The following is a 50,653-nucleotide window of genomic DNA, read 5'->3' on the forward strand; positions in this document are numbered from 1 at the left end:
TCGAATATGGTCCTCATAAAGGTGGTGACATTGGTCAGCGCTTAAATGGTGTAATGATCGCTAATGCTACAGGTAAAGCATTAACCAATGCTTTATTTAACTTACAATCACGTGGTCGTATGATGATTGGTCACGGTGTTGAAATTTATGAAGGCCAAGTTATTGGTATTCATAGTCGCGATAATGACTTAACCGTTAACGCTCTTAAAGGCAAACAGTTAACTAACGTTCGTTCTTCTGGTACTGATGAAGCACAAGTATTAACACCAGAAATTAAAATGACATTAGAGCAAGCGCTAGAGTTTATTGATAACGATGAGTTGGTTGAAGTAACACCAGAGAATATTCGTATCCGTAAAAAATTCTTGAAAGAAAGCGATAGAAAGCGTGAAGGTCGTGCTGCTAAATAGCTTATACTAAGTAAAGTTAGTCTTAAAAAAACCACTTATTTATAAGTGGTTTTTTGTTATATAGGTATAATTAAACCGCTTGATACAAGACAAGGAAACTGGGTATTCGCGATCTGAAAGCAAGATTGCATAAACACAGTTTTTTTCTTACACGTTAATAAATCTGATCTCGGCTGAACACATGTTTCTCTATTAATCATTTTTACTAGCATTGCCTTCCAAGTCACGCTACCACCACCCCATAAGGTATCGCCTTCAATCAATGTTTACCTATAAATAGCGGATATAAAAAAAGAGCCAAAGAGGCTCTTTTTAATCAATACTTGTGATAAAGCTATTACTTAATGAATAGCATCTCTGCGTATTTAGGTAGTGGCCATAATTCGTCAGCAACTAGCAATTCAAGCGCATCACCGTGTTCACGAGCTTCAGCCATTAATGGACAAATAACGTCAGCACTAAAGCGTAAGTGAGCTTCAGTATTATCGAAGTCTTCTTGAGCAATTTCAGCATCAATTTTCGCAACTGCAGCGATTAAACCGTTTGCATGCTCAGCGATTTCTTTAGCGATAGTTGCGTCGAAATCAACACCTAAGTCAGCAACTGAAGCTGCAGCGTGAGTTATTTCAGAAAGGTAAGAAATTGCAGCAGGGTAGATCTTAGTTTTAGCAATATCACTCACTAATTTAGCTTCTACTTCAATCGCTAAGTTGTATTGCTCAGCGTAAACTTCGTAGCGGCTTTCTAATTCAACGGCTGATAAAACGCCAGTTCTTTCGAATAAACCAACGATGTTTTCTGACATGAAATGCGGTAAAGCATCAGCAGTTGTTGGAATATTTAATAAACCACGTTCTTCAACAGCGGCTGTGTGCCATTCTGAAGAGTAACCGTCACCACCAAATACAGCGTTACCGTGCTCTTCCATTAACTCTTTTAATACCGAGATAACAGCAGCAGTTTGGTCTTGAGATTTTAATGCCGCTTCTAATTTTTCAGCAATCCAGTTTAATGAATCAGCAAGCATAGTGTTCATTGCTACTAATGGACCAGAAACTGATTGTGAAGAGCCTACTGCGCGGAACTCAAAACGGTTACCTGTAAACGCAAACGGAGATGTACGGTTACGATCGCCTGGATCACGGTCAAAGTTAAGGATTTGGTCAAGACCAAGATCCATTTCGCCGCCATCAGTCGAACCTGTTAGTTTACCTGCTTTGATATCGTTAAATACTTGCTCAAGTTGGTCACCTAAGTAAACAGACATGATTGCTGGTGGAGCTTCATTAGCACCTAGACGGTGATCGTTAGAAGCGGTAGCAATTACTGCACGTAGTAATGGACCGTATTTATGCACGCCACGAATTACTGCGCCACAGAATAATAAGAATTCTAGGTTAGAGTGAGGTGTTTTACCTGGATCTAATAGGTTACCTTGTGTGCTGTTACCAACAGACCAGTTAACGTGTTTACCTGAACCGTTTACACCAGCAAATGGTTTTTCATGTAATAAACATAAGAAGCCGTGCTCTTTAGCCGTTTGCTTCATTGTTGTCATTAGTAATTGCTGCTGATCTGCACCAACGTTCGCTGCGCCGTAATAAGGGGCAATTTCAAATTGTCCTGGAGCAACTTCGTTATGGTGAGTTTTAGCTGGAATACCTAATTTGTATAGCTTGTCTTCAAAGGCTTGCATGAACACTTGAACACGTGCTGGAATAGCGCCGAAGTAGTGATCATCAAATTGTTGACCTTTAGCTGGTGCAGCACCAAATACAGTACGACCCGCTAATAATAAATCAGGACGGCTATTAGCAAAGTTTTCATCAACTAAAAAGTACTCTTGCTCAGGTCCACAGCTTGAGTTCAATGTTGCGATTTCTTCTTCGCCCATTAATGAAAGTACTTTTTGTGCTGCATCGTTCATTGCGGCGTTAGAGCGCAATAAAGGAATTTTCTTATCTAGCGCTTCACCAGTCCAAGACATGAAAACACTTGGAATCATTAATGTTGCGCCATTCGCTGTTGTTTGAATATATACAGGGCTTGTTGGATCCCATGCAGTATAGCCACGTGCAGCGTTAGTCATACGCAAGCTACCATTTGGGAATGAAGAGCCATCTGGTTCACCCTTAATTAAAAGCGTACCGGTAAACTCATTGATAGCGCTGCCATCTGAATTAGTGATGATAAATGCATCGTGTTTTTCAGCTGTTGCGTTGGTCATTGGGTAGAAAACGTGAGAGAAAAACTTAGCGCCTTTTGATAAAGCCCATTCTTTCATTGCTGCAGCAACAATATCAGCAGTAGCAGCATCTAAAGCTTCACCTGATTCGATAGTTTTTTTAATGGCTTTAAAGGCTTTTTTAGATAAAGCATCTTCCATTTTTTGCAAATTAAAAACATCGCTTGCCCAAATATTCTTCAAGGGGTCAGTCATTTCGCACGATATTGGTGCACGGTTGGTGATTTGATCAATCGCTTGAAGGCGGGTTTGGTTTCCACTCATTTTAGGCTCCTAGGCTTATATATTAAAGGTTGTAAAGGTTTAGGCTCTATTAATTCTTAATGAAAACCTTCACTTTAATTTTTTCAAATTTACTAAAAGCGTTAGATAAGCAATATGTATACCATATGTCTGTTGTTAATCAGCCCCGCTTAGTCAGCGTAGCAACCATTCCTGAGCAGTTATAAAATAAAATTATCGCCTGATCCTGTTGATAGAGCATATTTGCCATTCATATCAGGAATTTAAGTTGTTGATTGTTTAAATACACTCTTTAACTCAAACAATATGGGAAAATAGAGTTATTGTGAGGTAAGGTCTCAACAGGGCATGTGAAAAGGAGATGGGTACTGCTTGGCGTGATTAAAGCACTTTCTCATTTTAATGGCAGGAGAATAAAATCTAACCTCGAAAGAGCAAGAGTGTATTTAATGTAGATTATTAATTGATTCTAACAAGCGCCTATATCTCAATAAAAATTTTTCAATTCATGTTTTATTGATAAGTAGATGTTTTATTTTAACTAAATTTAAAAGTTAATAAATTGTTACTTTTTCTTTAACTAAATACCGAGCAAAGATGAAAAATACTGCTAAGCTTAATTCATAGGTCAGGTTTTATAGACCTTTTATTTCACTTTATCTTTAGCAAAAGGAGTTGCAGTATGTCCCCCGCCCAACAAAAAAAATTGCAAGAACTCAGTGTTATTTTTAGCCAAGGCAAAGCTAGCCCTAAGCAAATTCAACAGTTATCTGAGCTATTAGCGCAAATTAATCGCGTTCATGAACAGTTACCTAATCATGAAAATTGTGTTGCTGAGCCTAGATGAGTTCAATGATAGCTTTTAAAAGTAGCGGCATCTAAAATTGACCATAAATGGAATATACCAGCAATAATGGCTGGTATAACTAACCACCACAAAGCATAGCCACCAACACACACAATGGCGAAAATAATAGCAGCGCCTAAGCGACCTTGAACTAGTTGTCCTAATCCAGGAAAAAAAACATTACAAATTGCTGCGATAACATTTCCTGTAGAGCCTGTGCCTGACATTGAATTCTCCATAAATGCGGTATGAATAAACCTAGTAAATATATAGTCGCTATCATAGTATAATCATATCCATAGATAAATTGATGAATTGTTAGCAAATATGAGCTACCTTCAAACATTATACCGAGCGGTTAGACATTCTTTACCTTGGCGTCATTACCTGTCGTTTTTTCATTTTCTGAAAAATAGAGTCAAACAAGAGCAACTACAGGTTGTTGCTGGTTACCTTTCGTATGTTAGTTTAATGTCGTTAGTGCCGTTAATGGTTGTTGCTTTATCGGTAGCAACTGCTTTTCCTATTTTTGCTGATATTCATCAAAGTGTTGAGCAATTTGTTTATGATAATTTTGTACCGACTGCCAGCGATGTGGTTCAGCAATATTTATCTGCTTTTGTAGATAATGCTTCAAAAATGTCAGCTGTAGCCATTTCTTTTTTATTCGTAGCAGCTTTGTTGCTAATTTCAGCCATAGATAAGACCTTTAATAATATTTGGCAAGTGACTAAAAAGCGACGTGTTATTACATCGTTTTCAATGTATTGGATGATCCTAACATTAGGGCCTATTTTGGTTGGCGGTAGCATAGCAATAACCTCTTATATAGTCTCATTAGTGACATTAGGTGTAGAGGACAGTTTTGGCTTGACCAGTATGTTTTTTAGGTTACTGCCGATCCTTTCTTCGCTCGCTGCATTTATGCTTTTATATATGTTAGTCCCTAATAGAAATGTACCATTTAAGTTTGCCTTGTCAGGGGCATTATTTGCGGCAATTTTCTTTGAATTAGCGAAGAAAGTTTTTGCGGCTTACTTAACTGCTTTCCCTTCTTATCAAGCTATTTATGGGGCTTTGGCTATTGTACCTATTTTATTTTTATGGGTTTATTTATCATGGATTATAGTGCTCGGCGGAGCCTTAATAACTGTTTCATTACAAGAATATGAGTTAGAGAGCGAAGAAGTATGATAGCGTTAATTCAACGGGTTACTAGCGCTAGTGTTAGCGTTAATCAAACTGTCATAGGAGAGATATCACAAGGGATTTTAGTATTCTTGGCAGTACAACCAGATGACAGTGAAGCAAAAGCAAAGCGGCTTGCTGAACGTGTTGCAGGTTACCGCATCTTTAATGATGAAAATGATAAAATGAACCTCAATGTTAAGCAAGTTGACGGTGAAATATTAGTGGTTTCACAATTTACGCTGGCGGCTGATACTTCAAGTGGCATGCGACCCAGTTTTACTTCAGCGGCCAAGCCTGAATTCAGTGATAAGCTCTATCAATATTTTTGTCAGCAATTACGCCAACAAGGCTTCAAAGTACCCACGGGTGAATTTGCTGCTGATATGCAAGTGCAACTCCTTAACGATGGTCCTGTTACATTTACACTAACCATATAATTTATCTTATTGAAAGCGCGTATTGCTCATTACTTCATTACCTTGTAGCCAAAACTTACGCCACTGTAAAAATAACCGTCTAGGTAAGTAAGTATTATTGTTGCGCTTGAGTAGCTTGTTAATTTGCCAATGTTTAGGGATCAGTTGGATGACTATATTTAAATAGTTTGGGATATGGAAATAATAAATATCATGCCCCCCTTGTAGTTGCTGTAATACAGTTAAACATAAATTAACGTCGTCATCACTAGCGTCTGGTAGGTTTATTGATAAGCAACTGTTGTGATCAATGGTGTCAATTAAATCAGTCAGTTGATTATTAACTTGTGCCATGTTTTGTTGCTGGCTTTGATAAATATCACAAATTAACCAACAAGGATTGGTATCTTTTGCTAATGAAAACCAAGTCTCCTCTTTGTTATTCAGTATTTCTATTGTCGCGTTTTCGGGGTTAAAGTAACGCTTGAAGCAGCTAATAACAGTTTCACTTTGTTCTATGCTGCGCATGTTTATGTCACTTGAAAGATGACAAAGAAATCGGTCAAGATTGCCACCACCTAAGCCGAGCTCAATAATGTTTACAGGGCGAAAAAATAACAGTGGTAAAAGTAGCGCGGTTTGATGCGGAAGGGTAAGCTGCCAAGGTTTACGTTTATGCATAACACTTTGAATAACAGGATCAGCATTGCGATTAGTGAAAGCTAACCAACGAAAGTGTTCATTTTCGCTGACAGAAATGGCTTCGTCACCTTGACTTAAATACTGTAACTTTCCTTGTGCAATATGTTTTGTTAATTGCATAATTCTCGATTAATTAATGATTAGGTTAAATGGCTATTAATAAGGATAGACAATGAATACTTTGCGAGCCCCAAATAATGCTGAAGAATTTGCTCAATACTATCAGTTGCGCTGGCAAATATTAAGAGCGCCATGGCAGCAAGCGCTAGGAAGTGAGCAAGATGAATTCGAGCAGCAGAGTATTCATCGTATGATTATTAATGATTTAGGTAAGCCTTTGGCAATTGGTCGTTTAGAGCAATCATTATCGAATCAAGGTCAAATTCGCTATATGGCTGTGTGTGAATCTGCACAAGGGCAAGGATTAGGACAGCAGATTATTGCAGAGTTAGAGTTACAAGCAAGTAAACTAGGGCTAACAGAACTAGTACTTAATGCTCGAGAGGATGCTGTTAAATTTTATTTAAATCAAGGTTATCAAAAGCATGAAATATCTCATATCTTATTTGATGATATAACGCATTATCGGATGAGCAAGACATTATCTCCGCCGAAGTCGCACCAGCAAGTTAAATCTAAAGCACTTCAAACTATCTGGCATGATACTATCCCAATGAGCAAAGCGATGGGATTAACCATTAGTTATTTTGATGGTAATGAACTCATTACCAATTGTGATGATGCATTTAATAAAAACCTTCATAACACTATGTTTGCAGGTAGTATTTATACGTTAGCAACATTAACGGGATGGGGCTGGGTATATCTCGCATTACAAGAGCATAAACAAGGGGTAGAAGGTGATATCGTTTTAGCACAAGCAAATATTCAATATCATGCGCCAATTAAAGGGGTCGTCTATGCAAAAGTAATCGACTCTAATGTTTCAGGTAGTTTTGAGCGCTTATCATTAGGAAAAAGTGCCCGTATTGAATTAATTGCTCATGTATATTGTGGTGATAATATTGCAGCTACCTTCACCGCTAATTATGCGGTGTTACCTAAAGCATCATAAAGAGGAACATAGGGTATGAAATATTTTTTAACGGTTGTTCTGCTTTGTATTAATTGTACTGCTATCGCACAAGAGCCTAGTGAAGAGCAAAAAATCGCGAGTACATTAGACACCTTTCACCAAGCTGCAGGCAGTGCTAATGCAGATCAATATTTAAGCTTATTAACAGAAGATGCGATATTTTTAGGCACAGATGCCAGTGAGCGATGGAATAAAAAACAATTCTCTGAATTTGTTTTACCTTATTTTAATCAAGGGAAAGGCTGGCTTTATGTTCCCGTAGAGAGAAATATAAGTATGCTAGAAGGGGAATCAGCGGCCTTTTTTGATGAAGTTCTTTTCAATAAAAAATATGGTCACTGCCGAGGCTCTGGCGTGTTAGTGAAAACTAAGCAAGGTTGGCAAATAAATCAGTATAACTTAACTTTTTTAGTCCCTAACGGGGTTGCGATGCAAGTGACAGAAAAAATAAAACAATATGAGAGCAACAAGGTGAACGATGAACAATAAACTCAGTGACGATTTATCAGTAGGGATAATTGGTTGTGGCTGGCTTGGTCAGGCACTTGCAGTAACGCTACTAGAGCAAAAAATTTCGCTACTTGCCACTAGTAGTAAATTAGAAAATATTGAGAAATTAACTCAACAAGGTATTCCAGCTAAACAGCTTGTGCTACCTGCTAACGCTACTGAGCTAACTCAGCACGATATTTTTTCTATGCACACACTTGTTATTGCTATTCCTCCACAGTTTAAACAAGGAAAAGTTGACTATGCTGATAAAATTAGTCAGTTGGTTTCAGGCGCTAAAGAAAGGGGCTTAGTTAAACGTATAATATTATTATCAAGTACGGCTGTTTACACTGGCTTGTCAGGTATTGTGGATGAAGAAGCGCAGTTGAACTTTACCGTGGATAAAGTTAATAAGCTCTATCAGGCTGAGCAGGCGGTGTTATCTTTTTCACCTCAAGGAAGTGTCTTAAGGTTATCAGGGTTGGTCGGCCCTAACCGTCACCCAGGTAAGTTCTTGTTAGCTAAAAAAGTATTGAATAATGCTAATGGAAAAATAAATCTTATTCATCAAAAAGATGCGGTGGGCTTAATTATATCTCTATTAGCCGAGAGTTCGCCTCAAGGAATATTCAATGGAGTCAGCGATAATCATGCATCTAAAAAGTCTTATTACCAACAAGCGGCAAAAGCATTAGCTTTATCGCCACCTATATTTTCAGATGATACGAGTAATGAAACACGTATCGTTAGTGGTGAAAAAGCTAAGCAGCTTTTAACACATTCATTTATTTACCCAGACTTGCTTGCTTGGTTATAATAGCCGCCACAATTGCTCATGGTTTTCTCTTTTGAATCTACTTTCCCATAAATTTCTTGCTCGACATAAACTGAAATTGCTATTCGTTTTAGTTTGGTTGCATGTTTCTGTGTTGGATTTGTTTTATTTAACTTACCATGGGCCGGTTTTTTTATGGCATGAAAATACTCAGTTACTCACCATAGCTGTGCACCTTTGTATTGCGTTGTTAACAACATTATTTTTTTACTTGCTATCGTTGTTGTTTAGTAAGCTATCAACAAAGAGTCGATAGTTATGCGTGTTGTATTGGCACCGATGGAAGGTGTTCTAGATCACCTGATGCGAGATTTGCTGACCAAAGTGGGTGGTTATGATTTATGTGTCACTGAGTTTGTTCGTGTCGTTGAGCAAACCATTTCAGATAGAGCCTTCTTTCGTGCCTGTCCCGAGTTAAAAAATGCCAATGCCTATGGCTGCACTACCCAAGCAGGAACACCTGTAAGAGTGCAATTACTAGGACAACACCCCCATTGCATGGCGGATAATGCCGCAAAAGTAATAGAGCTTGGCTCCCACGGTATTGATATCAATTTTGGTTGCCCTGCAAAAATGGTCAATAAAAATCGTGGCGGCGCGGTATTATTAAAAGATCCTGAAGACCTTTATCAAATTGTTAGTGCTGTGAAAAAGGCCGTGCCGGAAGATGCGATTGTCAGTGCTAAAATTCGTTTAGGCTACGAAGATAAAAGCCTTGCTATTGAAAATGCTCAAGCGATAGAAGCGGCAGGTGCAAATGAGCTTACCGTACACGCTAGAACTAAAGTTGAAGGTTATAGGCCTCCGGCACATTGGCAGTGGATAGCTAAGATAAAACAAAACATTACTATTCCCGTTATTGCTAATGGCGATATTTTTAACCAAGCTGATGCTCAAAAGTGTCGAGAAGTCTCTACCTGTAGTGACATCATGGTGGGGCGTGGTGCGTTAATGCTGCCTAATTTAGCGCATGTTATTAAGCAAGAAGGTACGCTAATTTCTAACCCTAACCACCAAGCTAGTGTTACTGCTATGCCTTGGCATGAAGTACAAGCCTTATTGCTTAATTATACTCAGTGCGAAACCTATGGTGATAAAAGTAAATACTACCCTAATCGAATTAAACAATGGCTTAAATATTTGAAGTTACAATATGTTGAAGCCGACTCATTATTCCAAGAAATCCGTACCATGAAAACCGTACAGGAAATCATTGCAACCTTGTAAACATTTACGCTAGCTTATTTTTTTGCGATCATTTTGTAAATCGTTAAAAAAATATTCAAAAACTTGCATCCTTTTCCTCGTTACCTCGTCTTTATAGTTGAAAGTCTTTTTAATTGATAAAATGAGGTAATAAACCATGACTAAATACGAAAAAGAAACCACTCAAAACGAAAGTTGTAACTGTCAATGCCAGTGTTGCAATAATGACTGTCAATGTTCGTGTCAGAGTGTATGCTGTAATGATGAGCAGTGTACTTGTGTACCAACAAGTAACTGTGGTTGTTAGTTAACTAAAGGTGATTACTACGCGCTAGCGATCACCTTTAATACCAATGTATTTGATATAGCCTTAGAAGGAGGATATATGGTTGAAACTATTTGGCGTCAATTTCATCAGCAGCTGTTAGCTTTTATTTATACTAAAGTAAATGATCACCAAATAGCTGAAGATATTTTGCAGGAAGTGTTTATTAAAGTTCACCAGAAGCTTGATAACTTGACTGAGGAAAGTAAGTTACAGGCTTGGCTGTATCAAATTTGCCGCAATACTATTATTGATTATTATCGTAGCAGACAGCAAATTACCTTAAGTGAGCAACTAGATGAAAATATACCCGCAGAGCCAGCACAAGAGGATCAAGGCCAACTAAGCCGATGTTTAAAAATTCTTATTGCTGATTTGCCAGAGCAATACAACGAGATCCTTTTGAGCAGTGAATTACAAGAAGAAAAACAGCAAGTGATTGCTGAACAAAATCAGCTAAGTTTAAGTGCGGTGAAATCACGAATTCTTCGAGGACGAGAGCAGCTTAAGAAGAAGTTACAAAGCTGTTGTGATTTTGAGTTTAATGAGTTTGGAGCACAAGCCCAATGTAAAAATCACTGTGGTTGTGAAAAATAAAAAAGGGAGTGATGTCACTCCCTTTTTTATAGGTCAATTAAAAGCTAGGTAGTAATGCTTTTGGCATAAACTGATTTAATTCACCATCATTAATTATTGCTGAAGCTTCAACAATATCAGGAGCGAAGTATCTGTCTTTATCATAAAAAGCAACAGTTTCGCGTAATATCGCTTTAGCTTGCTCTATCATTGGCGAGCCTTTAAGTGGTGCCCTAAAGTCTAAACCTTGCGCTGCCGCTAAGTATTCAACAGCTAATACACCATTAGTGTTTTCGCTCATATCCACTAATCGACGACCTGCAAAAGCGGCCATAGAAACATGGTCTTCTTGATTCGCAGAAGTAGGTAAACTATCAACAGAAGCTGGGTGCGCTAAGGTTTTATTTTCTGAAGCAAGTGCAGCAGAAGTGACTTGTGCAATCATAAAGCCTGAATTCACCCCGCCATTATCGACTAAAAATGGTGGTAGCTTACTTAAACTAGCATCTATTAATAATGCCATTCTGCGCTCAGATAAGGAGCCAATTTCAGCAATTGCCAACGCTAAGTTATCTGCTGCCATGGCGACTGGCTCCGCGTGGAAATTACCCGCAGAAATAAAATCACCTTCATTGGCAAATACTAACGGGTTATCAGTCACGCCATTAGCTTCAACATGTAACACTTCTGCGGCTTGACGAATTTGTGTTAAGCAGGCGCCCATCACTTGTGGCTGACAACGTAATGAATAGGGATCTTGAACCTTTTCACAATCAACATGCGACTGGGCAATTTCAGAATCTTCAGTTAATACATGACGGTAGGCACTCGCAGCATCAATTTGACCTTGTTGGCCTCTGACAAAGTGAACACGATGATCAAAAGGAGCACGGCTACCTTTGGCTGCCTCTACGGTTAATGAGCCAATAGTAGTACCAGCAGCGTATAAGTCTTCCGCTTGAAATAAACCTTCTAAAGCAAAAGCTGTTGAAGCTTGAGTTCCATTGAGCAATGCTAGACCTTCTTTAGCTGCCAACGTAATAGGCTCAAGTCCGGCAAGCTTCAAACCTTCAGCTGCAGGAATGATTTGATCTTGATATGACATTTCCCCTTCACCTAATAAAGGTAAAACCATATGTGATAATGGCGCTAAATCACCAGAGGCTCCCACTGAGCCTTTTTTTGGTACGCAAGGATATACTTGGGCATTGAGTAAAGTAATTAATGCTTGAATAACCAGTAGACGAATACCAGAAAAACCACGCGATAATGAGTTGATTTTCAGCACCATCATTAAACGAACTGTCGTATCTTCCATATATTCGCCAAAGCCTGCTGAATGAGAAAGTACAATTGAGCGCTGTAATAGCTCTAGCTCATCATTTTTGATACGAGTACTAGCCAGTAAACCAAAGCCAGTGTTGATACCATAAACGACACGGTCATCTTTTATCACTTGTTGAACAGCATCAGCGCTTTTATTGATGTCATCAAAAGCATTTTCATCTAACGAATACTCAATTCCGTCATAACGACTAACTGCTCTTAGCTCTGCTAGAGTGAGTTGCCCTGGGATGATATTTAATTTATCAATTGTCATTATTAAGCCCCTTTCTTACCATTTACGCCATCGATCATAGGAAGATCAAGTTCCTGCTCTTGAGCACAATTTATTGCAATATCATATCCCGCATCAGCATGACGCATCACACCTGTTGCTGGGTCATTCCATAATACTCTGCCAAGGCGAGTCGCTGCTGCATCTGTTCCATCAGCAACGATAACCACACCTGCATGTTGGCTAAAGCCCATACCAACACCACCACCGTGATGTAAACTTACCCAAGTTGCACCACCAGAAGTTGATAGTAATGCATTAAGTAAAGGCCAGTCAGAGACAGCATCTGAGCCATCTAACATACTTTCAGTTTCACGATTAGGTGAGGCTACTGAGCCAGAATCTAAATGATCGCGACCGATAACAACTGGCGCTGACAACTCACCACTTTTTACCATGTCATTAAAAGCTAACGCTAAACGAGCTCTGTCTTTTAAACCTACCCAGCAAATTCTTGAAGGTAAACCTTGAAAAGCAATACGCTCTTTTGCCATATCTAACCAGTTATGCAGGTGAGGATTGTCAGGAATCAACTCTTTAACCTTGGCATCGGTTTTATAAATATCTTCTGGATCACCCGATAAAGCTACCCATCGAAATGGACCTATACCTTCACAGAAAAGTGGGCGTACATAAGCAGGAACAAAGCCAGGAAAATCAAAGGCATTTTTTACGCCTTCTTCAAGTGCCATTTGACGAATGTTATTACCATAGTCGGTAGTAGCAGCACCAGCGGTTTGTAAATCAAGCATGGCTTGTACTTGTACGGCCATTGACTGTTTAGCGGCTTTAACAACGCCAGCTTCATCTTTTTGACGCATGTCAGCAGCATATTCCATGCTCCATCCTTGTGGCAGGTAACCATTAAGAGGATCATGGGCTGAGGTTTGATCGGTAACTACATCGGGGGTAATGCCACGTTTAACTAATTCAGGAAATACATCGGCAGCATTACCTAATAAGCCTACTGAAACAGCTTCGCCATTAGCAGTAGCTTCATTGATAATAGCTAATGCTTCATCTAGAGAGGTAGCTTTTTTGTCAACGTAACGGGTTTGTAACCTGAAATCGATACGAGATTCATCACATTCAACCACTAAGGCTGAAAAACCAGCCATGGTAGCAGCTAATGGCTGCGCGCCACCCATGCCACCTAAACCACCGGTTAATACCCATTTTCCTTTAGCACTGCCGCCAAAGTGTTGTTTTGCCATGGCAACAAAGGTTTCATAGGTACCTTGAACTATGCCTTGTGAGCCAATATAGATCCAAGATCCTGCGGTCATTTGGCCATACATCATCAGGCCTTTTTTATCTAGCTCATTAAAATGTTCCCAGTTTCCCCAATTAGGAACCAAATTAGAATTGGCTATTAATACTCTTGGGGCATCACTATGAGTTTTGAAAACACCGACAGGTTTACCTGACTGAACCATTAAGGTCTCATCGTCTTCAAGGCGATTTAATACTTCGATGATTTTGTCATAACATTGCCAATTACGTGCAGCACGACCAATGCCACCATATACGACTAATGATTGTGGATGCTCTGCAACCTCCACGTCTAAATTATTCATCAGCATGCGTTTCGCGGCTTCTGTTAACCAGCTTTTTGCGGTTATTTTATTACCGCGATCTGCGCGGATCACTCTTGAAGTATCAAGGCGTGGGTCTGTATTTGTGGTCATGTGATTTCCTCAGTAAAAACTATAAATAGACTATAGTTGTTATTTGCATTATTTCATCAAGGCGTACTTATTTAATTAACTACGCCTGACTTAAAAAATTAAATGATTACCTAATCGATATTTACTACCTGGTGCGGTTAATATAGCGACACTCACTACACCTTTGCTTGACCAAGTACGTCTTTTAACTTGTAAGCAAGGCTCGCTGTTTTTTATATCGAGTAATTGACAGATTTCATCATCAGCTAATACCGCTTCAATTTCATGAGTTGCCTCAGTTAATGGGGCGACATCGGATAAATATTCATGAGGGGTAATATCGGTAAAGTTTTGTAATAAATATTCAGGTACTAATGACGCATTGACATAACGTTGTTCTAATTGAATGGCTTGATCATTTTCAAAATGTAAAACTTGTGAATAGTAAACGTGTTCATTATTTTTTAAATTGAGTAAAATAGCGATTTCTTCGGTTACAGCAATTGATTTAAGCATGAGCTGTTTAGCATGATGTTTATGGCCTCGCTCTTGAATTTCCTCGCTGATATTACGGATTTTTAAAAGTGAAGACTGAGACTTAAAAGTGGCAACAAAAGTACCAGAGCCTTGAGAGCGAACTAGAATACCTTGCTCTGTTAATTCTTGTAGAGCTCGGCGAGCAGTCATACGACTTACATCAAACTGTTGAGTTAGCTCATTTTCAGAAGGTACTTTATAATGTTGGGGCCATTGACCTGATTCAATTTTTTGGCAAATATGCTGTTTAATAACAATATATTTAGCGGTTTTCTCATTAGAATTGATTTTAGTTACGCTCATGATATGCCAATAGGGTTATTGATAGTATAAGTTGTATATACAATCTCACAAGTCACCCTTAAATGCAATAGTTGTATATACAACTATTGCTAATTTTATTGTTCTCGGCTAAAGTTATTGTCTAAACCTCTTCTAAATCGGCTTTCTACCATGGCTATTCAAAATCAAATGCCTGTTTCAACTGAACTTTGGCAAACGCTATTTATCAACGTTAACTTAGCAACCATGACACATGGCAGTGAAAGTTATGGTGAAGTTTTGGATGCTGCACTTGCTATCAGTAACGGTAAAATTGTTTGGTTAGGTAAGCAAGCGGACTTACCTGAGTATGATGAGCAGCAGCTTACCGTTATTGATGGTGAGCAGAAATGGCTGACGCCGGGTTTAATTGATTGCCATACTCACCTTGTTTATGGTGGTAATCGAGCCAATGAATTTGAAATGCGTTTGCAAGGTAAAAGCTATCAAGAAATAGCAGAAGCAGGCGGCGGAATTGTTTCAACGGTTACAGCAACACGTACTGCGACAGAAACAGAATTGTTAGCTAGTGCGCTGCCAAGATTGTTATCCTTGTATCAAGAGGGCGTAACAACCGTTGAGATTAAATCAGGCTATGGTTTAGATTTTGACAATGAAATAAAGATGCTGAAAGTTGCAGGGCAATTAGCACAAGAATTACCTATGACAATCAAGCGCACTTTTTTAGGGGCTCATGCTTTACCGCTAGAATATAAAGACGATGCAGATGGTTATATAAAATTAGTTTGCGAACAAATGATGCCAGCAATTGCAGAGCAAAAACTTGCCGATTGTGTTGATGTATTTTGTGAAAATATTGGCTTTAATCTTAGCCATACTGAACAAGTTTTTAAATCGGCTAAACAACATGGCTTAGCTATCAAGGTACACGCTGAGCAACTATCCGATTTGGGTGGAACAGAATTGGCGGCAAGTTATCAGGCTTTATCAAGCGATCATGTCGAGTTTTTATCTGAGCAAGGGGTAAAAGCGATGAAAGCGGCAAATATGACCGCAGTTCTTTTACCTGGTGCGTTTTACTTTTTACGTGAAACCCAATTGCCACCTATTGATTTGCTCCGCAAACATGGTGTCGACATGGCTATTGCCAGTGATACTAATCCCGGCTCTTCACCACTTTGTTCATTACAGTTGATGTTAAATATGGCTTGCACCTTTTTTAGGTTAACGCCTAATGAGGCATTGGCCGGTGTTACGTGTAACGCTGCAAAAGCGTTAGGATTATCAAATACTAAAGGTCAACTTGCTGTCGGGTTTGATGCGGATATCGCCCTTTGGAACATAAGCCAGCCGGCTGAGCTATGTTATCAGTTTGGGGTAAATCCTCTAAACGGCTTGTTTAAAAAAGGCCAGCCAGTGCTTTAACATTAGTAAGTCGTTATTATTTATAGCAGTATTGAAATTCTATTGGCTTTATCTTGTTCTTATATCTCTAGTGGTTTAAATATCACAAAAATATAGTGGCTCTCCATACTTTTTAATGAAGTTTGGTATACACTTAATGGGATTAATAAAAGTTTAATGTTTGGGTACTCCTTTGAATAATAAGATAATTGTATATTTAATCTGGCTGTGTACTGTGATTGTTGTGCCAACGGTCTACAGTAATGAAGATTGCCATTCAATCACTCTAACTGATAATTGCGTGCAAGTTATTGTCAGTAATAAGCAGGGTGAGTTATTAGAAGATATGGTGGTTTATCTCGAGCCTCTTGATGGACAAATATTAGAAAAATCATCTAAAGAGGTTGTTATTGGTCAACTTGGGAAGTCTTTTAGCCCCTATGTAAGTGTTAGCCAAGTAGATGGAATGGTTAGCTTTGTTAATCAAGATGATATTACCCATCATATATATTCTGCAGGAAGCGATAATAAATTCTCTTTCAAAATCCGCGCAGGGCAAACCAACTCCTTAACACAATTTAACCAAGCTAATGAAGTGGCTATGGGGTGTAATATTCATGATTGGATGAGTGGTTACTTATTAGTGGTGAATACGCCGTACTTTGGTAAAACGAACGAGCAAGGGCTAGCTAATTTTATTATTAGCAAGCAAGGTAACTATCGGCTTGTGGTGTGGCATCCACAAATGAAAAGTAGTGATAATCGCTATACCATTGAAAAAAATATTGTGGAAAATTCAACATTTACAGTTGAATTAACAGCAGAAATCGCAGATATTCCCTTACAAGAAAATGATGATGATTTTGATTTCTTATCGGATTACTAATTAGGCCTATAGAGAGTTAATCAGTGAAAAGTCTACAAAATAAAATATTCTTACTTTTTGTCTTGTTGCTATTAACAGTACAGGCGATAGCTTTTTGGACCTTATATAGTGCCAATCAAAATCAAGAAGCTGCAGAGATTAATAATCGCTTAACGACAGCGAAGACCATTTTTAATGAATTATTTGATAGGCGATTAGACTATCTTGCCGCCTTTGCTGAAACAGCTGCTAAGGATTATGGTTTAAAAGAAGTCTTTAATGATGACACTCGTAGTTTGTTGGTGGCACTCAATAATCATCGAAAGCGTATTGATGCTGATTTGGCTATGGCTATTTCAGCAGAAGGGAAAATAACGGGACAATTACAACGGTATTTTATCGATAGCACTCGCAGTAAAATAAAACAGGGTGCTGAACGTGGTACTAACTTTCGTTTTACAGATTGGCTTGAATCGGGACAGTCTGCTCACTTATATGTCATTGATGAAGCTATTTATCAATTAAGTTTGTCACCAGTTTCTGTTGGCAATAAGGCCATTGGTTGGATAGCATTTGGTTTTCAAATTGATCAACGTTTAGCGGCTGAATTTACTAATATTACCAATTTAAATACCGACTTTATTACTAAGTATGATAACCAATGGCATTTAGTTGCTACATCGAGTAAAAGTACTCAACCAGAGCTGGAGTTAACTTTTGCTAAAAATGTCATTCAAGGCATCATACCTGAGCAATATATTGCCACCCATTCATTAATTACAGAATTCGACGAACAAGAGTTTGGCGTCATTATGTATGGCTTACGTGCTAACTTTGTCGCGCTTTTACAAGAACAGTGGTGGAAACTATTAATGCTAGCAGTACTAACATTATTCGTTTCCTTAACCAGTGCTTATTTAATTGCTGGCTCCATAAGTAAACCGATAAAACGCTTAGTGGCCCAAGCAAAAGTTATCGCTAGCGGTGATTACCAACAAACAGTCACTTTAAAAGATAAGAATGAAATTGGCCAATTAGCTGAAGAATTTAACCAAATGCAATCGGCGGTATTGCAACGTGAAGAAGCGATAACCCATTATGGTAGTCATGATCCGCTAACCGATTTACCTAACCGAAATGTCCTTAACGAAACATTAAAAAGCCTAATCCAGCAGCAACAAAATTTTGTGTTACTGCATTTGAATTTAAGTCGCTTAAAAGATGTTAATGACACCTTAGGACATGATGTTGGCGATGAAGTTATTAAAGAGCTGGCAAGGCGATTAATTAAACTTTGTGATATTACTAATTTCAAAAAATTAATGCATTTAGGCGCAGACGAATTTGTTTTACTGGCTGACAACCTAGACATAGATGATACCGTTGCCCAAATACAGGCTGAGCTAGAGCCTACTTTTAATTACCAAGGTATAAGCTTGCAGTTACAGGTGCGGATGGGGATTGCAATTTCACCTCAGCACTCCAGTGATGCTAAAACAATAGTACAAATGGCTGATACAGCGCTACATAATACAAGAGAAACAGGTAAGTTGGTGCAAATTTATCAGCCGGAACTTGATGTCAATACGGTTGATCGTCTCAACCTTATTAATGATTTAAAGCAGGCTATTCCTGCGGGTGAGTTGGAGTTACACTTTCAACCAAAACTCTGTTTAAAAACTAAAGTTGTCACTCATGTAGAAGCCTTAGTTCGTTGGCAACACCCAAGTTTAGGTATGGTTCCACCTGATGACTTTATACATATTGCTGAACAAACCGGGCAAATAAAAGCATTAACGCGCTGGGTATTTTCTACGGCGTTAGCTCAATTTAATACCTGGCAGACATTGGGCTTAAATTTGAATATCGCAGTGAATGTTTCTGCTGAGAATTTAAAAGAATCTGACTTTCACCAGTTCATTTGCCAATCCTTAGCAAGTGCGAATGTTCCTTCTGAAAAAGTCACCTTAGAAGTAACTGAGAGCTCCGTTGTTGAAGATCCTGAATCGGCGATTAAGTTATTAAGTGCTTTTAAGGAGCACGGCATTAAAATTTCAATTGATGATTACGGAACGGGTTATTCTTCGTTGGCACAATTGAAACAGTTACCCGTTCACGAGTTAAAAATTGATAAATCTTTCGTTCAACGATTAGAGCAAGATGAAGATGATCAAATTATTGTTCGCTCAACCATTGAACTTGCTCATAATATGGGTCTGCATGTAGTGGCAGAAGGTATTGAAGATGAGTTTTCATTAAATTGGTTAACAGAGCATGGTTGTGAGTTAGCTCAAGGATACTTTATTAGTAGACCAAAGCCAGAAAGTGACTTAACTCCTTGGTTACTAGAACAAATTAACCCAAAAGTATTCAGAGAAAATACTGAGGAAAATGTGTGATAAATCGACAATGGATTTTTTACTGCTTAGTGAGCTTAGCGTTAATCTTTTCAATGAGTACCAGTGAGGCAGTTGAGTATAAAGTACATGGAGTATTGGATGTTCGAGCCAGTAGTACTGACTCTGTAGATAAAGGCTATATTGCAGGTGGACAAGGAAAGTTTGCTTTAAGTAACGGTCAACAGTTTTCGATAGCACAAGCTGGAGCTGAGCTTAGCGCGCATTGGGAAAATGGTTTAAGCGCTCAAGCTGTTTTTAATGGTTATCTTGATGATGAAGACAGCGCGATTGGTTTAACAGAAGGCTTTATCAAATATAAAACGTTACCTAGTGAAAATGGCTATCGCTTACAAGTTAAAGGGGGCATATTTTACCCTGAAATCTCTCTCGAAAATAATGCCTTTGCGTGGGCCAGTAAAAACACTTTAAATTCTTCTACTTTAAATACTTGGATTGGGGAAGAGATCCGTGTTCTAGGGTCTGAATTTAAAGTAACACGGTTAGGCCGAATGAATGATAACGCTTTTGATCTGTCTTTTTCTGCTAGTGCATTTGTTAATAATGACCCCGCTGGAGCACTGCTTTCTTGGCATGGCTGGACCATGAGTAGTCGACAAACATTGTGGGGCGAAGCACGCGCGTTCCCTTGGTTTCCTGCGCTTGGCGAGGGTGGAGCACTTGCTGGACAAGCGGGTAAATCAGAGCCCTTTTTAGAATTGGATAACCAGCTCGGATATCACGTTCGCGGAGAATGGGAGTTACATGGTAAAGGTGAAATCTCTGTGGGTTATTATGATAATAATGCGACCCCATATAAAGTAAAAAATGGCCAGTATGGTTGGCATACAAGGTTCTATCACTTGGGCGCAAGCTGGCGTTTTAGTCAAAACCTTTCACTAATTGGACAATATTTATCTGGTGATACTTTAATGCAATCGCATCTTCGTGAAGATGTTGTCAATAATGATTATGCTAGTGGCTTTGTGGCATTAACCTATAACTGGCAATCGTTACTTGGTAATAAACAGCATAAAACCACAATGCGAGTAGAAGATTTTTCTGTTACCGATAATGACAACACTTGGGGAGATAACAACACTGAAGATGGTCAAGCTTTTACCTTCAATCACAGTTATCGATTAACTAAACATTGGTTCTTATCCGCCGAGTTTAATTATATTGATAGCCATAGACCTGCACGATATTATGCACACGACCCTGTGGACTTAATTGAAAAACAATGGCAATTAGCTGGCCGATATTTCTTTTAAATGCAGTTTAGCTCGACTCGGGAAGTTGGTAAAAATCCCGTCAACACCAAGTGCTTTCATGGTATTAATATCTTCAATTTCATCAACGGTATATACATAGACTTTTAAGCCACGATGATGGGCATCTTGCACAAATGCCTCAGTAATAAAATCAACATCAATATGCACTGAAAAACTAGCTAACTTTGCTGCAAACTTTGCATATTCTAGTGGTGAGCAAGCTGTTAGAGCACCTATTTTAAAATCAGGTCTTTGCTGGTGGAGTTTAGACAATAATCTGTGATCAAAGGAAGAGATTAACACTTCATTATTTGTCAGTGCGGTATTATTCAAAGCATCATCAAGGTAACTGAATAGTAAATCAATATCTTCAACACCTTTTAGCTCAATATTAATCGTGCACTTGCCGGCAATTAAATTAAGCACTTCATCTAACGTGGGAATTTTTTCGCCAAGACCTGCATCTAAACTACGTAAATGTTCATAGCTGTGTTGAAGTATTTGGCCTTTGCCGGAAGTCGTGCGGTGTAGCCATCTGTCGTGAATAACCATGAGTTTATCTTCCACTTGATGGATATCTATTTCAATACCGTCAGCATTAGCCAATAAAGCCGCTTCAAAGGCGAGCAGGGTGTTTTCAGGTTCAGTGCCACTGGCGCCACGATGGGCAAAAATTAACATAGAGACTACAGATGTTTGATACATTAATGATAGTTTTGAGTATAATGCTAAAAACTTCAAAGTAGTTAAACTAATTTCATGTCTGATAATGCAAAACGCTTAAATAAATACATCAGTGAGTCTGGCTTTTGCTCTCGTCGCGGCGCAGATAAACTTATTGAAGAAAAGCGCGTTACCATCAATGGAAAGTTGCCAGAGCTTGGAACAAAAGTATTGCCAGGTGATATCGTTAAAGTTGATGGTAAAGCAATTGCTGCTAGCGCCAAAAATAAATCTGATCGTATTTACATTGCCTATAACAAACCTGTAGGTATCACTTGCACGTCTGAGGCACATGTTCGCGGTAATATTATTGATGCTATCGGCCATAAAGAGCGGATTTTCCCCATCGGCCGTTTAGATAAACCTTCTGAAGGTTTGATTTTTTTAACCAGTGACGGAGATATTGTTAATAAGATTTTGCGCGCTGAAAATGCTCATGATAAAGAATATATAGTGACCGTCGATAAACCCATTAGCGAACGCTTTATTGAGCGTATGTCTCGTGGTGTCCCTATTTTAGGTACTATTACCAAGCCTTGTATTGTGCGAGTAAAAAGTCGTTTCGTATTTACTATTATTTTAACGCAAGGGCTTAACCGCCAAATTCGTCGCATGTGTGAATATCTAGACTACGAAGTTACAAAACTCAAGCGTTCACGCATTATGAATGTCGAATTAGGGCAATTAAAACCAGGGCAATGGCGAGACTTAACCTCGTCTGAAATGGCCGAGATTAATCAAGCTGTTGCAGGCTCTAGTAAGGTTGCGCCAGAAAATACGGTTAGCCATAAAAAAAACAATCACAGCAAAAAGGTTATTCATGTTAATAACCCTTCAACTAAATCGTCTAACCCACCGCGAAGAAGTAAGCTATCAACGAATAAGAAATAACGTTATTCGTTGATAGCACTCGCAGCTAAACCATACTCTCTTTTACATCGATAAATCTTAATGATAGCTCATCGAGCACTTGTGGGTCGTCTATGGTTGATGGAATATCTATATCTTGGCCATCAATCATTTGTCTTAAGGTTTTACGTAAAATCTTACCAGAGCGCGTTTTGGGTAAACGCTCAACAATAATTAAATCTTTTAAAGAAGCGATAGCACCTATTTCCGCACGTACTTTATTTTTTAAGGCAGAAATAAGTGATTCATCACTTTCACTAATACCGTTTTTAATTACCACCAAGCCAAAAGGCACTTGTCCTTTTAACGAACAGTGAATACCTATAACAGCGCATTCTGCAACAGCATTATGACCAGATAATACCTCCTCCATTTCGCCGGTTGAGAGGCGATGACCTGCAACATTAATGACATCATCGGTTCTTCCCATAATAAATAAATAACCTGTTTCATCAATGTAGCCACCATCACCGGTGATATAATAACCAGGATGTGTGGATAAATAGCTGTCTTTAAAGCGGGCTTCATCGTGATAGATAGTGGCTAAGCAGCCCGGAGGCATTGGTAATTTTATGGCAACAGTGCCTTGTTGGTTGGCAGGGAGTGATTCGCCAAAAGCATCAAGGATTTGAACATTAAAGCCCGGGACAGGGATGCCTGCCGATCCGGCTTTGGTCGGGGCTAAGTGAGTGCAATTTTCATCGGTAAAAGGGGTGGATGCAATCGCCCAACCGGTTTCGGTTTGCCACCAATGATCAACAACAGGTAATTGTGTTTTGTCTTGTAGCCAATGATAAGTTGCAGGGTCTAATCTTTCACCCGCTAAATATAAACGTTTTAAATGGGGTAATTGATGAATATTCAATAATGCCCCGTTTGGATCTTCTTTCGCAATGGCTCTAAATGCGGTTGGAGCGCTGAATAATGCGTTAACTTGATACTCTTCACACACTCGCCAAAAAGCCCCTGCGTCAGGAGTTTTAATGGGCTTTCCTTCAAATAAAATGGTGGTACAGCCAGCCATTAATGGTGCATAAACAATATAAGAGTGCCCAACAACCCAGCCAACATCTGATGCCGCCCAAAACGTATCACCCGATTTCATTCCATATACATGCTTCATGCTATAAAGCATAGCAACAGCGTGACCTCCGTTATCTCGTACCACACCTTTAGGTTTTCCTGTTGTTCCTGAAGTGTAAAGAATATATAGGGGGTCGGTACTTTTTACCGAAATAGGAGCTATGGCTTTTGCTGATAGCATCAGTGATTGCCAATCTAAATCTATGTCGTCATTTAACTGTGCCGTTAACTGTTCTCGTTGATAAATAATACAATGGTTGGGTTTGTGTTCAGCCTCTGTTATTGCTTGATCTAGTAACGGCTTATAAGGGATCAGTTTGTCAATTTCAATGCCGCAACTGGCACTAACAATCACTTTAGGCTGGGCATCGTTAATACGGATAGCTAATTCTTTTGCGGCAAACCCGCCAAATACCACCGAATGAATAGCCCCTATGCGAGCGCAAGCTAGCATGGCTATGGCAGCGTGTGGGATCATTGGCATGTAGATAAGAACTCTATCGCCTTTTTCTATGCCTTGGTTTTGTAATACATGGGCGAACTTAGCCACTAATTCGGTGAGTTGGCTGTAAGTAAAGGTCTGCTTTTTATTGGTGACTGGCGAGTCATAAATTAAAGCGATTTGCTCGCCACGTCCTTGTTCAATATGGAGATCTAACGCTAGATAGCAGGTATTGAGCTCACCATCGGCAAACCAGTCATGCCAGTTGTTCTTATTTGTCGACAATATAGAGTGTGGCTCTTTATACCAAGCAACCAGTTTAGATTGCTTTTTCCAGTATGAGTCATCGTAATCGGTGGGACTTTGCTGGTGTTCTAATATTGTCATAACCTGTCTCTCTTATAATAATTGGATTAAATTAGTATAAAATGTCGACAACTTATTGCTATTAGACTTTAGGCTAGCCCCTAAACATTAATTAATATCCCCTGACATTATTCAATATTCAGTAAATTTGCAGGAGAGAACTGATCTGTCAATATACGAGTCTTTTCAGGCCAATCTTGATTGTTTTTGGTGTATATCATATTTTGATAAAGCTGCTTGATATCCACATTGTAAGGCGTTAAATCATTGTCTAGTTTAGTTATTAATGCCGGCTTAACACGCATGTCAGTAAAACCGTTTTTATTAACGATAATAATGCGGTTAGAGTTAACTTTATTGACAACTTGGATAAAGTCGCCAAAAACCGCCTGATAAGTTGCTGACTCATGAGCATATAGCTCACTTAACGAGAAGGTATTTGCACTTAAAATGCCATCATCACTAAGTAACGCTTTAGTTTCTTGTAAAAATTCTTTCGTTAATAAATGCTCAGGAATATAGTCACCATTAAAAGCATCTAAAATAATCCAATCATAACTTTGCTTTTTCAGCAGTGCTCGCTTAATGAAGATCCGGCCATCTTGGGTATAAGTATTAACTTGGTCACTTTCAATGAAACCAAAGTATTCACGGGCTACTTTTATTACCGCTGGATCTATTTCTACATTATCAATGTGACTTGTTGGATAAAGCTCTGCTAAGGTGTTTGACATGGTACCGCCACCTAAACCAATAATTAAAATACGCTTAGGCTCAGGGTTTAACAATAAACTGGTCATCATTAATTTAGTATAATTAAAAACTAATTCTTTTGGTTGGCTTTTTAAATAGCAGCTTTGTTGTGTTTTAGTGCTTTTAACATTAAATTTAAGACAACGTAAATCACCCTTATCTTCCACTAATATATTGCGATAAAGTGAACGCTCTTGGTGAACTATTCTAGCCTCAACAATAGCTGTCGAAAATATTAATACCAGCAAAAATATATATTTAAACATGACTCAACTCCGCTTGGCGTGCATGGCTTAGTTTATTGATTACTATCGCCAGTAAACCTAAACAGGCAAGTAGGCCACAAAAGGTGAAGATAATGTTGTTAATTTCAAACCAAAGTATTAAATAAAAGGACGTGACTATTGTTCCTAGCGCACTGCCTAATGTCGATATAAAGTATAATTTACCGGCAACCTGACCACTTTCATCTGAGTTAGTCACTAATAGGCGTACTGAGTAAGGAGAGAGCATACCCAGTATGACTGTTGGAATAAAAAATAATGCCATTGACGCTAATAAAGAGCCATAACGAGAGTCTTCTACCGATAAAAATATTGCTTCCATTATGCCCTGACTAAATAAAGCTATGGGTAATAAAGTGATAGCGGCACATAGAAAGATAATGCCGTAGGTAGTTAGTGATGGTGAGCGGGTGGAAAGTTTACCGCCTAATAAGTAACCCAGGGATAAGCTGAGCATAAACACGGTTATTATGCTGCCCCAGATGTGCACCGAACTACCGAAAAATGGCGCTAATATTCTCCCCCCCAGTAATTCTATGCCCATAATACTAAAGCCACTAGTAAAGGCGAGTAGGTAAATAAATAGATTCGAGTATTTTGAGGTGTTATTCATATTTTTCAGTAACTTATTTCTTGTTGTTTTAGAACAGATGTTCAGAATAAGCTATTTTACTGACATTTGGTAGTGTACTGCGTCAAAGTCACCAATGGGATCTTGATGTAGGTATTGACGTACAAAGTGCATACCAATTTTTTTCATTACACCGATAGAGCCAGTGTTCTCTTTAATGGCTAGTGCGGAAAAGTATTCCACGTCTGCTTGATTCGCAATCGCATTTTTAATAGTGATGGCGGCTTCTGTGGCATATCCTTTACCCCATGATTTTTTAAAAAATCGCCAACCTAGCTCAATATCCTTGAGCTTAGGGTTGTCAGAAAAAAAATCCATCGGTCTAACAAGCACCCAACCCAAATATTTATTACTATTTTTGTCTAACACTTGCCAAATTCCCCAACCTTTATCAACATTCATATAGGTCAGCATACGGGGAATGAATACCGTATTAATGGTATCTAAACTATTAGGTTTGCCGCCATTGATAAATTGCATCACCTCGGGATCTTGATCGAGCTGCCAAAGTGCTTGTGCATCTTTGGCGTCCATCAACCGAAAAGATAATCGAGCTGAGTCTTGAATCATAAGCATTTACTGTCTTCCTTTTCGAGTTGATTTTTCGAGTAAATTTTTCGTGTAAAGTGTCGCTAAATTCTAGCTCAATAACGGTTTTAAAAAGCGCGCAGTATGCGAAACTTTATGCTGAGCAACGTCTTCTGGCGTACCGGTTACTAATATTTCACCACCACCGGAGCCACCTTCTGGTCCTAAGTCGATTATCCAGTCAGCGGTTTTAATAACATCTAAATTATGCTCAATAACAACTATGGTATTACCGTGATCGCGTAGGCGGTGGATAACATGCAGTAATTGTTTTATATCATGAAAATGCAAACCTGTGGTTGGCTCATCCAAAATATAGAGGGTTTTACCTGTATCGCGTTTAGATAATTCTTTAGATAGTTTTACTCGCTGTGCTTCACCACCTGAGAGGGTTGTTGCCGACTGACCCAATTTAATATAGCCCAAGCCAACATCAAGTAAGGTTTGTAATTTACGTTTAACGGCAGGAATGGCATTGAAAAATTCAAACGCATCTTCAATGGTCATGTCTAACGTTTCATGGATGTTTTTGCCCTTGTATAAAACTTCTAGGGTTTCACGATTGTAACGCTTTGATTTACACACATCACAAGGTACGTACACATCAGGTAAAAAGTGCATTTCCACTTTTATCAAACCATCCCCCTGACACGCTTCACATCTTCCACCTTTGACGTTAAAGCTAAAGCGTCCCGGTTTATAACCACGAGAGCGTGACTCTTGTGTAGCGGCAAAAATATCACGAATGGCGGTGAATATACCGGTATAAGTTGCTGGGTTAGAACGTGGCGTTCTTCCAATAGGGCTTTGATCAATATCGATAACTTTGTCTAGGTGTTCTAGGCCAGAGATAGATTTATGGGGAGCTGGTTCATCTACCGTTGCGCCATTTAGCTCTATATGAGCAAGTTTGTACAAGGTGTCATTAATCAGTGTTGATTTTCCAGAGCCAGAAACACCAGTGATACAGGTCATTAAGCCGTTAGGAATAACTAAATCAACATTTTTTAAGTTATTGCCATTTGCGCCTTTGAGTTCAACAATATTCTTTTTATCAAACGGGTGACGTTTTTTAGGTGTTTCAATTTCTTCAGCGCCTGATAAGTATTTTCCTGTAAGTGAGTCCTTACATTTTAATATATCGTCAACCTTGCCTTGGGCAATAATCTCACCACCATGTACCCCAGCACCAGGGCCAATATCGATAACAAAATCGGCAGCTCGAATGGCATCTTCATCGTGCTCTACTACGATTACAGTGTTGCCTAAATCACGTAAGTGGATAAGTGTATTTAATAAGCGTTCATTATCTCTTTGATGTAAACCGATCGAAGGCTCATCAAGGACATACATAACACCAACTAATCCGGCACCAATTTGACTAGCTAAACGAATACGTTGTGCTTCACCACCTGACAAGGTATTAGCGCCACGTGATAAGTTTAAATAATTCAAACCAACATTAACTAAAAAACCTAAACGTTCATTAATTTCTTTTAATATTTTTTCGGCAACTTGGCCTTTCTGGCCGGTTAAATTTAAGCCTTGAAAAAAATCTAAAGCATCGGCAATGGCAAATTCTGCCACTACAGGCAGTGGCGTATCATCAATGAAGACATTACGCGCTTCTAGGCGCAGGCGACTGCCATTACAATCCGGGCAATGCTGACTGTTTAAGTATTTAGATAATTCGTCACGTACCGCATTTGATTCCGTTTCTTTATAGCGGCGCTGCATATTATTAATAATGCCTTCAAAAGGGTGTTTTCTATGAACAACATCGCCGCGATCGTTCATGTATTTAAATTCAATTTCTTGCTCGCCACTACCATAAAGAACAACTTTTTGTGCTTCTTTACTTAGATCTTTAAAGGGTTTATCGACGGCAAACTTATAGTGCTCAGCCAATGCTTGTAGCATTTGAAAATAATAAAAATTACGCTTGTCCCAGCCGCGTACAGCACCGCCAGCTAGGCTTAATTCTTCATTAGCAATAATTCGCGTACTATCAAAAAACTGTTCTATACCTAAGCCATCACAAGTTTGGCAGGCACCTGCTGGATTGTTGAAAGAGAATAAACGCGGCTCCAATTCTTGCATGCTGTAACCACAATGAGGACAAGCGAAGTTGGCTGAGAACAATAACTCTTCTCTATCTGGCTCATCCATAAAGGCAACTTTGGCGGTTCCGGCGGTTAGCCCTAAAGTTGTTTCAAAGGATTCAGATAAACGTAATTGAATATCATCGCGTACTTTTAAACGGTCAACGACGACTTCAATGGTGTGCTTTTTGTGTAACTCTAGTGTTGGTGGATCAGATAAGTCACATACTTCACCATCTATTCTGGCGCGAATAAAGCCTTGAGCTGCTAAATTATCTAGCAGTTTAATATGCTCACCCTTACGATTTTGTAAAACGGGTGCCAATAACATCACCTTAGTGCCTTCTTCAAGCTCTAAGACTTTATCTACCATTTGCGATACGGTTTGAGCGGCAAGGGGCTGTTTGTGCGTTGGGCATCTCGGCTCACCGACGCGCGCATACAACAAGCGTAAATAATCATATATTTCAGTGATTGTTCCCACCGTTGAACGGGGGTTATGAGACGTTGATTTTTGTTCAATAGAGATTGCCGGTGATAAACCTTCAATGTGGTCTACATCAGGTTTTTCCATTAAGGATAAAAATTGACGAGCATAAGCTGATAAAGATTCAACATAACGACGTTGTCCTTCGGCATACAAGGTATCAAAAGCCAGCGATGACTTACCTGAGCCAGAAAGTCCGGTGATAACAACTAATTTATCGCGAGGGATCTCTAAACTGATATTTTTAAGGTTATGGGTACGCGCGCCTCTGACTTCAATATTTCTCATTTTTATCCACTGATCCTTATAAAATAACAAGCCGAATATTATGACATATCGATATAAACAAGGGAATTGATTGAGTGGCTTAGTTCGGATAATAATGATACTTTCACTAACTTGTCATTCGCTTTAAAAATAACGATAAAAATAATGAAATTTAGCCGATCGCATTTTCTTTTGCTTGGGCCAATATTAGCTCTAGCATTTTATTACTTTCTTCATTTTAATTCCGTCGCGGATAAACCCGCGATTGCAGCTGCAATTACTTTGCTCACTGTGATCTGGTGGGTAAGTGAAGCTATTCCTATTCCGGCAACCTCATTAGTGCCGTTCGCTTTACTACCTTTATTTGGGATTTTAGATCATAAAGCGGTGGCTGCCTCATTAGGAAGCCATGTCATTCTGTTATTGATGGGAGCATTTATGCTCTCTAAATCACTGGAGAAAAGTGGAGCTCATGAACGGCTTGCCGTTTATATGATTCGCCTAGTTGGTGTTTCAAGTGGCAGGCGTTTAGTGCTTGGTTTTATGCTCGCTAGCGCATTTTTAAGTATGTGGATTTCAAATACAGCTACCACGTTAATCATGCTACCTATGGCGTTGGCTATTTTAAGCCATGTCGATAATAAAAATCTTAAAGTGGCTTTGATACTTGGTATCGCCTATGCCGCTAGTGTCGGTGGCTTGGGAACGCTAATTGGTACTCCGCCTAATGTTATTTTTGCTGGTATTTATGAAGAGCATACCGGGCAAGAGTTTGGCTTTGTTGATTGGATGAAAATAGGTGTACCAGCGGTACTCATTGCTATTCCTATTATGGCGTTTTGGCTGACGCGCAAGGTAAAGTTAACACAGGATATCGTGCTACCTACTCTAGGGAGCTGGAGAATAGAAGAGAAGCGTACCTTGATTGTTTTTGGTTTAACAGCGTTTGCTTGGATCACTCGAAGTGGGCCCTTTGGCGGCTGGAGTGGCGTTATTGGCATAGAAGGCGTGGGTGATAGTACTGTCGCTTTATTTGCTGTTGTTGTAATGTTCATGATCCCTAATGGCAAAGGTAGTCGCTTGCTTGATTGGCCAACTGCGAAAAATATTCCTTGGGATATGTTGTTGTTATTTGCTGGTGGTATCGCCCTTGCTAAAGGGTTTTCGGCTTCAGGTTTAAGTACGATTTTAGGAGATTGGTTAACGTCATTATCAAGTTTACCGCCCATCTTGATGATGTTAACGATTTGCTTATTTGTGACTTACCTTACTGAAATAACGAGTAATACAGCGACCGCGACTTTATTAATGCCTATTTTAGCGGTAGCGGCAATATCTACCGGTTTAGATCCTTCTGTATTAATGATACCTGCTGCAATGGCTGCCAGTTGTGCTTTTATGTTGCCAGTAGCAACAGCGCCTAATGCTATAGCCTATGGTACAGGTGAGATCGCTATTAAAACTATGGTAAAAGAAGGGGCTATATTAAGCTTTATCATTTCAGCCATGATAGCGATGGTGTGTTATTTTTTTCTTGTTTAGTGTTCTCTTGCTAGCAGGAAGTTTTATTAGCATGGTAAACTAGGGCGATTTTTAATTTCCCTTTATTTTTCTATTAGGTAAAAGTGTTTTCATGAGTGTTTCAGGTTTAAACCGTATTGAGAAAAAAGCCGCGTTTTCGTTAGCCAGTGTTTTTGGTGTGCGCATGCTGGGGCTATTTATGATTTTACCTGTGTTTGCCATTTATGGTGAGCAACTGAGTGGCTATAGCCCGTTATGGTTAGGTATCGCTATTGGCGCTTATGGTTTAACACAAGCATTATTACAAATTCCTATGGGAATACTTTCTGACAAGTTTGGCAGAAAGCCAGTAATTTTAGCCGGGCTACTGATTTTCTTATTGGGTAGTATCGTTGCTGCACTTTCTACTAGTATTTATGGTGTGGTAATAGGTCGAGCATTACAAGGGATGGGAGCAATAGCCAGTGCTATCTTAGCCTTAGCTGCCGACTTAACGCGCGAAGAGCAACGACCCAAAGTAATGGCGACTATTGGTATGTTTATCGGGTTATCATTTACCTTTGCTATGATTCTAGGCCCTATTGTCGCCGATGCTTTTGGTTTAAGCGGGCTATTCTGGTTTACCGGCTTGTTAACTATATTGGCAATGTTAATGATTCAATTTATGGTGCCTTATTCAGTCAATAAAGCGCCACGTGGTGATAGTGTTGCTCTACCAGAGCAGTTATCCACCTTGATTCGTCACCCGCAACTGTCGAGATTAAATTGGGGAGTGTTTATTTTACATATGGCACTTACCGCTTGTTTTGTAACCTTACCTAAGCAATTCGTGGCTAGTGGTTTAAATCTTGAAGATCATTGGCAAATATATTTACCGACGTTATTGGGGTCATTCTTTTTAATGGTTCCCTTTATGATTTTTGCTATTAAAAAGCAGCAAGAGAAAGGTATGTTTACTGCTGCTGTTGCTTTATTGTCTGCGGCATTATTTTTACTGTGGATATTACCTAGCTCGTTTTGGAGTTTAGTGATTACCGTGGTGTTATTCTTTACCGCCTTTAATTATTTAGAAGCGACCATGCCTTCTATTCTATCCCGAATAGCCCCTGCAGGTGTAAAGGGTAGTGTAATGGGGATTTATTCCAGCAGCCAATTTTTAGGTGCTTTTGTCGGCGGCATTCTTGGTGGTTATATTGCCAGCCAATATGGCGAGCAAAGTATATTTTTAGCTATGGCTGTTATTTGTTTAATATGGCTAGGGTTAACTTTTGGTATGCAAAAGCTGAAAAAATCGAAAAGTTTCACTTTTGCTACCAATATTGATTGTGATGAAAGAGCGGATGAAGTCGCTGAATTGCTGATAAATATGCCGGGTGTTATTGAAGCCACTTTAGTGCATGATGATGTTATTGATTCTTCACAAAAAAGTACCGTTGTAGCGTATTTAAAAGTGGATGATAAAGCGGTGAACTTACCCGAAGTAAAAGCCATATTACAAAGCTAAGCTACTATCGCTATAAGCAAGATTTATAAACGAAACTTCCTTCTCTTGCTTATATAGCGCTTCTCTCCTCTTTGTAAATTGAACGTTCTGTTTGTTTTTTGTACGATAATGTCTTGGTATTTTTATTCTTTGCTATACTTTTTTGGTGTTCTAACTTAAGAACAGTAAAGAGGAATAGTTTATGTTTACTAATATAGTTAAAAAAATTATTGTCGTAATAACAACCTTGCTCGCAGGAATGGCCTTCTCGTTAGCTGAGCCTACTAGCGCTATGATTGACCGAGCTAAAGCCGCAGCCCCTTCGGGAGTGTCGAGTAATGCCACGATCATGATTAAGGGTAAAAAAGTCGTTAAAGGAAGCAATGGCTGGGTGTGTATGCCAGAAACGCTACCTGGCGATAAAAGCCCGATGTGCAATGACGCCTTGTGGATGAAAATGATGACAGCCGTAGGAGGGAAAAAGCCTTTCAAAGCTGATGGAGTTGGTATCTCGTATATGCTTAAAGGGGATATCGGGGCAGGAGTGAGTAATTCAGACCCTTATCATCCTAATCCTAAAAGTGCGCCTGATTATGTTGAAACCGGGCCACACTTAATGCTCATTGTGCCGAAAGAATTGTTAAAAGGTATGAATGATGATCCAACTACTGGTGAGCCTTACGTTATGTGGAAGGACACGCCATATGCTCACATCATGATACCAATCGCTGATAAGTAACGTTATGCCAATAACCATGCATTTAGCTAAGCAAGTAAATGCATGGTGTATTGTTCAACTTAATGAGATAGGGTGAACTTTAAAACTCGTAAGCCAAGTTGATCTGATAAGTTTTGTAATTGTTCACTCGAAACAGAGATGGTTTCAGATAAATTAGAGGTATTTCTTGCAACTTCTGCAATTGACATCAAATTACGATTTACTTCTTCTACTGCTATTGATTGTTGCTCAGCGGCAGTTGCTATTTGTCGATTCATACTATTAACTGCAATACTGGACTTTTTAATATCATTGAGTGCTAGATCAACATTGTTAGTATTAACAGCGCTGGCTTGTGCTTGAGTTTTTCCTAACTGCATTGACGATACTGCTTCTGAAGCTAATGCCTGTAATCTATTTACTACATTCTCTATCTCAAGCGTTGACTCAGCTGAGCGTTGGGCTAACGTTCTAACTTCATCTGCAACGACAGCAAAACCACGTCCTTGCTCTCCTGCTCGAGCAGCCTCAATGGCAGCATTTAGGGCAAGTAAATTTGTTTGATCGGCGATACTGCGAATATCATTGAGCATTGCTTCAATGTTATTACTTTCCTTGCTTAAATTTTGAATTATCACCCCTGATTGCTCAATGTCAGCCATGAGTTTGGCAAAACTTTTGCCATTCTCTTTGACTAGTTCATGGCCGTCAGATGAAGCCGATTCCGCAGATGATGAGGCCTTAGCTGCCTCTGCAGCGTTATAGGCTACTTCAGATACCGAGTCGTTAACTTGTGTCATTGCTGAGACAACTTTTTCACTATCGAATAATTGATGGTTAACTCCGGCAGTGGTTTGCTGGCTTGATGTTTTCAACTCCTTTGAAGCTTGTGCTAATTCTAACGACGAAGCTTTTACTTCGGTCATTAAACCATCGAATTCAGACATCATATCATTATAATTTTTAGCCATTTCACTGATTTCATCATTGCCAGAAACCCTAGCACGTAAACTCAAATCTTTTGAATTTGCAGCTAGTGTCATACGCTTTGATAAATGAGTAATGCGTTTAGATATACCATTGGCAATGAATACCAAGACCAACATGATTAATAAAATTAAACCTAATCCGAAAAGTATGTCGTTTAACTTTTTACTCTTGATATGCTGCTCAATATTTTCGAGAGACAGTTGGCTAAAGGTTTTTAACAATGTTTCACTTTGGTGAATGCTTTCTCGCATTTCGCCAAGAATACCTTGGCTACTTGTTAACCCGAATTTTTGCTCCGCTTGCACCAACTGTAAAAATTGTTGTTGATAATTATCAAGCGCTTGAAAAGCTTTTTGCTTAAAAGTACCTGTAGAGGGGCTATCGGATAATTTATTACGCATCAAAACGATGCGCTGATTAAATTTATCTACATACTTAAGGTCAAGCCTTAGCATAAAATCTTTTTCATGTCGTCGTAGCATCAACATAGTACGCATCAAACTATCTATCTCTACTGTAGAATTGGGAGCGGTTTCCTTTTCAGTAAGTAAATGTTCAATTTGATGGACTTCATTTCTCAATGAGCCATATAAACCATCTTTGGCATGAAGTCCGATTATGCGTTTTTGCTCAACTAATAGATAAAATCCATCATGGTATGCCTGAAGCACTTTTCTAAGCGCCATTATGCGCTCGTTAGACATTCCTATCGCTAATAGTTGTTGCTCAACTTGCCCTGCAGTCGCTATGATTTGCTGGTATGACTGCTTAAATTTAGTAAGGTACTTAAGATCTTTTCGGGCGATAAAATCTTTTTCATGTCGTCTTAGCATTAACATTTCAGCTTTTAGCTGAACCGTATACCTAGAGATATTGTTGAATTTTATCAAAGTCTCTGTAGCAGAATAGTTATAAGTGATTAATGTTGAAAACCCAATTACCGCCAATATAGCTAATAAACCTAACTTCCATTTTATTTTCAATCGATCCATCTAAACCTCTATTATTACAGAAATATTACAGTTATATTTCGATATTACGACAGGTTTGTTACAGTTTTATTACACTGTGTTTTGTACTTATAACCAATTTATCTATGTCTAACAATAAGTTGTATTACAGATTTGTCGAAGCTGGGTGAGGGTAGTTGAATAACTTGGCTTGAACATTTTTACATTCAGGAGCTTTATCTGAATATTCTTGTGGACACGTTATCTCAATATCTGCACGCCTTGTCGCAAAAAAAATCATCCTTAGCTAGCTGTGCTTATAATCGAATTGGTGTTACATGTCTGTTAGGTTACTATAATCAGCACTATGGATGAATCGACGATTGAAAGCTCTCTTGAGTTAGAGCCACAAACATTTTCAAAGCAAAGCCACCAATTCTGGACATTACAGATTGCGGGTTGGCTTGGTTATGCTTTTTTTGTTTTTGTTGCCATCATTAGGCCGCAATTTTACGAGCCCAATTTTAACCTCTCAGGGCAAATCATTAATTTGATTATCGAAACCATGAGCGGCTTCATTTTATCTTATCTTCAATGGTCGTTTATCCGTAAAATTGTTCATTTTCCCCTGAAAAAAATGCTCTTTCTAAGCTTCTCTTTCGCCGCGGTACTTGGAGTAGTGTACAACATCATAAAGTTGAGCACTTTCAAAGTGATTGTTCATGAACAGCAATGGGACCAAGCTTGGGATATGCTGGAGTTTGGCGGTTGGTTACTTTTTTCACTAACCACTATGTTTGCTTGGACTTCTATCTTTTTTATCATGATATATAACACTAAGCTGCAAAAAGAGCATGAAATGCTGTTAAGGGCACAAACCTCTGCGAAAGATGCGCAATTGCAAATGCTTAGATATCAGCTAAACCCCCACTTTATGTTTAACACCATGAATGCCATTTCTACGCTTATTTATAAAAATGACAATGAAAAAGCCAATGAAATGTTAGACAAATTGTGTGAGTTTTTTCGTTATTCATTAGATAATAATGCTAACAATAGAACTAATTTAGAAAGAGAATTGCAGCTTTTAGAGCTTTACCTCACTATTGAAAAAGTAAGATTTGCCGACCGGTTAACGATAGACATGCACATTAGTGATTGTGTTTTGCAATGTCAAGTACCGAGTATGTTGTTGCAGCCTTTAGTGGAAAACTCCATTAAATATGCCATAGAGCCTCGCAAGGAAGGTGGTACTATTACCATTAATGCTTTCGAACAAGACGAGCGCTTAATTATTAATGTCTCAGATAATGGTGATGGGCAGAATCAAACAGTTAATACCGGATTTGGTATTGGCATAAGCAATACTAAAGCACGATTAGATGCTATGTTTAATGGTGACTATGAAATAAATATTGTTGAAAACGAATACCAAGGACTGACAGTAACCTTATCTATTCCTTTTGAGAGAATATCATGAGTGCAGCACCCTTAACGGCCATTATTGTTGATGATGAACCCTTAGCATTAGAGGGCTTAAGATTACGGCTTGAAAAAATACCTGAGATTGAGGTTATTGCTGAGGCGAGTGATGGTGATCAGGCAATCGTGTTATGTCAGGAGCACTGTCCCGATGTATTATTTTTAGATTTACGTTTGCCAGGTCTTAACGGTATTGAAGTGGTACAAGCCTTACAAACGGATATTTTACCCATGGTTGTTTTCGTCAGCGCGTATGGTGAGTATGCCATTGATGCTTTCGAATTAAATGCCATCGATTATGTAATGAAGCCGGCGAATTTAGGTCGCTTGAAAAAAACAGTTGAACGGTTATTAGCAAAATACAATCCTATTGAGCCTAATAAAGAAAGGGATAAGTTTAAGTTACTGCACGCATTGGGGGAAACATCGGGTATTGCTATCTCTGAATTAGAGAACTGGCTTGAATCGGACCAACCATTACCAACTTCTTTTTGCCAAGAGTTAATCATCAAAAACAGTGATAATGAAAAAGTATTTTTGCCAGTGAATACCATTCGTTGGATTGATGCCGCCGGCGATTACATGTGCGTACACACAGAAAATGAAACTCATATAGTGCGTATCACCATGAAAAAGTTAGAAAGTCAGTTGGATGAACGTGTATTTAAACGGATACATAAATCAACATTAGTCAATGTTAACTGTATTAAAAGCGTTCGTGCCCTGCGTAATAGCGAAAGTATTTTAGAGCTAGGAGATGACATCCATCTTAAGGTAAGTCGTAATTTCAGCTCTGCCATTCAAGCATTAATTGAGTCAAAACAACTTTAATTAAACCGAGCTCAGGTAAATTAATAGTAACAAACCTGTTAACGTGTTTTTGTCCCGCTTTATCGTCCCAAGATAACAATTTTTAACCACACCGCGTTAATGTCACCTGATGGCGCATTTCAATTGTAACCCTATCGTCACTGGCACAGTATGAAGCTAGGGGATAGCTTATTCGCATTGCAAATTTCTAGCGTATAACTATTTAACTATCGTTTGCTTTATTGAATGTATAACAACTAAAAAACATCAACAAAGTATGGTTAAGTAATTGGAAATCAAACTATGATAAAAGTTACAAAAAAGATCACACAGCTATGTGTGCTAGTTTCAGCAGTATCGCTAACCGGGTGTGGTGGTGATGTTGCAACGAAAACAGATTCAAGCAAAATTGATCCCACTCAACCTGTCAGCGATTGGGAGCTGGTATGGAGTGATGAATTTGATGGTAGTTCAATTGATGCTAACAATTGGACACATGAAGTCAACTGTGACGGAGGCGGTAACCAAGAGAAACAGTGTTACACCGACAGTGATGAAAACTCATTTGTTAGTGATGGCACTCTGAAAATTGTTGCTTTGCCGGCTGAAGAAGGCGCAGCACAACCATATACTTCAGCACGTATAATTACTCAAAACAAAGCTGATTTTGCTTATGGTCGTTTTGAAGTAAAAGCTAAACTTCCAAGTGGACAAGGCAGCTGGCCAGCATTTTGGATGATGCCAACAGATTCGGTTTATGGCGGTTGGCCAAAATCGGGCGAAATAGATATTCTAGAAGCAGTAAACTTAAAAACAACCGATGAAGATGGTCTTGTTGAGAACAAAGTTTACGGTACGCTTCATTATGGTCAAGAATGGCCAGACAATGATCACTCAGGCACCTCATACACATTAGCCGATGATGCTAACCCTGCTGATGATTTTCATACGTATGCTATTGAGTGGCAAGAAGGGGAAATACGTTGGTATGTTGATGGTTACTTATATCAAACACAGCGCCAATCAGAAGTGCGTTATAACAGCAATGATGAAGCTGTAGGTCTTGCTCATCGTGGCTGGTATACCGAATTTTTCGATGCCATTACTGGTGAGTTAACGACTCATTGGGATTCAGCGCCTTTTGACCAGCAGTTCTTTATGATTTTGAACTTTGCTGTAGGTGGCAGCTGGCCTGAGAATGTTAACAACTTAGGCGTTGATGCTACTGCATTTGAAAACGGACAAACCTTTGAAATTGATTATGTTCGCGTTTATCAATGTATTCAAAATCCTGATACCGGTAAAGGTTGTGAAACCGTACGCGGTGGTTATGACAGTCTTGAAGATGCTTTGATTGAAGGTGCAGCGCCAACACCATCATTACCTTCAGTTGCTTTACCAGAAGATTTAACCATTTTTTCAGGCACTGAAAACCCCAACTGGCCTGCATGGGATTGTTGTGGTGGTTCAACACCTGCCATTGCCGCTGATGCTGAAAAAGGCGATGTCATGGAGTTTACTGTTGGCGCCGATCCAACGGTAAATGGCTTTATTACTAGAGCAGATAATATTACTGACCCTGAAGGTGAAGCGAGTCCATTTGATGCTTCTCCTGCTGTAGAAACGGGTTCAATTTCCTTTGATCTTAATATCACTAGCATGCCAAACGATGCGAGTGCTGCTTGGTTTTTTAAAATTGAATCAGACAATGGCGACACCGCTGTTGATTTTGAGCTATCTGAAAGTGTCGAAGCTGTCACGCCAACTGAAGGTGTATGGCAAACCTATACTTATTCTTTACAATCAATAGCTGATGCTGGCTTAGACTTAAGCGCGATTGATGTCGTGATGGTTTTCCCTGCTTGGGGTGCTGGCGAAGGGGCGGTGTATCAGTTAACCAATGTAGAAATTGATTCAGGTGTTTCAACTTCATCACCCAAAGTAGTGCTTTTTGAAGATGAAGAAAACCCTAGCTGGCCAATGTGGGACTGTTGTGGTGGTTCAACACCTATGGTTGCTACTGATGAAGACGATGCTCACGGTGTTGTAGCGGAATTTTCTATTGGCGCAGAGCCAACAGTGATGGGCTTTATCTCAAGAGAAGCAAATATCACTGACCCAGAAGCACAGCCTGCTCCTTTTGATGCAAGTAGTATCTTATCAAATGGTGTTGTGCAATTTGATATGAAAGTTACCAACATGCCAAACGATGCCGGTGCTGCTTGGATGTTCAAAGTAGAGTCTGATAATGGCGATACTGCGGTTGAATTACCTATTTCTGAAAGCGTTGAAGGTGCTGCGCCTGTTGCAGACCAGTGGCAGACTTATACTTTTAATTTGTCTGACTTAGCGACTGCCGGTTTAGATGTTAGTGCGATAGATGTTTTGATGGTGTTCCCTGCATGGGGCGCTGGTGAAGGGGCTATTTACCGTATCGACAATGCTCAAATCTTTGATCCCAATGCGGCTGATGATTACGCGGGTTTTGTGTTGTTTGATGAAGCTGCACGAGATGAGTGGAGTATTTGGGATTGTTGTGGTGGCTCAACGCCAACACTAGAAAATGATGATACAGCTCATGGCATTACTGCTGAATTTATTATCGGCGCTTCTCCAACCGTGATGGGTATTCTTGCGGATGATGATGTTTACCTTGATGCTTCCTCTCTAGTTGCCAATGGTGTGGTGCAATTTGAAATGAAAGTTGTAACGGCACCTAACGATGCTAGTGCTGCTTGGTTATTTAAAATTGAGTCGGGTGATGCAACAACTGCGGTTGAATTGAACTTATCAGACAGTCAGGAAGGGCTAGACCCAGTGGTAGGTGAATGGCAAACCTATACCTACTCTTTACAAAGTTTGTTTGATGCAGGCTTTGACCCAAGTGCTATTGATGTCTTGATGGTGTTCCCTGCTTGGGGTGCGGGCGAAGGCGCGGTTTATCGACTAGATAATGTTGAGATAACTGCGCAATAAACTCGTGAATTAAAAATGTTGTGCGGTAGTCACTAGAGACCAGAAAACCTAGTTAACAGCTACCGCAGCTTATAAAAACTAATTTTAAGAAAGTAGGGTAACAATGAAACATACACAATTTTCAAAAAAACGCTTAGCCGTTTATATCTCTGCAGCAATTACTGCAGGTTTTAATACTCAATTGATGGCAGAAGAAGCGGCATTAGAAGCCGCACCAAAAGAAGAAGTAGAAGTGATTGAAGTACAAGGTATTCGTGGTAGCTTAACGCGAGCGATGAATATCAAACGCGATATGTCAGGTGTGGTTGACGCCATTTCGTCTGAAGAAATGGGTAAATTTCCAGATAGTAACTTAGCAGAATCTTTACAACGTATTACCGGTGTTTCGGTAAGTCGCAGCAATGGTGAAGGTAGTCAAATTACCGTGCGTGGTTTTGGTCCAGATTTTAACTTGGTTACTTTAAATGGCCGTCAAATGCCAGGTACAGGTAATAGTCGTTCTTATAACTTTGAAAACTTAGCATCAGATGGCGTGTCGTCATTAGAGGTGTATAAAACAGCTCGAGCTGATAAGCCGACTGGTGGTTTAGGGGCGACAGTAAATATTGTAACTGATAAGCCATTATCACGTCCTGGGCAAAAATTATCAGTATCAGCAAAGGCAATTCATGACAGCTCTAATGTTGAAGGGGATGATGTTACTCCTGAGCTTTCAGCTTTATATTCAAATACTTTCGCGGACGAAAGTATTGGTTTTGCGTTTTCTGTTAATCACCAACGACGTGATTTTCAACAACAAAATGCTGGTATTCAAGGTTGGCAAGCCAATGTTGCGCTGCCAACAGATCTTGATGAAGAAAATGTGATTGACCCTCGCCCAATAGATGATGAAGGTAACCGAATTGGTGATCACTTCTTTCCACGCGATATGAACTATAGCATTTCAGATTTTCAGCGTGAGCGAACCAATGGCTATGTGGTTTTTCAATATGCACCAATTGATGATTTGATTTTCACGGTTGATTATACCGCGTCAAAAGCTACTACAGGCACAAACTCTATTGGTTGGGGTATGTGGAATGATTACGGTGGTAATATAAATGGTTATGAAATTGATGAAAATGGTACGGTAATTTACGCTGATATAAGTGGTAATGATGGTTCTTTTAGTGCTAACAGAAGTACCACTGAAGTCGAAGCTGAATCTATTGGTGTTAACATCGATTGGATCGCTAGTGATAGTTTATCATTCACTCTTGATTACCATAACTCTTCAAATGAAGCTGATAACGGTAAAGATAAGGGCATGGATAGTGCTGGGTCGTTAGTACTAGGATCAGATCAATTAAGTACTAAAATTTATGACTATCGCACGGGAGAAATACCGCATGCTGAAATTATTTGGAATAACGGTACTAATGTTTTAGCACCGAGCGAAATTGACTCGCATTTTAGTCAATTTATTCACTCACCAGGTAAGTCAGAAGTAGAGCAAATACAGTTTGATGGTATATGGGAAAATGATTCATTTAATATTCCATTAGTTGATATTAAGTTTGGTCTAGCTAGAACTGAGCAAAAAATGAGTGGTTCAAGCGCCTGGAGTGGTTTAATCGGTGGTTTCTTATTTAACCCTAATTTTACAGCCATGTTACCAGATGGCATGTTCACTCGTCATGATACTAGCGACTTTTTAGATGCATTTGATGGTGGTGGTAATGATTTAGCAACCAATTATTATTACACCTTTGATTTTAATGAGTTAGTTGCAAGATCCGAAGCCTTTTTAACCAATGAAGTATTGGGTGGCGACGATTACTTTGCTACCACGGCTTATCATGATATGGGTACTCAATCGGCAGGTTCAGTGCAAGAAGATACTACCAGTGTTTATATACAAGGTTCACTAGAGTTTGATGTTTTTGATTTTCCAGTACTAATGAATTTGGGTGTTCGTTATGAGCAAACAGACGTAACCAGCCGAGTACTGCAACCTGTACCAACAGAAGTATGGTGGCAAGGTGGTAGTGAATGGCACACTCAATACCTTCCGGGTGAAAACAACTACCTTGAACAAACAGGAGAACATGATGTTTTCTTGCCTATGATTGATGTAAAAGTTGACCTTACTGATGATTTAGTTGGCCGTGTTTCTTGGGGTAAAACAATTTCTCGTGCGCCTTTAGGTAATTTAGCCGGCGGGAGAAGTTTATCTGGCAGTCCTAGAATTGGCTCAAGAAGTGGTGGTGAAGGTAATACGAACCTTCAACCTTATGAGTCAACTAATTTTGATATAAGTTTTGAATATTATTACGACGAAAGTAGTTATGCATCAGTAGGTTACTTTAGAAAAGATGTTAAAAATTTCATTGGTAGTGAAGTAGTTTCAACTACTATTGATGGTTTTAATGATATTTACTTAGGACCACGCTGGGTACAAGCTGTGGCAGATCTAGAAGCAAATGGTGAGCAGGCAACGAATGATGCTATTTTTGCTCAAATTCAAGCGAATGGCTCATCGTTGAATGATCAAGGTTATTTAACTCCGAATGCTGATGATCCATTAATGATTTGGGATATCACTCGTCCATTTAATGACTCTGACAGTAAAACGGTAGATGGTTTTGAAGTTGCCGTTCAGCATCTGTTTGGTGAAAGTGGCTTCGGTGTAGGTGCCAATGCCACCGTGGTTGATGGTGATGTTGAGTTTGATGTTGATAGCTTAGAGCAACAAACGCCATTAACCGGTTTAAGTGATTCTGCAAACTTCCAAGTGTTTTATGAGAAATATGATCTATCAGTGAAGTTTACCTATGCATGGCGTGATGAGTACCTACTAGGTGTTGGTCAAGGTCAAGGTTCATCAGATAACCCTCCACAATTTGCCAAAGAGTTTGGTCAGTTAGATATGAGTGTTAACTATGACATTTCAGAAAACTTTACTGTTTTCTTTGAAGGACTTAATTTAAACAATGAAACAGAGCAAGGCTTTGGTCGTTATGAGGAGCAATTTTTATTCGCTCGTCAATACGGGCCTCGTTACACTTTAGGTGGACGTTATAGCTTTTAATTCTCATGCTTAAATAATAAGTGCTTTATCTGTGATAGAGCGCAAATTATTCTTCATACAATGAGTTACGTTGGTAAGGAAAACAACGCCAACCTAACTCATTGTCATTATAAATACCTAACAATAGGAGTTCACCTCATGGCTGGAACTTCGTTCACTTTAGAACAACCCAATAGCCAAGCAAAAGGGCTAAACAATACCAATAAATTTGCATTGTTCTCACTAACATCATTATTTTTTATGTGGGGATTTATTACCTGTTTAAATGACATTCTCATCCCGCATTTAAAGGCCATTTTCAATTTAACTTATACACAATCTATGTTGGTGCAATTTTGTTTTTTCGGTGCCTATTTTTTAGTGTCTTTACCTGCAGGGCGATTAGTTAAAAAAGTATCTTATCAAAAAGGTATTGTTATTGGTTTAGTGATTGCGGCCATTGGTTGCTTAATGTTTTATCCAGCAGCAAGCTATCATAGTTATAATTTTTTCTTATCGGCATTATTTGTATTAGCTAGTGGTATTACTATTTTGCAAGTGTCGGCCAACCCTTACGTCACGTTATTAGGCCCTAGTGAAACAGCTTCTTCACGACTAACGTTAACACAAGCATTTAATTCATTAGGCACAACTATCGCGCCATACTTAGGTGCACTTTTTATCTTAAATGAAGCAAGTCATGCAATGTCAGCCTCAGCGTCCGCAGATAGCGTAAAAATACCTTATTTAGTGCTCACGTCGATGTTGTTAATATTGGCGGCAATATTTGCATGGTTAAAATTACCCCAAGTAGAAGAAGCGAAAGTTGAAGAAAATGAAGTCATAGAGGGCTCTGCTTGGCAGTACCGCCATTTGGTTTTAGGCGCGCTAGGCATTTTTGTTTATGTGGGCGCGGAAGTGTCAATTGGCAGCTTTTTAGTGAACTTTTTTGGTGAAGCCGATATTGCAGGTTTAGCTGAATCTGAAGCGGCTAAGTACCTGACCTATTATTGGGGAGGGGCGATGGTGGGTCGTTTTATTGGTGCTGCGGTTATGCAAAAACTGGCTGCCGGAAAAGTGCTGGCGTTTAATGCGTTGATGGCAGTAGTGTTAATTGCTTTGGCTATTGTTAGCTCGGGGAGTTTGGCGATGTGGTCAATACTTCTTGTTGGTTTATGTAACTCTATTATGTTTCCGACAATATTTAGTCTGGCATTAAACGGCTTAGAAAAGCACACCAGTCAAGGGGCTGGCATACTGTGTTTAGCCATAGTTGGCGGTGCAATAGTGCCATTACTGCAAGGCTTAGTGGCTGATAGTCTCACTGTGCAAGTATCCTTTATTTTACCTCTAGTTTGTTACTTATATATCGTATTTTACGGTGTGAAAGGCAGCAAATTCTCCCTTGTTACTAAATAATAAATTTCGCGAGAACATGATGAAGTCCTTTATCTTCCCTACTAAAACTGCATTGTTGATGCTTTTTCCTATGGCCATCTTAGGTTGTAATCAAGCTGAGACTAATGTTGAAACCAAAAGCGCTATTACTGTCGCTACTGATAATAAACAAGTTGAAATATGGCCTAAATTACAATTTGACGTTAAAAAAGATCCGGCGATAGAGTCGCGGATTTCTAGCATACTAGCTACGATGACGTTGGAGCAGAAGGTTGCACAAATGATCCAACCTGAAATTCGCGATATAACGCCAGAAGATATGCGTCAATATGGTTTTGGCTCATACCTTAATGGCGGCGGCGCTTTTCCAAATAATAACAAACATTCAACACCGCAAGATTGGATAGAGCTTGGGGAAAAAATGTATCAGGCTTCTATCGATGATAGCCTTGATGGTAGTACTATTCCTACTATGTGGGGCACAGATGCTGTGCATGGACATAACAATGTCATTGGCGCTACTTTATTCCCACATAATATAGGATTAGGTGCGGCGAATAATCCTGAACTCATTGAGAAAATAGCGCAAGTTACGGCCACTGAAGTGATGGTGACAGGCATAGATTGGGTTTTTGCACCCACGGTTGCCACGGTTAGAGATGATCGCTGGGGGAGAACGTACGAAGGTTACTCGGAAGATCCTGAAATCGTAAAAAGTTATGCTAAGGCTATTGTACATGGTCTACAAGGAAAAGTAGGGCAAGATTTTCTTGCCGATAACCGTGTTATCAGTACAGTAAAACATTTTATCGGAGATGGCGGCACTGTTGATGGCGACGATCAAGGGGACAACCTAGATGATGAAGCCACCTTATTCAAACTCCATGCTCAAGGCTACATTAGTGGCTTAGCGGCAGGCTCTCAATCGGTAATGGCCTCATTTAATAGCTGGCATGGCGAAAAGAACCATGGCAGTGAATATTTACTTACTAAAGTACTCAAAGAGAAAATGGGTTTTGATGGTTTTGTGGTTGGCGATTGGAATGGTCATGGTCAAGTTAAAGGCTGTTCTAACGAAAGCTGTCCACAATCAATTAATGCTGGTTTAGATATTTTTATGGTACCTACCGATGCATGGAAACCGCTTTATGAAAATACCATCGCGCAAGTTAACCGAGGCGAAATTTCGATGGCTCGTATCGATGATGCGGTAAGTCGGATTTTGCGAGTGAAACTCAGAGCAGGGCTTTTTGAAAAACCAAGTCCAGCAATGCGCCAATTCTCAGGTAAAACTGAGCTTATTGGTAGTGATGAACATCGAGCCATTGCTCAGCAAGCGGTAAGAGAATCATTGGTTTTATTAAAAAATAAAGCTAGCTTGCTGCCTCTGTTACCTACTATGAGTATTTTAGTTGCTGGTGATGCCGCTAATAATATTAGCAAGCAATCAGGCGGTTGGACAATTACTTGGCAAGGTACGAATAATCAAAATAGTGACTTTCCTGGCGGTAGCTCTATCTATGATGGTTTTGCACAGCAAGTTAATGCCGCAGGCGGTAATATTGAACTTAGCGTAAATGGAGACTTTAAGAAAAAGCCTGATGTGGCGGTAGTTGTCTTTGGCGAAGAGCCTTATGCTGAAGGGCAGGGAGATAGGGAAAGCTTAGCCTACCAAGCAGGCGTGCAGTCAGATTTGGCTATATTGAAAAAATTAAAAGCGCAAGGCATACCCGTTGTGTCAGTATTTATCAGTGGTCGTCCAATGTGGGTTAATGCTGAGCTTAACGCCAGTGATGCTTTTGTTGCTGCTTGGCTACCAGGTAGTGAAGGTAAAGCGGTTGCCGATGTATTGTTAACTGATAGTGAAGGTAAAGCTCAGTATGATTTTACCGGTAAACTTTCTTTTTCTTGGCCAAAAACAGCAACGCAGGTAGTCAACCGTTTCGATGAAGATTATCAGCCATTACTCCCATATGGCTTTGGCTTAAGCTATAACGATGAGAATATTTTAGCAGATGATTTATCGGAAGTTTTTTCTGCAATAAGTAATCAACAAAATGGCGTGGCAATATATACAGGCAAAGTGATAAAACCATGGCAAATGTCATTAACCTCTGGTGAAAATACATTGCCCATTCAATCGAATAGCGCTAGTTTTCCTAATATCACTTATCGCACTGTTGATAAAGTGGTTCAAGAAGATGCATTTCGAATTGAGCTAACCGGTAGTGAAAAAGCAGGTATTCGATTTGCAGCATTTGATGAGCAAAGTATTCAGCTAGCTACAGAACAAATAGTCGATGCCGCCTTGTTATTTTCAGTGCAAAGAGACAGCGAGCTTAATGATAAAGTCATGGTGGCTATGCTATGTGATGGCGACGATACGGCAAAAAACAGTTGTCAGGCAGAAGTTGATATCTCTAAGACATTATCACAACTACCTAAAGGGCAATGGCATAACTTGGCTATTGATTTACAATGTTTTACTGAACAAGGTATCACAATGGATAAGGTACTAAGTCCTTTCAGTTTAGGCTCGAAAGGTGAGCTAGTATTATCTTTGAGTGATATAAAAATATCGGCTCAAGATGGGCAGGCTACCAAGGTGCAATGTCAATAAATACAAAGCTAAAATTACCAATAAAAAAGCGTTCATGCTACTGCTAGCATGAACGCTTTTTCAATATGCAATCTTAATGTAGGACGCTATATATAAACCACTTGATTTCTTCCGGCATCTTTAGCTTGATAAAGTGCTTTGTCAGCTCGACTTAAAAACTGAGCGACATTTTGGCCATCGTCATCACAATAATGAGTAACACCACAGCTAATAGTGACATTAATTTCTATACCATTACTGATGATTGGCTCAGCAGAAATGACTTGGCAAATACGCTGATATATTGATGTTTCAGAACTTGTATCCGTTGGTGTGACTACTAAAAATTCTTCACCGCCATAACGGCCTAACATATCGTACTCTCTAAGTGCACTTTGCATTCGTTTGGTTACTTCTTTTAAAACATCATCTCCAACTAAATGACCATAATTATCATTAATGGCTTTAAAATGATCGATATCGCACATGCCAATGCAAAGCACTTGCGGCTGACGAGCAAGACGCTTAACTTCTTTGGTGAGCGCAGACATAATTGCTCGGCGGTTTAGAATGCCGGTAAGTGAGTCGTAACAGGCTTGTTTGGTGAGTTTTTTTAAAGTGACATTCAACTTATCTTGCATTTCAATCATACGTTGACCGACTTGCAAGCGCACTTGTAGCTCGGCGCTATCAAAAGGCTTAGAGATATAATCACTCGCTCCTTTACTTAAGCCTTCAACAATATCTTCTGAAGAGTTTCTTGAAGTGAGCAGTAAAATATAGACTGGCTTCTCAGGGTTGCTGTTAGCTATTACACGTTCACACACTTCAATGCCATTCATTTTTGGCATTTCCCAATCAAGCAATATCAATTGTGGTGCGTCGTCTTGTTGCATTATTTGCCAAGCTTCTTCACCATCTTCTGCCATAACAACTTCATAGCCCCACTTTTTAGTGATGGCTAGTAGCATCATTCGTGATACTTGGCTGTCATCAGCAACCAATAGCTTCATATTTATCTCTCTCGTAAACGATTTAATTTAATGTAATCAACTCTATAAAGTTTAGCTGCTTTATTGTGAATTACACTGATTGTTTTGATATAACCTTGTTATTATTGCGATAATGCCTTTTTCATCTCGCTTTTTAGGCTGTTAAATGCCTCAATTAATGAGGTCATATTTTCTTTAATACCGTCAAGATTACCTGCCTTGCCTGCCTGTTCCATTTCAAGGGCTATTTTACTTAACGCTAGACCACCAACATTGGCAGAGGCGCCTTTAATTTTATGACAAACGGTGGCTGCCAGTTCAACATCATCATCGGTAATGCTGTCACTAAGCTCTTCAAGTTGAGCGTCCATATCTTGGTAATATATTTCGGCGACTGAAACCATTAATTCTTGATCGTTCATTAATCGCTTCGCCATATCTTCATAATCGAACACCATAAGGTTTTCTCCTTCTTTGGGAACTGCATCGATATTTTTTGGTTCTGACTTTTGTTGACCTATTTGATGTTTTGGTAACCATTGTTTTAACATTTTTACTACTTTTACCGGGTCAACTGGTTTAGATAAATAGTCATTCATGCCAACATCAAGGCATTTTTTTCTATCACCTGCCATGGCATTAGCGGTCATTGCGATTATGGCAATGTTAGTATTACTCAAACCGGTTTCAGGTGCTCTTATTTGTTTTGTCGCCTCATAACCATCTAATTCTGGCATTTGGCAATCCATAAATACTAAATCGTATTTAATTTCACTGCGTAGCGCTTCTATTGCTTCTTGACCATTAGCGGCTAAATCACAAGTGATACCAATAGTGCGTAATAACCCTTCGATGACAAGTTGGTTGGTAATGTTATCTTCGGCAACTAAAATATGCGCTTTAAATTGCACATTTTCTTTTGCTGAGTGACGAGTAATTATCTGTGGTGTTTCTTCTTTTAAACCTGAAACCATAAGTAATACATCAAACAATTCTGATTGATGTATTGGTTTAGTAAGATAACCCAAAAAGCCGACTTCTTTCATTTTAACTGCATCACCACGTTGTGCTTGTGAAGAAGCCATGATTAATTTTGTTTCAGATATTTCAGCAATATCTTGTATTTGACTACATAGCTCCATACCATCTTGCTCTGGCATATGCATATCAAGAATGGCCATTGTATAAGGTGATTCTGTTTTTGAAGCACGAAGTAGCTCTGTCATCGCGCCTTTAGCACTGTTAACGGTTTTGTGAGGAATCCCCCATATTTCATGCAGTTGATGCATCAACTCTAGGTTAGTGTCATTATCATCTACAATCAGTACTAACTCATTTTGTATATCGGTGTTATAAATGGGCGCTTCTTTTTGTTGAGTTGGAGTCGCTATGGTTAACGGTAGTGTAAACCAAAAGGTTGAGCCTTGCCCAAGCTCACTTTCAATACCTATTTCACCACCCATTAGCTCAACTAGCTTCTTACTGATAGATAAACCTAAGCCTGTACCACCGTATTTGCGGGTGGTTGAACTGTCCGCTTGGGAGAACTGATCAAATAAACTATCTTGATGTTCTTTTTTAATACCTATGCCGGTATCTTTAACTTCAAATCGGAATACTTTTTCACCAGTTGATTCGTTAATTAGATGAACATAAACAGCAACTTCACCTTGGTCGGTAAACTTAATCGCATTGCCGACTAAATTAGTAAGTACCTGTCTTATTCTACCGGGATCTGCTTTTACCCATTGTTGGATAACCGGAGTCGCAGGACAAATTAATTGCAAGCCTTTTTTATGAGCTTGTAAGGATAGGGTTGTACCTATATTTTCTACCATTTGCCCTAAATTAAATGGCAGTAACTCAAGGGTCATTTTACCTGACTCGACTTTTGAGAAGTCTAGAATATCATTGATGATCGCAAGCAAACCCACCGCAGAAGATTTGACGGTATTGGCTAATTTATTTTGCTCAACACTCAATGGACTATCAAGTAACAAGTTAGTCATACCGATAACACCATTCATTGGTGTGCGAATTTCATGACTCATATTGGCAAGAAAATCCGCTTTTGCTTCACTCGCTATTTCGGCGTCTTTTTTGGCTAACTCAAGCTTTTCGGCATTTTCTTTTTCTAAGGTTATATCAGTACGGATAGAGGTGAAACCGTCCAGTTTATTCTCTGCATTGTAGTTTGGCACTATGGTAGTATCTACCCAGTAATAATGACCATCTTTCGCTCGATTTCGTACTTGGTCATGCCAAATATCACCCGCTGAAACCGTATCGTACATATTCTTCCAATAACTTTTGGGTTGATTGTTGGAGTTCAGTAAACTGTGATCTCTACCAATAATTTCTTCTTCAGCGTAACCACTTATTTCAACAAACTTGTCATTAACGTAAGTGATTTTTCCATTATC

At 39.2% G+C, this 50,653-nt stretch carries 39 protein-coding genes (1 of these 39 running past the window's edge); 24 read left to right on the plus strand and 15 right to left on the minus strand.

Annotated features, from left to right (window positions below; all coding sequences use genetic code 11):
* A protein-coding gene (typA, locus tag AC27IF_RS13545; protein ID WP_487054867.1) for a translational GTPase TypA crosses the window boundary here: on the plus strand, nt 1-410 show its end. Its footprint begins 1,408 nt before the window's first position; 410 of the gene's 1,818 nt are visible here — the last part of the coding sequence; the start codon falls outside the window, past its left edge; it ends in the stop codon at nt 408-410.
* Between the two features lie 337 nt (nt 411-747).
* Here the strand turns inward: typA and AC27IF_RS13550 are convergent, their stop codons facing one another.
* Nucleotides 748-2,919 carry a glutamine synthetase III family protein gene (locus AC27IF_RS13550; protein WP_487054868.1) on the minus strand — a complete coding sequence of 724 codons (2,172 nt, stop codon included), beginning with the start codon at nt 2,917-2,919 and terminating at the stop codon, nt 748-750.
* A gap of 59 nt (nt 2,920-2,978) precedes the next feature.
* Between AC27IF_RS13550 and AC27IF_RS13555 the strand changes: the two genes are divergently transcribed.
* Both AC27IF_RS13555 and AC27IF_RS13560 read left to right on the plus strand, forming a co-directional pair.
* Nucleotides 2,979-3,104, plus strand: coding sequence for a hypothetical protein (locus tag AC27IF_RS13555; RefSeq protein WP_487054869.1), 126 nt, complete (start codon nt 2,979-2,981; stop codon nt 3,102-3,104).
* A gap of 476 nt (nt 3,105-3,580) precedes the next feature.
* On the plus strand, nt 3,581-3,745 hold the full coding sequence (locus tag AC27IF_RS13560) for a hypothetical protein (protein ID WP_487054870.1): 165 nt from the start codon (nt 3,581-3,583) through the stop codon (nt 3,743-3,745).
* A 2-nt stretch (nt 3,746-3,747) separates the two neighbouring features.
* On the opposite strand, the gene AC27IF_RS13565 is transcribed toward AC27IF_RS13560, so the two are convergent.
* Entirely contained in the window at nt 3,748-3,972 is a 225-nt protein-coding gene (locus tag AC27IF_RS13565; protein ID WP_487054871.1) for a hypothetical protein, read from the minus strand.
* A gap of 100 nt (nt 3,973-4,072) precedes the next feature.
* Between AC27IF_RS13565 and AC27IF_RS13570 the strand changes: the two genes are divergently transcribed.
* Nucleotides 4,073-4,939 carry a virulence factor BrkB family protein gene (locus tag AC27IF_RS13570; protein ID WP_487054872.1) on the plus strand — a complete coding sequence of 289 codons (867 nt, stop codon included), beginning with the start codon at nt 4,073-4,075 and terminating at the stop codon, nt 4,937-4,939.
* Nucleotides 4,936-5,373 carry a D-aminoacyl-tRNA deacylase gene (gene dtd, locus AC27IF_RS13575; protein WP_487054873.1) on the plus strand — a complete coding sequence of 146 codons (438 nt, stop codon included), beginning with the start codon at nt 4,936-4,938 and terminating at the stop codon, nt 5,371-5,373. The genes AC27IF_RS13570 and dtd overlap by 4 nt, the downstream gene beginning before the upstream one ends.
* A gap of 6 nt (nt 5,374-5,379) precedes the next feature.
* Here dtd and AC27IF_RS13580 read toward each other — a convergent pair whose 3' ends face one another.
* Entirely contained in the window at nt 5,380-6,174 is a 795-nt protein-coding gene (locus tag AC27IF_RS13580) for a class I SAM-dependent methyltransferase (protein WP_487054874.1), read from the minus strand.
* 52 nt (nt 6,175-6,226) lie between these two features.
* Here AC27IF_RS13580 and AC27IF_RS13585 point away from each other — a divergent pair, with 52 nt between their 5' ends.
* From AC27IF_RS13585 to AC27IF_RS13605, 5 genes are all read left to right on the plus strand, one after another.
* Nucleotides 6,227-7,129: a bifunctional GNAT family N-acetyltransferase/hotdog fold thioesterase gene (locus AC27IF_RS13585; RefSeq protein ID WP_487054875.1), complete on the plus strand. Its 903-nt coding sequence runs from the start codon at nt 6,227-6,229 to the stop codon at nt 7,127-7,129.
* A 15-nt stretch (nt 7,130-7,144) separates the two neighbouring features.
* A complete protein-coding gene (locus tag AC27IF_RS13590) occupies nt 7,145-7,639 on the plus strand; it encodes a nuclear transport factor 2 family protein (protein ID WP_487054876.1) in 495 nt (164 codons plus the stop codon).
* Nucleotides 7,629-8,459, plus strand: coding sequence for an NAD(P)-binding domain-containing protein (locus AC27IF_RS13595; RefSeq protein WP_487054877.1), 831 nt, complete (start codon nt 7,629-7,631; stop codon nt 8,457-8,459). The genes AC27IF_RS13590 and AC27IF_RS13595 overlap by 11 nt, the downstream gene beginning before the upstream one ends.
* 276 nt (nt 8,460-8,735) lie before the next feature.
* A complete protein-coding gene (locus AC27IF_RS13600; RefSeq protein ID WP_487054878.1) occupies nt 8,736-9,704 on the plus strand; it encodes a tRNA-dihydrouridine synthase in 969 nt (322 codons plus the stop codon).
* Between the two features lie 364 nt (nt 9,705-10,068).
* Nucleotides 10,069-10,605 carry a sigma-70 family RNA polymerase sigma factor gene (locus tag AC27IF_RS13605; RefSeq protein WP_487054879.1) on the plus strand — a complete coding sequence of 179 codons (537 nt, stop codon included), beginning with the start codon at nt 10,069-10,071 and terminating at the stop codon, nt 10,603-10,605.
* 37 nt (nt 10,606-10,642) lie between these two features.
* Here the strand turns inward: AC27IF_RS13605 and hutH are convergent, their stop codons facing one another.
* From hutH to hutC, 3 genes are all read right to left on the minus strand, one after another.
* Nucleotides 10,643-12,184, minus strand: a complete 1,542-nt coding sequence (hutH, locus tag AC27IF_RS13610; RefSeq protein ID WP_487054880.1) for a histidine ammonia-lyase — start codon at nt 12,182-12,184, stop codon at nt 10,643-10,645.
* A gap of 2 nt (nt 12,185-12,186) precedes the next feature.
* The gene (gene hutU / locus AC27IF_RS13615; RefSeq protein ID WP_487054881.1) at nt 12,187-13,890 is read right to left on the minus strand and encodes a urocanate hydratase; all 1,704 of its coding nucleotides are present in this window, start codon (nt 13,888-13,890) and stop codon (nt 12,187-12,189) included.
* A gap of 90 nt (nt 13,891-13,980) precedes the next feature.
* Complete coding sequence (gene hutC / locus AC27IF_RS13620; protein ID WP_487054882.1) at nt 13,981-14,709, minus strand: histidine utilization transcriptional repressor HutC; 729 nt, start codon at nt 14,707-14,709, stop codon at nt 13,981-13,983.
* 150 nt (nt 14,710-14,859) lie between these two features.
* Between hutC and hutI the strand changes: the two genes are divergently transcribed.
* The 4 genes from hutI to AC27IF_RS13640 all read left to right on the plus strand — a co-directional run bounded on the left by hutI (nt 14,860) and on the right by AC27IF_RS13640 (nt 20,627).
* Complete coding sequence (hutI, locus tag AC27IF_RS13625; protein WP_487054883.1) at nt 14,860-16,113, plus strand: imidazolonepropionase; 1,254 nt, start codon at nt 14,860-14,862, stop codon at nt 16,111-16,113.
* A gap of 172 nt (nt 16,114-16,285) precedes the next feature.
* The gene (locus tag AC27IF_RS13630) at nt 16,286-16,978 is read left to right on the plus strand and encodes a cupredoxin domain-containing protein (protein ID WP_487054884.1); all 693 of its coding nucleotides are present in this window, start codon (nt 16,286-16,288) and stop codon (nt 16,976-16,978) included.
* 23 nt (nt 16,979-17,001) lie between these two features.
* On the plus strand, nt 17,002-19,356 hold the full coding sequence (locus AC27IF_RS13635) for a bifunctional diguanylate cyclase/phosphodiesterase (RefSeq protein ID WP_487054885.1): 2,355 nt from the start codon (nt 17,002-17,004) through the stop codon (nt 19,354-19,356).
* The gene (locus tag AC27IF_RS13640; protein ID WP_487054886.1) at nt 19,353-20,627 is read left to right on the plus strand and encodes a hypothetical protein; all 1,275 of its coding nucleotides are present in this window, start codon (nt 19,353-19,355) and stop codon (nt 20,625-20,627) included. Before AC27IF_RS13635 ends, AC27IF_RS13640 begins: the two co-directional genes overlap by 4 nt.
* Here AC27IF_RS13640 and AC27IF_RS13645 read toward each other — a convergent pair.
* Complete coding sequence (locus AC27IF_RS13645; RefSeq protein ID WP_487054887.1) at nt 20,604-21,308, minus strand: glycerophosphodiester phosphodiesterase; 705 nt, start codon at nt 21,306-21,308, stop codon at nt 20,604-20,606. The genes AC27IF_RS13640 and AC27IF_RS13645 overlap by 24 nt on opposite strands.
* 78 nt (nt 21,309-21,386) lie before the next feature.
* On the opposite strand from AC27IF_RS13645, the gene rluF reads away from it, so the two are divergent.
* Nucleotides 21,387-22,241 (plus strand): 23S rRNA pseudouridine(2604) synthase RluF, encoded by an 855-nt coding sequence (gene rluF, locus AC27IF_RS13650; protein ID WP_487054888.1) that lies wholly within the window; start codon nt 21,387-21,389, stop codon nt 22,239-22,241.
* Nucleotides 22,242-22,266: 25 nt separating this feature from the next.
* On the opposite strand, the gene AC27IF_RS13655 is transcribed toward rluF, so the two are convergent.
* From AC27IF_RS13655 to uvrA, 5 genes are all read right to left on the minus strand, one after another.
* On the minus strand, nt 22,267-24,171 hold the full coding sequence (locus tag AC27IF_RS13655; RefSeq protein WP_487054889.1) for an AMP-binding protein: 1,905 nt from the start codon (nt 24,169-24,171) through the stop codon (nt 22,267-22,269).
* 107 nt (nt 24,172-24,278) lie between these two features.
* The gene (locus AC27IF_RS13660; RefSeq protein WP_487054890.1) at nt 24,279-25,169 is read right to left on the minus strand and encodes a spermidine synthase; all 891 of its coding nucleotides are present in this window, start codon (nt 25,167-25,169) and stop codon (nt 24,279-24,281) included.
* On the minus strand, nt 25,162-25,800 hold the full coding sequence (locus AC27IF_RS13665; RefSeq protein WP_487054891.1) for a fused MFS/spermidine synthase: 639 nt from the start codon (nt 25,798-25,800) through the stop codon (nt 25,162-25,164). Before AC27IF_RS13665 ends, AC27IF_RS13660 begins: the two co-directional genes overlap by 8 nt.
* Before the next feature lie 51 nt (nt 25,801-25,851).
* On the minus strand, nt 25,852-26,394 hold the full coding sequence (locus AC27IF_RS13670; RefSeq protein WP_487054892.1) for a GNAT family N-acetyltransferase: 543 nt from the start codon (nt 26,392-26,394) through the stop codon (nt 25,852-25,854).
* Between the two features lie 63 nt (nt 26,395-26,457).
* Entirely contained in the window at nt 26,458-29,283 is a 2,826-nt protein-coding gene (uvrA, locus tag AC27IF_RS13675; RefSeq protein ID WP_487054893.1) for an excinuclease ABC subunit UvrA, read from the minus strand.
* A 144-nt stretch (nt 29,284-29,427) separates the two neighbouring features.
* Here uvrA and AC27IF_RS13680 point away from each other — a divergent pair, with 144 nt between their 5' ends.
* The 3 genes from AC27IF_RS13680 to AC27IF_RS13690 all read left to right on the plus strand — a co-directional run bounded on the left by AC27IF_RS13680 (nt 29,428) and on the right by AC27IF_RS13690 (nt 33,005).
* Entirely contained in the window at nt 29,428-30,804 is a 1,377-nt protein-coding gene (locus AC27IF_RS13680; protein ID WP_487054894.1) for an SLC13 family permease, read from the plus strand.
* Nucleotides 30,805-30,895: 91 nt separating this feature from the next.
* Complete coding sequence (locus tag AC27IF_RS13685) at nt 30,896-32,287, plus strand: MFS transporter (RefSeq protein ID WP_487054895.1); 1,392 nt, start codon at nt 30,896-30,898, stop codon at nt 32,285-32,287.
* Between the two features lie 181 nt (nt 32,288-32,468).
* A complete protein-coding gene (locus AC27IF_RS13690) occupies nt 32,469-33,005 on the plus strand; it encodes a hypothetical protein (RefSeq protein ID WP_487054896.1) in 537 nt (178 codons plus the stop codon).
* Between the two features lie 59 nt (nt 33,006-33,064).
* Here AC27IF_RS13690 and AC27IF_RS13695 read toward each other — a convergent pair whose 3' ends face one another.
* A complete protein-coding gene (locus AC27IF_RS13695; protein WP_487054897.1) occupies nt 33,065-34,966 on the minus strand; it encodes a methyl-accepting chemotaxis protein in 1,902 nt (633 codons plus the stop codon).
* Nucleotides 34,967-35,291: 325 nt separating this feature from the next.
* Between AC27IF_RS13695 and AC27IF_RS13700 the strand changes: the two genes are divergently transcribed.
* The 6 genes from AC27IF_RS13700 (at nt 35,292) to AC27IF_RS13725 (ending at nt 47,259) form a co-directional block, all read left to right on the plus strand.
* Nucleotides 35,292-36,404: a sensor histidine kinase gene (locus AC27IF_RS13700; protein WP_487054898.1), complete on the plus strand. Its 1,113-nt coding sequence runs from the start codon at nt 35,292-35,294 to the stop codon at nt 36,402-36,404.
* Nucleotides 36,401-37,237 carry a LytR/AlgR family response regulator transcription factor gene (locus tag AC27IF_RS13705; protein WP_487054899.1) on the plus strand — a complete coding sequence of 279 codons (837 nt, stop codon included), beginning with the start codon at nt 36,401-36,403 and terminating at the stop codon, nt 37,235-37,237. Before AC27IF_RS13700 ends, AC27IF_RS13705 begins: the two co-directional genes overlap by 4 nt.
* 282 nt (nt 37,238-37,519) lie before the next feature.
* The gene (locus AC27IF_RS13710; protein WP_487054900.1) at nt 37,520-40,192 is read left to right on the plus strand and encodes a family 16 glycosylhydrolase; all 2,673 of its coding nucleotides are present in this window, start codon (nt 37,520-37,522) and stop codon (nt 40,190-40,192) included.
* 103 nt (nt 40,193-40,295) lie between these two features.
* Nucleotides 40,296-43,262 carry a TonB-dependent receptor gene (locus tag AC27IF_RS13715; RefSeq protein ID WP_487054901.1) on the plus strand — a complete coding sequence of 989 codons (2,967 nt, stop codon included), beginning with the start codon at nt 40,296-40,298 and terminating at the stop codon, nt 43,260-43,262.
* Nucleotides 43,263-43,400: 138 nt separating this feature from the next.
* Nucleotides 43,401-44,660, plus strand: coding sequence for a sugar MFS transporter (locus AC27IF_RS13720; protein ID WP_487054902.1), 1,260 nt, complete (start codon nt 43,401-43,403; stop codon nt 44,658-44,660).
* A gap of 16 nt (nt 44,661-44,676) precedes the next feature.
* Nucleotides 44,677-47,259 carry a glycoside hydrolase family 3 protein gene (locus AC27IF_RS13725; protein ID WP_487054903.1) on the plus strand — a complete coding sequence of 861 codons (2,583 nt, stop codon included), beginning with the start codon at nt 44,677-44,679 and terminating at the stop codon, nt 47,257-47,259.
* A gap of 86 nt (nt 47,260-47,345) precedes the next feature.
* Here the strand turns inward: AC27IF_RS13725 and AC27IF_RS13730 are convergent, their stop codons facing one another.
* Nucleotides 47,346-48,251 carry a GGDEF domain-containing response regulator gene (locus tag AC27IF_RS13730; RefSeq protein WP_487054904.1) on the minus strand — a complete coding sequence of 302 codons (906 nt, stop codon included), beginning with the start codon at nt 48,249-48,251 and terminating at the stop codon, nt 47,346-47,348.
* A gap of 101 nt (nt 48,252-48,352) precedes the next feature.
* On the minus strand, nt 48,353-50,653 hold a 2,301-nt coding region (locus tag AC27IF_RS13735), incomplete at its 5' end, for a PAS domain-containing hybrid sensor histidine kinase/response regulator (RefSeq protein ID WP_487054905.1).

It is taken from the genome of Colwellia sp. KS18-150 (assembly GCF_057551365.1).

Bases quoted from the DNA above. Each gene is read 5' to 3' on its own strand.
- AC27IF_RS13550 (WP_487054868.1), bottom strand. From the start codon at position 2,919: ATGAGTGGAAACCAAACCCGCCTTCAAGCGATTGATCAAATCACCAAC.
- AC27IF_RS13555 (WP_487054869.1), top strand. From the start codon at position 2,979: ATGAAAACCTTCACTTTAATTTTTTCAAATTTACTAAAAGCGTTAGAT.
- AC27IF_RS13560 (WP_487054870.1), top strand. From the start codon at position 3,581: ATGTCCCCCGCCCAACAAAAAAAATTGCAAGAACTCAGTGTTATTTTT.
- AC27IF_RS13565 (WP_487054871.1), bottom strand. From the start codon at position 3,972: ATGTCAGGCACAGGCTCTACAGGAAATGTTATCGCAGCAATTTGTAAT.
- AC27IF_RS13570 (WP_487054872.1), top strand. From the start codon at position 4,073: ATGAGCTACCTTCAAACATTATACCGAGCGGTTAGACATTCTTTACCT.
- dtd (WP_487054873.1), top strand. From the start codon at position 4,936: ATGATAGCGTTAATTCAACGGGTTACTAGCGCTAGTGTTAGCGTTAAT.
- AC27IF_RS13580 (WP_487054874.1), bottom strand. From the start codon at position 6,174: ATGCAATTAACAAAACATATTGCACAAGGAAAGTTACAGTATTTAAGT.
- AC27IF_RS13585 (WP_487054875.1), top strand. From the start codon at position 6,227: ATGAATACTTTGCGAGCCCCAAATAATGCTGAAGAATTTGCTCAATAC.
- AC27IF_RS13590 (WP_487054876.1), top strand. From the start codon at position 7,145: ATGAAATATTTTTTAACGGTTGTTCTGCTTTGTATTAATTGTACTGCT.
- AC27IF_RS13595 (WP_487054877.1), top strand. From the start codon at position 7,629: ATGAACAATAAACTCAGTGACGATTTATCAGTAGGGATAATTGGTTGT.
- AC27IF_RS13600 (WP_487054878.1), top strand. From the start codon at position 8,736: ATGCGTGTTGTATTGGCACCGATGGAAGGTGTTCTAGATCACCTGATG.
- AC27IF_RS13605 (WP_487054879.1), top strand. From the start codon at position 10,069: ATGGTTGAAACTATTTGGCGTCAATTTCATCAGCAGCTGTTAGCTTTT.
- hutH (WP_487054880.1), bottom strand. From the start codon at position 12,184: ATGACAATTGATAAATTAAATATCATCCCAGGGCAACTCACTCTAGCA.
- hutU (WP_487054881.1), bottom strand. From the start codon at position 13,890: ATGACCACAAATACAGACCCACGCCTTGATACTTCAAGAGTGATCCGC.
- hutC (WP_487054882.1), bottom strand. From the start codon at position 14,709: ATGAGCGTAACTAAAATCAATTCTAATGAGAAAACCGCTAAATATATT.
- hutI (WP_487054883.1), top strand. From the start codon at position 14,860: ATGGCTATTCAAAATCAAATGCCTGTTTCAACTGAACTTTGGCAAACG.
- AC27IF_RS13645 (WP_487054887.1), bottom strand. From the start codon at position 21,308: ATGTTAATTTTTGCCCATCGTGGCGCCAGTGGCACTGAACCTGAAAAC.
- rluF (WP_487054888.1), top strand. From the start codon at position 21,387: ATGTCTGATAATGCAAAACGCTTAAATAAATACATCAGTGAGTCTGGC.
- AC27IF_RS13655 (WP_487054889.1), bottom strand. From the start codon at position 24,171: ATGACAATATTAGAACACCAGCAAAGTCCCACCGATTACGATGACTCA.
- AC27IF_RS13660 (WP_487054890.1), bottom strand. From the start codon at position 25,169: ATGTTTAAATATATATTTTTGCTGGTATTAATATTTTCGACAGCTATT.
- AC27IF_RS13665 (WP_487054891.1), bottom strand. From the start codon at position 25,800: ATGAATAACACCTCAAAATACTCGAATCTATTTATTTACCTACTCGCC.
- AC27IF_RS13670 (WP_487054892.1), bottom strand. From the start codon at position 26,394: ATGCTTATGATTCAAGACTCAGCTCGATTATCTTTTCGGTTGATGGAC.
- uvrA (WP_487054893.1), bottom strand. From the start codon at position 29,283: ATGAGAAATATTGAAGTCAGAGGCGCGCGTACCCATAACCTTAAAAAT.
- AC27IF_RS13680 (WP_487054894.1), top strand. From the start codon at position 29,428: ATGAAATTTAGCCGATCGCATTTTCTTTTGCTTGGGCCAATATTAGCT.
- AC27IF_RS13685 (WP_487054895.1), top strand. From the start codon at position 30,896: ATGAGTGTTTCAGGTTTAAACCGTATTGAGAAAAAAGCCGCGTTTTCG.
- AC27IF_RS13690 (WP_487054896.1), top strand. From the start codon at position 32,469: ATGTTTACTAATATAGTTAAAAAAATTATTGTCGTAATAACAACCTTG.
- AC27IF_RS13695 (WP_487054897.1), bottom strand. From the start codon at position 34,966: ATGGATCGATTGAAAATAAAATGGAAGTTAGGTTTATTAGCTATATTG.
- AC27IF_RS13700 (WP_487054898.1), top strand. From the start codon at position 35,292: ATGGATGAATCGACGATTGAAAGCTCTCTTGAGTTAGAGCCACAAACA.
- AC27IF_RS13705 (WP_487054899.1), top strand. From the start codon at position 36,401: ATGAGTGCAGCACCCTTAACGGCCATTATTGTTGATGATGAACCCTTA.
- AC27IF_RS13710 (WP_487054900.1), top strand. From the start codon at position 37,520: ATGATAAAAGTTACAAAAAAGATCACACAGCTATGTGTGCTAGTTTCA.
- AC27IF_RS13715 (WP_487054901.1), top strand. From the start codon at position 40,296: ATGAAACATACACAATTTTCAAAAAAACGCTTAGCCGTTTATATCTCT.
- AC27IF_RS13720 (WP_487054902.1), top strand. From the start codon at position 43,401: ATGGCTGGAACTTCGTTCACTTTAGAACAACCCAATAGCCAAGCAAAA.
- AC27IF_RS13725 (WP_487054903.1), top strand. From the start codon at position 44,677: ATGATGAAGTCCTTTATCTTCCCTACTAAAACTGCATTGTTGATGCTT.
- AC27IF_RS13730 (WP_487054904.1), bottom strand. From the start codon at position 48,251: ATGAAGCTATTGGTTGCTGATGACAGCCAAGTATCACGAATGATGCTA.